We start from the raw sequence: 55080 nt of genomic DNA on the forward strand, positions 1-55080 counted from the left end.
GACCGAGGCGATCAATCTGGTCGCCCAGACCTGGGGCCTGGCAAACCTGAAGGCCGGTGACCGCATTCTGCTGTCCACGCTGGAGCATCATTCCAACATCGTCCCGTGGCAGATGCTGGCGGCGCGCACGGGCGTTGAAATCGACGTCTGCCCGCTCACCGCCGATGGGCGGATCGATCTCGATGCGGCCGAAGCCATGCTTGCCCCGGCGCACAAGCTGGTCGCTCTTGCCCATGTTTCGAACGTCCTCGGCTCGGTGCTCGATGCGCCGCGTGCGGTGCGTCTGGCCCACGCGGTCGGAGCGAAGATCCTGCTCGACGGCTGTCAGGCCGTGCCGCGCTTGGCGCTCGACGTCGCCGCGCTGGACTGTGACTTCTACGCCTTTTCGGCGCATAAACTTTATGGGCCGACGGGGATCGGGGTGCTCTGGGCCCGGGCCGATATCCTCGCCGCGATGCCGCCCTGGCAGGGCGGCGGTGCGATGATCGACCGGGTCAGCTTTGCCGGCACCACTTTTGCACCTCCGCCGCAGCGCTTCGAGGCAGGAACCCCTGCAATCGTCGAGGCAATCGCGCTGGGCGCGGCGGTGGACTATGTCTCTGCCATCGGCCTGACCGCGATCCATGCCCATGAGACCGCACTAGTCACCGCACTGCGCGACGAATTGCGGCGGATGAACGATGTGACCCTGTTCGGACCCGAAGACAGCGCAGGGATCGTCAGTTTCGCGCTGGAGGGGGTGCATCCGCACGACCTCGGCACCATATTGGACGAGGAAGGTGTCGCGATCCGCGCCGGGCACCACTGCGCCCAGCCGCTGATGGAGCACCTCGGCGTGCCGGCCACGGCGCGGGCCAGCTTCGGCCTGTACAGTGATGACAGTGACATCGCCGCGTTGCTGCGCGGGATCGAGCGCACCAGGAGGATTTTCGGGTGAACGACGAAAGCAAGTTCAGCATCGAACAGGTCGAAAGCGTGGCCCCGCCGCCGCGTGCGCGGGTGGAAGATGTCGAAAGCCCGGCCGAAAAGCTTGAACGCAAGCGCGACTACCTCGAAGGCTTCCTGGCCGAAAAGCCGCAGGACGTGGCTGCGGGCGCGCCTGGCGGCGATCTGTACGAAGCGGTCGTCGCCGCGCTCAAGGACATTTTCGATCCCGAAATTCCGGTCAATATCTATGACTTGGGGCTGATTTACGGGGTCGATGTCGATGACGCCGGCGGGGTGATCGTCACCATGACGCTGACCACGCCGCATTGCCCGGTGGCCGAATCGATGCCGGGCGAGGTTGAGCTGCGGGTCGATGCGGTACCCGGCGTGCGCGACTGCGAGGTCAACCTGGTGTGGGACCCGCCATGGGATCCGGCCAAGATGAGCGATGAAGCACGCCTTGAACTGGGGATGCTGTGATGACCGAAACCAAGCTGCGTCAGCGCCCTGCCGCTGTCATTCTAACCCCTGCCGCCGAAGCGCGGATCGGTGCGCTGATGGCCGAGGCGCCCGAAGGCGCGATCGGGGTCAAGCTGTCGACCCCGCGGCGGGGCTGTTCCGGTCTGGCCTATTCGGTCGACTATGTGAACGCGGCCAATCCGATGGACGAGCGGATCGAGACTGCCGGGGGCACCTTCTTCATCGACGGTGGCTCGGTGCTCTACCTGATCGGCAGCACGATGGACTGGCGCGATGACGATTTCACCGCGGGCTTCGTGTTCGAAAATCCCAACGCCAAGGGCGCCTGCGGCTGCGGTGAGAGCTTTACAGTCTAGGTTCGGCCGGGGCGGGGTACAAAGGTTTCGCCCGTCTCTGAATCGATAAAGGCGATCAGCGCCTTTTCCAGATCGTCCAGCTCTTCGTCGGCTTCCAGGCGGTCGTGCAACCAGGCCTTTTCGTCGATCGAGAAGACTTGAGCCACGGCTGCCTCGTCGTTGCGTTCTGCAAGATAGTCAGCCTCATCCTCGCTGCCGAGCAGGCTGCCGAAGCCTTGGAAATCAGGCTTGCTGGTCAGCATGCGGCCCAGGAATCCGCCAACACCGGCGCCTTCGCCGGCCATGAAGCGATCAAGCTCCCTGGCGCGTTCAACGCTTAGCGGTTCGGTTCCACCGAAGCCGAGCAGGTAATTGGCGACGCCCTGCACGAACAGCGTCTGCCATTGCGGCGCATTGACTTCGTAAAGTGCGGCGTCCTTGATGCGGAACAGCATTTCGGCTTCGGCCTTGCTCACCGCAGCAGGCCGATCGCCCCCGGCGGCAAAGATCGCGCGGCGCAGAAGATCGCATTCGGCCTCATTGATCGCCTTGGGATCGAGCGCGCCGGCGCGGGTCGGTCCCTCGCCGCTCAGCACTGCAGCTTCGATCTGGCGCAGAACATAGGACTTGAGGCTGGCGGGGGTGCTGCTCGAGATTTCCAGTACACGAACCAACAGCTCAAGTTCGGCCAGCGAATCGACCTTGCCGTCGCGATCGACCCGGCTGACAAGTTCGTCGGCCATGGCCTGGTCGACATAGCCATGCGGTTCGACCGTGTTGACCACGAAATTGCTGAGTGCCTCGACAAACAGGCTGGCCCATGCGGCATCGGGCGCGTGCAGCTGTTCATTGGCCAGGAACAGGCTTTCCGCCTCTTCGGGATCGATCCTGCCATCGGCCCAGCCGGCCTGGCGCAGGGCCAGCACTTCGGATGGATCGATGGACCCATTGGCGGCGGCCTGATCGGCAAGCGCGCGAAACTGCATTGTCATGGCGTCTAATCAGCCCCCGGAATTGCTCTGGACAGGGCTTATGCCGGATTATCCTTAAATCCCGGTTACCCTTGCTTGTCCGGCACTGCGGGCGCGCCCGGGCGGCGCAGCAGGGCACCGACGCAGGCGGCGCGGTCGACATCCTGCCCATCGCTGGCGCGGCGGGCATCGACATAGGTCGCTGTCGGCTCGCGCCCGGCGGCTGACGGATAGAGATAGACGTCGAGCACGCAGGCCGTGCCGGCAAATTGCAGCTTGCGGGCATCGCCTTCGATCACGTCAAGCCGCGGTTGCCCAAGCTGACGGGCCAGGTCGGCCCCGGTCGCGCCGATCAGCCCTTCCAGTCCGGGAATGGTCTGGATCCGCGGCTTCGCTGGCAGGGTGTGCTGCGGCGGACGGACCGCCGTCTTGACCGGGGCCGGCTTGGTTGCGGCAGTCTGGACCGCGCCGCCGCCTGACCCGCCGCCGCAGGCGGCCAGGCACGGGATCAGCATCAGGGCAATTGCACTTCGGTAAGTCATGGGCGGTTGGCCTTGCGATGGATAAGGTGCGCCGCCGCAGCAGCGCCCAGGAACGGGGCGAGGAAATTGACAAAGGGAACCAGCAGCAGCACAGCCACCATCAGCCCCAGGGCAAAGCGTTCGGCCTTTGCCAGGGGTGGAGGCGCATCGGCCCGCGGCCGGTGCCGCAGCCACACCATATCCTGCAACTCGCGTCCAAGCAGCAGGGCATTGACCAGGGTGAAGACCAGCGGCGCGCCAAATCCGGTAACCAGCAGCAACAAGGCGACCGGTGCTGCCAGCAGATTGAGCGCTATGGCGCGGCCGGCACCGCGCAGGCTGGCGCCCAGCTCTTCGTGCCAGCCGAGATTGCGGGCCGTGGCCGCTGCAGTGGGGTAATGCTTCGCCTCGACCGCGGCGACAACCTCGTCGGCGAACAACTGGAGGACTGCAAGCGCGACGATGCGCCACAGCACCACCCCGCCCAGCAGCACGCCCAGCGCGGCGAGCAATCCGCGCACCCCTTCCGGCGCGGCAAGGTTCGCGCCGTTCAGCCCGGCCCATGCCAGGCTTCGATCGAGCAGCCACCAGCCGGCAGCGCCCAGCATCACGAAAACGACGAGCGTCGCCATCAGGCTCTTCAGCCAGATGCGCAGGACGCGGGGATCGGCCATCTGGCCAAGGGCAAGGGCGAAGGCGCGCAGCATCCCTGCGGCACTTCGCCCGCGCGCGCGGCGCTGTCAACGGCGGCGCGCTTGCCCTGCGCCCAAGGGACCGCTAGGCGCGGCGCGATTCTCCCCGTTGTTCCAGGAACCATGCATGCCCGATCCAACCGTTGATGTCATCGCCATCGGCAACGCCATCGTCGATGTGATGGCGCCCTGTGACGATGCCCTGATCGAACGGCTTGGCCTGACCCGCGGCGGCATGGCGCTGATCGATGCGGATCGGGCGCACGAACTTTATGCAGCCATGGGTCCGGCGCGCGAGATTTCGGGCGGGTCGGCCGCCAATACCCTGGCCGGGCTGGCGGCGCTTGGCGCGCGCTGCGGCTTTATCGGCCAGGTTGCGGACGATCAGCTGGGCGAGGTCTTCACCCATGATATCCGCGCTGGCGGCATCGCCTTTGCCACGCCGCCGCGCGCCGGCGATCCGCCGACCGGGCGCTGCCTGATCCTGGTGACCCCGGATGGCGAGCGGACAATGAACACGCTGCTGGGCGCGGGACAGTACCTGTCGGCCAGCGCGCTTGACGAAGCCGCGATTGCCAGCGCGGCAGTACTCTATCTCGAAGGCTACATGTGGGATCCCGAGGAGCCGCGTGCAGCCATGCGCCGGGCGATCGAGGTGGCCCGCGCGGCGGGCCGCAAAGTTGCTTTCACGGCGTCGGAGAGCTTCATCATCGCCATGCACGGCGACGATTTCCACGCCCTCATCGATCAGGGCCAGATCGACATCCTGTTCGTCAACGAACACGAACTGGCGACGCTGACCGGGCTGGATGATTTCGAGGCGAGCGTGGCGCAGGTATCGGCCAAGGTCCCGGTGCTGGTCGCGACGCGCAGCGCGCAAGGGGCGATCGCGGTGGCGCACGGGGTGCGCGCCGAAGTCGCTGCCCAGCCGGTTGCCAGGGTGGTCGATACCACCGGCGCGGGTGACCTGTTCGCCGCAGGCTTCCTGTTCGGGCACGTCCGCGGCCTTGAACTTCACCAGTGCCTGACGCTCGGTGCGATCTGTGCGGCCGAAATCATTTCGCATTATGGCGCACGGCCCGAAGCCGATCTCAAGGCGCTGACCGCGCCGGTGCTAGGCTAACCCCGCCAGCGCGGATAGCGTTCGATCGGTGTCTGAAAGCGCAGGAAATCCCGCGGCAGGATGCCGGTCAGTCCCTTGAAGTCGCGGATGAAGTGCGACTGGTCGGAATAGCCTGCTTCAAAGGCGGCTGCGGTCCACGACAGATCGGGCTGCAACTCCTTCATGTGCACGGCATGGGACACGCGGCACACCCGCGCATAGTGCTTGGGGTTCTGGCCGGTCAGCTGGCGGAACCGGCGCTGGAAATGGCGCATCGACAGCCCAGATTCCTCGCACAGCTCCTTGATCCCCAGCTGGCCTTGCGCCTCGCGCAGCATCCGTGCGGCGCGCGCAACCGGATCTTCGCCGAAGCGCCCTTCGCACAACATCGCTATCCAGCGGTCGGCCAGTTCTGCCATTGCCCCCCAGTCTGGTGCCGTGTCGAGCGCGTCGTAAAGGCCGCTGGGCAAACCAATGGCCATGACCCGGTTGACCATAGCGACCGGGTCGACACCGAACAGCTGGCCCGCCGCGGCCGGCTGGAACCGCGCCGAGAAGGTGCGGAATGGACCGCTGATTTCCATGTCGTAGCGGTAATGGCTAAGCGGTCCGAACAGGCCGACGCGCGGGGCGGGAACCCGCTCGCCGCTTTCGACATCGATCATCAGGTGGTCGCCGCCAAGGATGATCTGGACGAAGCAGTTCGGCCTTACCGGAATCACCCGGCGGACGGGCCTGTCTCCCGCGTTCAGTTCTGCTCCAAGATAGCCCATCAACCACGGCGCAAGCGCCGCGTTCTGGCTATCGACCAGTATGATTTTCACGATGCACCCCGATAGTCCGAACCGAAATGCGACCCTTGTTGTGCAATCCCATTGCCCGCAATGCAGCGCAGGCGCAATAAAATCTGCCAGAGCTGATCGATAGCGCAGCTTTGTGATTGCGTGCCGGATCGGGGCGGCGGCAAATCTACCGATGCAGGCGGATCCGGGATCGCTTAAGCCGAACTTCAAGCGGGAGATCCAGTCATGCGCCAGACCGTGCTAGTTGCCCTTTCCCTGACCCTCTCGGCGGCGGTGCCTGCAGCTGCGGCACCGGTCGATTCAGGCTGGCCTACTCTGGCGGCCGTAACGGACGGCGAATGTGCGCTTGAAATCACGGGCAACGGAAAGATTTTCCGGATTGCTGCGACCGGTTTGGGGGACAACGTCCCCGGGCGATATCAGATCAGCAATGGCGACATGATGCCGATTGACTGGTCGATTCGGACTTCCGAAGAAGGACGGGTTGCGCGCTATTACATGCCCTTCCGCTGGGGTCACGCGGGCGAGCGTATCGCCGGCGGAACTGTCGAGGTGCGCATTACCACTCCCGCGTGCGCGCTGCGCGCGACATTCCCGTGGCAGCGCGAGATTCGCGTGATCGATTAGGCCTGCTCGCGCGCCACTTCGCGCCAGCCGATGTCGCGGCGACAAAAACCGTCTGCGAAATCGATTGCGTCAACTGCGGCATAGGCGCGGGCCTGCGCTTCACTGACTGTCGCGCCGCTTGCGGTTACGTTCAGGACCCGTCCGCCATTGGCGACCAGGGCTCCCTTGGCCAGCGCAGTGCCGGCATGGAAGACCTTGGCACCCGCCTGCTCCGCGGCTTCGATGCCGCGGATCGCGCCACCTTTGGCCGGTGCATCCGGATACCCCTTGGCGGCCATCACCACGGTCAGGGCAGTTTCGTCGGAAAATCGCGGCGGATCGATCGCGCCAAGGCGGTTTTCCGCGCAGGCCAGCAACAGCTCGACCAGGTCGGATTCCAGCCGCAACAACATAACCTGGCATTCCGGGTCGCCGAAACGGCAGTTGTACTCGATCATCTGCGGCCCGGTCCTGGTCAGCATCAGACCCAGGAACAGCACGCCGGAATAAGGCATGCCTTCGCGTGCCAGGGTCTGCACGGTCGGGACGATGATCCGGCTCATCGCTTCGCCTTGCAGTGCCGGGGTCAGCACCCGTGCCGGACTGTAGGCACCCATCCCGCCGGTGTTGGGGCCGGTGTCGCCATCGCCGACGCGCTTGTGATCCTGGGCCGAGGCGAAGGGCACCACGGTGTGCCCGTCGGTCAGGGCAAAGAAGCTGGCCTCCTCGCCTTCAAGGAACTCCTCGATCACGGCTTCCGCGCCGGCCGCGCCGAAGCGTCCGCCGAAGATCTCGAGCACAGCGTTCTCGGCTTCGGCCATGGTCATTGCCACGGTCACGCCCTTGCCGGCGGCCAGGCCGTCGGCCTTGATCACGACCGGAGCGCCAAAGCGTGCCAGCGCCGCCATGGCGGCCGCTTCGCCGGTCACGCGCTCATACCCGCCGGTGGGGATCCCGGCACGGGCGCAGAGGTCCTTGGTGAAGCCCTTGCTGCCTTCAAGCTGCGCCGCTGCCTTCGATGGGCCGAACACCGGCACGCCGGCGCCCCGCAGCGTGTCGGCCAGACCGTCGACCAGCGGTGCTTCCGGCCCGACAACGACAAGGCCGATGCTGCGCTCTTCGCAGAACGTCAGTACCGCCTGATGGTCGGCGGAATCGAGCGCAACCGGTTCGGCGTGGGCCGCGATCCCCGGATTGCCCGGCGCGGCGAACAGTTTGGTGCACAGTCGGGATTGCGCCAGCTTCCACGCCAGCGCATGTTCGCGCCCGCCCGAACCGATCAGCAGGATATTCATGTCGCCGCCATTTCCCGATGAAGAAGAACCCGCCGGGCTGGTAGCGAAGGACTCGGCCGGGGACAACGCCGCCGCGCTATCGGTCAGCGAGATATCCGCGCTGCTGAAACGCACGGTGGAGGACCGCTTCGGCTTTGTCCGCGTTCGCGGCGAGCTTTCCGGAGTCAAGCGCGCCGCTTCGGGGCATGTCTATCTGGCGCTGAAGGACGAAAATGCACGGCTCGACGGGGTGCTATGGCGCGGCACGGCGCAGCGTCTTAACTTCCAACCGGAAGACGGGCTCGAAGTGGTCGCTACCGGCAAGCTGACGACCTATCCCGGCCGGTCGAACTACCAGATGGTGATCGAGCGGATGGAAGTGGCCGGCGAAGGTGCGCTGCTGGCGCTGCTGGCCAGGACCAAGGCCCGGCTCGAGGCCGAGGGATTGTTCGCCGCTGCCCGCAAGCGTCCCCTGCCCTATCTGCCCGATGTGATCGGCGTGGTCACATCGCCGACCGGAGCGGTGATCCGCGACATCCTGCACCGCTTGGCCGACCGCTTTCCCAGCCGCGTGCTGGTCTGGCCGGTGCTGGTCCAGGGCCAGGGCGCCGCGGCGCAGGTTGCTGCGGCGATCCGCGGCTTTTCCGCCCTGCCGCACATCGGGGCAATTCCGCGGCCAGATCTGGTGATTGTGGCGCGCGGCGGCGGCTCGATCGAGGACCTGTGGGCGTTCAACGAGGAAGCGGTGGTCCGTGCCATTGCCGAATCGCAGATTCCGGTGATCAGTGCTGTCGGGCATGAGACCGACACGACCCTGGCCGATTTCGCCGCCGATCGCCGTGCACCGACCCCGACCGCGGCGGCGGAAATGGCCGTCCCGGTGCGCGAAGACCTGGCTCAGCAGATTGCCGAACTGGCCCTGCGCAAGCGCCGCGCGGTGATGCGGCCGTTGCAGTTGGGACGCGAACGGCTGGCGGCGCGCGCCGAGCGGATCCCCCGGCTGGAAACGCTGTTCACACCGCAGACCCAGAAGCTGGACGATCTTGGCGAGCGGCTGCGTCGCAGCCTGGGCGAGCGGACCATGCTGGCCCGTGGCGACCTGCAGCGGGTTGGTGGCCGCCTGTCGCTGCCCCTGCTCAGTGCGCGGCTTGACCGGGCGCGCGACCGGCTCGATTCGGCCGGACGGTTCCTGCAGTCGCTCGATCCCGACCGCGTGCTGCAACGCGGCTATGTCCGGGTCACCGCGCCGGACGGACGGACCCTGGTCGACCGCGACAGTGCCGCAAAGGAGGCAGCGCTAAACCTCCATTTCCGCGATGGGGGGTTGGCAGTCAGTACGGGCGTGGTGGCTGCACCGACGAGCAGTGCCCCGCAGCGGACCAAGGCCTCGCCCCGCCCCGCGCCGCCGGAGCAGGGAAAATTGCTCTGAACGGCAAGCTGGGCTAAAGGTAGACCATGCTGATGTCCGCTTCTGATCGTGCCGCGACCCTCTATTACCAGCCAAGCTCGTTCCGGGTCATCAATCCCGGCTCATATGTGCTCTGTGCCGTGACCAGTGAGGTGATCCCGCTGGAAGCGCTGCGCTATTGGAGCGTTGAGCGCCAGGAAGCCTATGCCAGCGCCGCGATTGCGACGCAGCGCCTGCTGGGCGGTGCGTGACCGGGCCAGACCTGATGCGCAAAGTCTTCGTGTCTTTGGGTGCTGCGGCGCTGGTGGCAGGTATTGGTCAGGCTGGCGGGCTCAATGTTCGCACCGCCGAAGCGCTAGGTCTGGTCGCTGCACCCGATTTTGCGCTGTCCGGTGAATTGACCCAAGGCGGCTGGGCCCGGGGTGTCGCGCCGCGCGGCACGGTGGGGCTGACCCTGAACGGCAAGCCGGTCGGCGTGGCGAATGACGGGGGATTTCTGATCGCTTTCGACCGCGATGCCGGGGGTGCTGCCCAGCTGGCAGCGCGCTTTGCCGATGGGCGCAGCGCAGCGCGCGCGTTGACGATCGCGCCGCGCGCCTGGAAGCTTGAGTACATCCCGATCGGCCCACGTCCAGGCGCACCGCCCAGTGCGGCATTCGCAATTCGCCGCAGTGCCGAATTGGCGCAGATCAACGCCGCGCGTGCGGTTGATCACGATAGCGCGGGCTGGCGGCAGCGGTTCATCTGGCCGGTCTATGGGCGCATTTCCGGGCGGTTCGGTTCGCAGCGAATCTACAACGGCACGCCGGGAAGCTATCATTCGGGCATGGACATCGCCACCGGCGCCAGCGGCACGCCCTTCGTGGCCCCGGCCGACGGCGTGGTGATCCTCGCTGCCGACAGCCCTTTCACGCTGGAGGGGCGGCTGCTGATGATCGATCACGGCATGGGCCTAAACAGCGCGTTCCTGCACTGCTCCAGCCTGGCAGTGAAAGTCGGCGATGTGGTTCGCCAGGGGCAGTATCTGGGCAAAATCGGGATGACCGGCCGAGCCACCGGGCCGCACCTCCACTGGTCGATCAAATGGCGCGATTCGCGGCTTGATCCGCTGCTGTTCACCGGGCCGATGGCGGCGCGTCAGTAACGTGCGATCGGTCGACCAATACGCTGGTCAGTTTGCGAAAAAATCGAAAAAATCCGCACGCCCGTAACGAATATGCGGCATTTTCGCCACGTGCTGTAATTAAATTTCGCAATGACGCCGCGGCACGTGGAATTCCGTGGTTTTGCCCTAAGCGCTGACTGTGGCAGATTGGTTACAACTCGCTCCCAAACTGCGCCGGAAGCCGCCAAAATCTTTGCCCGGTCACAGCGGATCGGTTATTTACCGCCATCGCTTTTTGCGGTCGCCGCTTGCTGTCACTTGGGTCTGTGATGTCAACGGGGGCAAACGGGATCAGGCCGCGAAAAGCCATTGGGATGTCCAAATTCTTGGAATTCCCAGTCGAACATAAGGGACTGGAACGTGAAAAAAACCACTCTTACTGCTTTGAAAGTTGGTTCGGCACCGCTGGTGCTCGGCCTCGCTTTCCTCAGCTCTGCTGCGTTCGCTCAGGAAGCGTCGGCAGTGGATTGCAATGCCAATCCGAACGATGCCGCCTGCGCTGAAGATGGTCAGATCGTCGTTACCGGAACGCTGTTCCGCCGTACCGATTCGGACACGCCTTCGCCGGTCACCACGGTTACGACCGAAAGCCTTGACCAGAAGGGCATCACCACGATCCAGGACGGTCTTCAGGCGCTTGCCGCCAACAACGGCCCGGCTCTGACCAACAGCTTCTCCGCCAACGGCGCCTTCGCCGCTGGTGCCTCGGCCGTGTCGCTGCGCGGCCTGTCGACCAACTCCACCCTCGTTCTGTTCGACGGTCTGCGCGCTGCATACTATCCGCTCGCGGATGACGGTTCGCGCAACTTCGTCGACCTCAACACCATCCCTGACGACATCGTCAGCGAAGTGCAGGTGCTGCGCGACGGCGCGTCGTCGGCCTACGGTGCCGACGCGATCGCGGGCGTGGTGAACATCATCACCAAGCGTCAGTTCCAGGGCCTTCAACTCCGTGCCGATGCCGGTGTCTCGTCGCGCGGTGATGCGCCGACCCAGCGCATTTCGCTGACCGCCGGCTTTGGCGATCTCGAAAAGAACGGCATCAACGCCTACGTCAGCGGCTTCTACTATCACTCCGCCAAGCTGATGAACAAGGATCGTCCGTATCCGTTCAACACGGACGACCAGAGCGGCGTTTGCCGTGGCGGCGTCTGCCTTGAGGACAACACCACCGGCGCGGACGTTTCGGCTGGCGTTCCCACGGCCGGTCAGTTCCTGGTCCGTCCGTACCTGCCTTACACCACCAACCCGCCGGCTGGCACTGCACAGGGCCCGTGGGCGATCCTGAACCCGAGCTGCCCGGGCGTCGTCCGTACTGTTTCGGCTGCGGAACTCACCAACAACCCGACTGCGCCGACTTCGATCTGCGCGGTTGACTACACCAAGAACTACGGCACGATCGCGCCGGAAGTGAAGCGTTGGGGCCTTTCGGGCCGCGTTACCGCCAAGGTAACCGATTCGATCGAAGCCTACTTCGAAGCCAACTTCCTGCAGAGCACGGTTTCGTACACGGGCTTCCCGTCGAGCGCGATCGCCGCCGCAAACACCGGCATCCTGTATCGTCAGTTCTCGACGTCCAGCGCTGCCGCGACGCGTGCTCCCGGCTCGTTGACCCTGTTCCTGCCGGTCTATGTCTGCCCGGAACGTGTCAACTGCGCCACCTCGCCGAACCGCGTGCTCAATCCGAACAACCCCTATGCCGCCAACGGCCAGGTTGCCCGGATCATCGGTCGCGATCTTGACCACGTGACCTACAACGAAACCCGCAACCGCGCCTATCGCGGGGCCATGGGCTTCAGCGGCGACATCACCGACACCATCGGTTTCGACGTCGGCATGACTGCGATGCACACCGATCTGCGTCGTAACCAGTCGGGTTACGTCTACATCCAGCACTTGCTGGATCTGGTCGCTGACGGCACCTACAACTGGCGCAACCCGGCTGCGAACTCGCAGGCCGTGAATGACTATCTGTATCCGGCGAACATCAGCAACGCGACGTCGGACCAGGTCGAATTCAAGGGCGCGCTGACTGCCAAGCTGGCCGAACTTCCGGGCGGCCCGCTGCAGCTGGGTGTCGGTGGCTCGATCCGCTACGAAGCGGTCGATGCGCCAAGCGCCAACGACGACTATAACGGCCCGACGCAGCGCTACTTTACGCTGAACGCCTTCGGAACCAAGGGCAGCCGCTGGATCCAGTCGGCCTACTACGAAGCCGAAGCGCCGATCATCGATCAGCTGACCCTGACCGGTGCCGGCCGTTACGACCACTATTCGAGCGGGCAGTCGGCCTTCTCGCCGAAGTTCGGGTTCAAATTCGTTCCGGTGAAGCAGCTTTCAGTGCGCGGCACCTGGTCGAAGGGCTTCCGCATCCCGTCGTTCGGTGAAGCCAACGCGCTGCCGACGACCGGCTTCGTGAGCAACACTTCGTCCGTGTTCAACAACGCCTATCTGTTGCCGTACACTGTTCCCGGCAACACCGCCGGTCCGGGTGGCACCTTCACCAACTGCACCACGGCAACGTTCTCGACCTCGGCTTGCCCGGTCTATATCCGTGGCGGGTCTTACGGTCAGACCACGCTGGCATCGCCGAACCTGCAGCCGGAAAAGTCGACCAGCTGGACTCTTGGCATGCGCTTCGAGCCCAACCGTCACTTCACCTTCACGGTTGACTACTACCGCATCAAGAAGACCGGGGTTATCACCCAGCCGTCGAACGCGCCCGCCCTGCGTGCGTATTATGCCGGCCAGCCGATCCCCGCGGGCTATACTGTGATCCCGGATGCTCCGGATCTCAACAACCCGACGCTGACGCCGCGTGTTGCTTTCGTGCAGTCGAACCTGATCAACGCCAACACCCAGACCGTCAGCGGCCTGGACTTCACGGCCGAAGCCAGCTTCAACCTGTCCGACAACATCAAGTGGACCTCGTCGCTTGAAGCCAGCTACATCATCAAGCTGGATGCGGATCTGACCAACAGCGGTGGTGGCTATGAACGCTACGACGGCACGCTGGGCAACTTCAACCTGACCGCCGGTTCGGGTACGCCGAAGTGGCACGGTTCGTGGCTGAACAGCCTGGATGTGGGCGATCACTTCCAGCTGAACCTGAACACCAACTTCTTCGGCGGGTACAACCTGTCGGCGATGGATCAGGGTACTGCCTACAAGGACTGCATCGTTGGCAAGGCGCCGGACACAGATGGGACGACCTACACCGGTCTCAGCCCGTTCGTGGACGAAAATGGTGCTGCAACCTATTGCGACGTGCCGAACTACGTCACGTTCGACCTGGGTGTCCGCGTCAAGGTGAACGACAACTTCACCCTGTCGGCGAACATGAACAACGTGTTCGACCGTATGCCGCCGCTCGATCCGGTGACCTACGGTGCCTACCTGTACAACCCTGTGCAGGGCGGCAACGGCATCATTGGCCGCTTCTTCAAGGTTGGCGCGAAGGTTAACTTCTAAGCCGATCCTAAATTGGAAATACGGAAGGGCGGGTCTTCGGACCCGCCCTTTTCGTTTGTCCGTTGCACTCGGCGAAGGCGGGCTCGACTGACGCGCGTCGGAATGCTGACGCTATCCGCCCAGTTCAATTGCGTGGCAGAGGCTATAGCGCTGCAACGGCCCAATGCGAGGGCACGGCACATCTGCGCTGCGGATCGGCCCTATACCTGCTCACGTACCGCCTAGAGCTGCAGGGCATCCCCCCGCCACGGCACAAGCAAAAAGGCGCACGGATCGCTCCGTACGCCTTGTGCTGTGCGGCTGAAAGGCGGCCCCGCAGGGCCGGCGATCAGGCGGCCTGCTTCTTCACCAGCTCGCGCTTCACCTTGAGCGCGGTGGTCGAAAGCTTGTCGTCGGTGGTCTTGAGCAGCCAGTTGTCCAGCCCGCCGACGTGTTCGACCGAACGCAGGCCGTGGGTTGAAACGCGGAACTTGAAACTGCGATCCAGGCCTTCGGACATCAGCGTAACGTTCTGCAGGTTGGGCAGAAAGACGCGCTTGGTCTTGTTGTTGGCGTGGCTGACGTTGTGGCCGACCTGGCGACCCTTGCCGGTCAGTTCGCAAATACGGGACATGGTTCTACTCGCTTGATTCTGGACACCCGTTACCGGGGGAAGGCGCGCCCATACCGATTCACCCTTGCGGGGTCAAGGCAGAAGCTTTGTTTTGTGCGCCTTTCGCCTCCGCGAAAGGCTAGCAACACCGGCCCGCTCCCCCTGCCCGACCACCCGTTCATGGTACCCTGTGGGTGGTCGGGCAGGGGGAGCGGGCCGGTGTTGCCAAGGCAAGGACGGATGTCCTTGCCGCACCCGACCAAAGACTCTAGCCGATAGGCATGAGCCGTTGGCCCCTTCCCGAAGCGATGCAGCTGGCGCTTGCACAGGCCCGCGCCGGAGAATCGGCGGGTGAGGTGCCGATCGGCGCGGTGGTGATCAAGGATGGCACTGTTATTGCCGCCGCGCACAACGCCCCGCGCGCGCTCCACGATCCCACCGCGCACGCCGAAGTGCTGGCGATTCGCGCCGCTGCCATGGCGCTCGGCAACGAACGGCTCGACGGCTGCGAACTGTGGGTCACGCTGGAGCCCTGTGCCATGTGCGCCGGGGCAATCAGCCATGCCCGCATCGCCCGGCTCTATTATGCCGCCGCCGATCCCAAGGGCGGCGCAGTGGATCACGGCGCACGGGTGTTCGAACACGAACAGTGCCTCCACGCGCCTGAGGTCTATTCGGGCATGGGCGAGGCGGAGGCCGGGGCTCTGCTCAAGGCCTTTTTCGCGGCGCGGCGTTAAAGACCGCGCCAGATTTTCAGCGGCACAGCGTCTTTCGGGCCGAAGCTGCGCGCATCGCAGGCGCGTGGCACGAAGTTCTTGCCATAACAAAGGTAGAGCTCGCGCAGCCATCCGCCGTTGCTGACCTTCACCCCGATCGCACTTCGGGGGTAGCCGGGGTTGCTGGCGATGAAGGCCCGGCGCAGGTCGCCCGCGGTCAGCCCGGGCTGGCGCGACAGGTGATCGGCATCGGGCAGGCGGAGCGCGTTCCACAGGATCGCCCCGACCTTGTAATAGTCGGCCGGACGCCGCGCCATGCAGCTGCCGTGCTTGGCCCATTCGTGTTCAAGCAGCCATGGCACCGGGGTCATGCACAGGTTGCGGCGCAGGTCCTCCTGGCTGGGGCGCGGCTCGATCGCGCACCATTGCGGCGGCGGGCCCTTGGCCGCTTCGGGCCACAGCCCGTGGAGCACGAAGCCGAAGCGGCCGATCCGGCCGTTGCACTGGTAATTCGCGGGATCGCTGGCGGCCTTGCCGCGGCAGAACTCGGGCGACCAGCTGACCGCTAGGGTATAGCCCGCGATCGAGGTACGCAGGCTTGGCCCGTCCGGCCGCACCGGGGCGGGCAATTCGATCTGCGGCGGGACACGGCATTGATAGGCTTGGGCAAGAGCGGGAAGCGGTGCCAGCGACGCCAGCGCGACAGTCAGCGCGCGGATCACAGCGGGGTGAAGTCCAGTCCCACGTCGGCAGCCGGCGCGCTCTGGGTCAGGCGGCCGACCGATACGTAAGTGACTCCGGTTGCAGCGATCGCCGCGATGGTGTCAAGCCGCACCCCGCCCGAAGCTTCGCATGGTACCCGCCCGGCGATCAGCACGACCGCTTCGCGCAGTTCATCGAGGCTCATGTTGTCGAGCAGCACGTGGCTGGCCCCGGCCGCGAGCGCGGGTTCGATCTGGCTGACCCGGTCGACTTCGCAGATGATGCTGGAAACCCCGGCCGCGCGGGCGCGCCGCACTGCTTCGCCGACGCCGCCGGCGACCAGGACATGGTTGTCCTTGATCATCGCCGCGTCCCACAGCCCCATGCGGTGGTTCTGCGCTCCGCCCATGCGGGTCGCGTACTTTTCCAGATGGCGCAGCCCGGGAATGGTCTTTCGCGTGTCGAGCAGGGTGGCGTGCCCCTGCATGGCGTCGACATAGGCGCGGGTCATCGTCGCAATGCCCGACAGGTGTTGGACGGTGTTGAGCGCCGCGCGTTCGGCAGTGAGCATGGCCCGGGCATTGCCCGACAGGCGCATCAGGTCGGTCCCGGCGGGGACGGCCGCGCCTTCCTCGACCAGCACCGCGACCTCCATTTGGGGATCGAGCGCGCGGAAGAACGCCGCGGCAATCGGCAGGCCGGCGACGACGATCGCGTCGCGGGTGTCCATCGCCCCGGAAAAGCGCGCCCTGGCCGGGATCACGCTTTCGCTGGTCACGTCGTGCCCGCCGCCGGGCAGGCCCACCCCAAGATCCTCGTCGAGCGTGGCGCGGACAAAGGCGGCGAGGTCGAAACCGGGAAGCGTGAAGGTCATGTCGCAGGCCTAACGGGCAGTGGTTCCGGGTCAAGCCCGGGAAGCCATCAATGCACGAAGCGCGCCACGACGTCGCGGTAGCTCCGGCTGACCTTCACCTGGGCCCCCGAATCGAGCACCAGGAAGCATTCGCCATTGGTGTGCGGCTTGACCTGGCGGACCTGGTTCAGATTGACGATGGTCGAGCGGTGGACCCGCTGGAACACCCGCGGGTCGAGCCGCCGCTCGAGGTCCTTCATCGTTTCGCGCAGGATCAGCGAATTGTCGCCGGTGTAGATGCACATGTAGTCGCCGGCGGCTTCGATATGTTCGATCGAATCGACGTCGACGCGGAAGATCTGGCCGCGATCCTTGATGTTGATCAGCCGTTCGTAACGGCCCGCCGCCTCGGCCTCGTCGGGCATGGCGTCCATCGCATCGGGGGCGACTTCGGCCAGCACGGTCTTGAGCTTTTCGGCTTCCTCGGCGGCGTGCTTCTCCTGCAGGCGGGTGCGCACCCGCTCCATCGTGTCGGCCAGCTTGTCCTCGTCGACCGGCTTCATCAGGTAGTTGACGGCATTGGCCTCGAACGCGCGGACGGCGTGTTCCTGATAGGCGGTGACGAAGACGATCAGCGGCGGTTCGAGCTCCATCACCCCCTTGACCACCGAAAAGCCGTCGAAGCCGGGCATCTGGATGTCGAGGAAGACCAGGTCGGGCTTTTCGGTCTTGATCTTGCGGATCGCCTCGCGGCCGTTGGAGCAGGTGTCGATCACTTCGACATCGGGATATTTTTCCAGGCGCAGCATGAGGCCCTGGATCGCGAGCTTTTCGTCATCGACGAGGATCGTACGAATGGACATGGGGGAATCCTGATTCAGCCGGCCTCTGGTCAGTTGGCAAGGGCCGGGCGTTTAACTGCCGTTGGGGAAGACACGGCTTCGCGGCGTTCGAACGGTAACTCGATCAGCACGGCAAACCCGCCTTCGGCCGGTTCCATCGTTTCGAAGCGATGGTCCTCGCCGTAAGCCTGGGCCAGCCGGTCACGGATGTTCGCCAGTCCGACGCCGGTCGATACGGGTTCACCTCCGTCAAAAGTCACGCCGGCGAACCTGTTGCTGGCCGCGCCCGATTGCAATCCCGGACCGGTGTCGGAGACGGTGATGCGAAGGTTCTGGCCGACGAGTTGCGCCGCGATGGTGATTTCGGCTCCGGTTTCCTGCGGCCCGACCGCATACTTTATCGCGTTTTCCACCAGAGGCTGCAGCAATAGCGAAGGGAGCAAGGCTTCCTCGGTGACCGGATCGATTCGGAACGCGGTGCGCAAACGCTCCTCGAACCGCATCCGCTCGATCTCGAGATAGAGCTTCAGCGTCTCCACTTCCTGCGCCACGGTCACCCGTCCGGTCGGTTCGTTGACCAGGGTATAGCGCAGGAACGAGCTAAGCCGGCTGAGCATGGCATTGGCCGGTTCGGTCTGCTTGAGCAGCACCAGGGTGCTGATCGAATTGAGCGTGTTGAACAGAAAGTGCGGGTTGAGCTGATAGCGCAGCATCGCCAGCTGGGCCTGGGTCGCCTGGTTTTCTAGCTGGATCATCTGGTCGTTCTGCTCTTCGATCTGCAGGAAGAAGTTGACCATGTAATAGAGCGCGGTCCACGCCCCCAGCAGGGTCAGATCGATATAGAACAGCCCGATGAAGCGCTGGGCAAAGCCGGCCCCGGCATCGCCGTAGTACAGCCCGTTCACCCAGGCATCGACGAAGGCATAAAGGAACACCGCCACCGCCAGGACGATCGCGGTTACCCCCCAGGTGACCAGCGGGCGGCGGTTGATCAGCTGGCGATAGATCACCGAGAGGATCAGGGTGATAGAAAAGCCGGTGATCGTCGCGATCAGCACCAGCACCAGGAATGACAGCGCCAGGCCGTTGGCCAGGCTCGACATCGCGCGCAGCAGCATGGCTCCGCCCCAGCCGGCCGCCTGAAGCCGCCAGAAGGCACGATTCTTGTTTGCAAAGAAAGGGATCGGGCGGAAGGGCAGGACGGCCATAGGCGTCCATCCTAGCAGAATGCGCCCGCCGCGCGAACGCTTTACGATTTGCGCGCCGCAGCGATGGCCTTGGCCAGCGCTTCCTTGCCGACCGCGCCGACCAGCACCTGATCGCCGACCACCCAGCCGGGGGTGCCGTCGAAGCCGAGCTGGCGCGAATAGGCCATGTTGGCTTCGAGTTCGGCGCGGACCTGCGGTGCCTGGGCTTCGGCCCGGGCGCGGGCCATATCGAGCCCGGCAGACTGGGCAGCTGCCTCGATCGAGGCCGGGTCCGTGCGACCGGCGGCGAACATGGCGTCGTGGAAGGCGACGTATTTGCCTTGCCCGGCCGCGGCCAGGCCCATCGCGGCGGCCGCCGGACTGGTCGGGGCGATCACCGGCAAGTGGCGGATCACGATCTTGAGATCGGGGTTCTGCGCGATCAGTTCCTTCAGCACCGGCTCGCTTGCCCGGCAATAGCCGCAGGCAAAGTCGGAGAACTCGACCAGTGTAATCTTGCCCTGGGGATTGCCCAGCACGGCGCCCGGATAAGGCACTTCGAGCTTGTCGGAAATCCCGGCGAGCTGCTTCTGGCTGTCCTTCTGGCGCAGCTTCTCGACAACTTCGGGGAGGATTTCGGGGTGTTCGAGCAGGTAATTGCGCACCACCTGTTCGACCGCCTGCTTCTGCCCCGGGCCCAGCTCGCCGCGCTGGCGCTCGTATGCCCAGCCGCCCAGCGCGCCCAGCGCTGTCAGGGCCACTGCGGCAGCGGGGAAGACGAATTTCGATCGGGGTGCGGGTTCGCTCATGCAGGCAGCGCTTACCGGCGTTTGCGATCGCGTTCAATCGCTGCGCGGGCCTGCATCGCGATGTCCTGGGCGCGCAGCCAGTCGGGCGAGCCTGTCGGCAGGCCGGCCTCGGCTGCTTCGGCGCTTTGCAGTGCCGCGCCGTATTGCAGCTGCATCACCTGCTGTTCGGCGCTGGCCAGCTTGGCCCGCGGCATGTCGCCGCGCTGGCCATAGACCACGCCCAGCTGGTACCAGGCGAAGGGGTTCTCGCGGTCGCGATCGACCGCAGTCTTCAGCACCTTTTCCGCTTCGGGCAGGTTGGCGGCACTTTCGCTGGCGATCAGGGCATGGCCGAAGGTCGTGGCGATCAGCGGCTGGTTGTCCGACAGCTGGGTCGCCCGGCGCAATGACGGCAGGGCATCGCCCGGCTTGCCCGCTTCGAGCAGGATCTGGCCCTTGAGCTCGAGGAAATAGGGATCATCAGGCGCCTTGGCGAGCAGCGCATCGGTTTCGGCCATGGCCTTGTCGAGGAACGCCTCCTTGTGGAAGGCATAGGCCCGGGCATAGCGTGCCGGGACGCTGGTATCGCTTTCGGGATAGACCTGCAGGGTCGATTTAGGCTCGGCCAGATAGCCGAACAGCTTGGCCTTGGCCCGCAGGAACCGGGCCTGGATCGTCGGATCGGCAGGCTTGTTCCAGGCCGGATCCTTTTCATAGGTGTCGGTCAGCGTAGCGATCCGGTCGCCGGTCATCGGGTGGGTCGAATAGAATTCGCTGTCGGCGGTGCGGGTATAGCCGTGGCGCATTTCCATGCCCTGCAGCTTGCGGAAGAAGGCGATCGAGCCGCGCCCGGACATGCCCGCCTTGGACAGGTACTGCGCCCCGGCGGCATCGGCGGCCTCTTCCTGACCGCGGGTGAACGACAGGAACTTGCCCAGCGCAACCTGCTGACCGGCCATGACCACGCCCATCGCCGCTTCGCCGGCACCGGCAGCCGCCGCCGCAGCGCCTAGCAGCAGCGACAGGATCGACACCCCCGTTGCGGCCTTGCTGCCGCCGGTGGCGATCGCGTGGCCGCCAGTAATGTGCCCCAGTTCGTGGGCGATGACGCCCTGGACTTCCTCGGCATCGCTGGCTTCATTGATCAGCCCGGAATGAATGTAGACGGCCTGTCCGCCGGCGACGAAAGCATTAACCGAGGGATCGTTGACCAGGACGATATCGACATTCTTGGGATCGAGCCCGGACGCAGCGATCAGCGGCCGCGCCATGTCCTTGAGCAGCGCCTCGGTTTCGGCATCGCGCAGCACCGACTGGGCCGCAGCGGGCTGGGCCAGCAGGGCAAGCGCGGCAACAGCAGCGGTACACCTTGCAGCGAAGCGGGAAAGGGCGCGCATGGCCCGGGTCTTAGCGGACCGCCGCCTGAACCGGCGCTGAAGCAGCAGTCCGCTCGGCCAGGAAAGTCAGCACCGGATCGATCACCCGGCGGTCGCGGCTGAACGGTGCCGCCAGCTTGACCACCGTGTCTTCGTGATTGGCGCCGGGCACGATCACCAGCCGCACGTTACTGCCCGCCTGGTCCAGCGCTGCGGCCAGGGCCTTGCTGTTGCGCGGCTTGACCACTGTGTCGGCATCGCCGGTCAGCAGCAGCATCGGCGGCGCATCGCCGCGGACGTAGGAGATCGGCTGGGTGATCTGCGGCGGCGCGACCCTGCCAAAGGCTGCGCGCGCCGAATCGCTGGTGAACGGGTAGAAGTCATAAGGCCCCGACAGGCCGACAACGCCCTTGACGAAGCCGTCGGGCACGCCCTCGCGGCCCAGCCACTGGCGTTCCAGCGCAACCATCGCGACATTGTAGGCACCTGCCGACTGCCCCATGATGACCACCCGGTCGGAGTCACCGCCATAGGCCGCGACATTGTCACGCGTCCAGGCGAGCGCCTTGGCCGTATCCTCGAGCATGTGCGGAAAGACTCCGTCGGGGACCAGGCGGTAACCGGGAATCACCACAACATAGCCGGCGCGGGCAAAGGTCCGCCCGAGGAAGCGATAGTCCTGCGGCGCGCCGGAATTCCATCCGCCGCCGTAAACGAAGACCAGAACTGGCCGCTTCGGACCCGCTGGCGCGTCAGGCACCCACAGGTCGAGCCGCTGCACCGGTAATGGACCGTATCTCGTACCCGACAGCGCCTGACGCGCGCCGGCAGTGCCACCGGCTACGCTGTCGATGGCGTTGAGCAGCTGGATACCGGCGCGGGCCTTGACCAAGGGCCAGGCGAGCAAACCTGCCGCAATCAATATCGCTAATGCCAGCGCAATGCGTGTGATCCTGCCGCTCCTTCGCTTTGGCAATTCCCCTGTCATCGGGTCCGCTTAGCGGCAAATGGCAAAGGGCGCCACGACTTGCGTCGCGGCGCCCTTCCCTCTCGCACGTATTGGAATGTCCGGTCAGACCAGCAGTTTGCGGGCAGCGCGTTCGAGCAGCGCGACATCGTCGGCCACTTCGCCCAGCAGGACCACTTCGCCGCTGGGCAGGCGCCGCGCCACCAGCAGGGTGAACTCGCTGCCTTCGGCGGCAACGGTTTCGAGCGGGGCGTGATCCAGCTTGCGCAGCTTGCGGGCCAGCGCCTCGCGCGGGGTGTCACGGCGGACTTCGCCCTTGCCGCATTCCGCGCGCTTGATCCGGCGCTCTTCGCCGACAACGCCCTTGAGGCCGCCCGGCGCTTCGGCCAGGTAGCGGCCAAGCGTGCCGCGCGGCACGCCCAGGCGGTGGCCGTGGCTTAGCGCCGAGGCATATTCGGCCAGGCGCGTCTTGTCGTAATCGGCGCCGAAGACCAGCTTGACCACCGGGGTCATCTGCGCGCGGTCCTGCACGGTCAGCCCGGATTCGGCGACCAGTTCGGCAAATTCGTCCGGCGCTTCGGCGGCGGCGAGCGAGAAGTCGTAAGCCCGGCCGATCGCGGCATAAAGCGCGCTGCGGGTGCGGTCTTCCGATCCATTGGCCACTTCGGCCAGTTCGCGGGCAGAGGCGAGCCAGTCGGCCAGGCCCATGTCCGCGGGATCGAGCGAGTCGGCGAAGGCGTCAGCGGACACGAAGCCACCGTCTGTCACCGCAGCGAAGTCGATCGGGCGATGGGCCGCGGTGACCGCCGCCGGCGCGTCGTCTTCATCGTCGGCCGCGATGATGCTGGCCCAGCCGCCTACGGCGAAGGTCGGTTCGGGCAGCGCGGTTGCAGCGTCGCCGACGGGCTCGGCAAAATCACCCAGATCAAGGACGTCGTTGTCGGCGTCGTCGGCGGGTTCTGCGCTCACGGCCGCTTCGGGCTCAGGCTCGGACGTGGGACCATCGGCCCAATCGGCCATCGGCTCTTCGCGGCGCAATTCGCGGGCTGAGGGCCCATCGAGCGCCTGATCGATCTCGCTAAGCAGAGCGTCGGTGGTGCGCTGATCGGCCAGTTCCTTCCAGTTGATCACACCGTAAATGAAGTCGATGGTGTCATCGTCGCTGGAAAAGGGCAGCAGGATGCCGCGATAGAGCGTGGTCAGTTCGCGTTGATTGACGAACTCGGCCTCGAACCCGATCGGTGCCTGATTCGCCAGAATCTGCATGTAGTGGTCGGTGATTCGCGACAGCAGCGAACGGCTGGGAACGTCGTCGAGTGATTCGATTTCGTCATGGGCGCCGCATTCGGCGGCGAGCATGTCACCGAGATAGCGGATCGAGGGATTGTCGATCCCCTGGGTGAAATCCAGCAGCACGCTGTAAGGCCCGAAATCGGGCAATTCTTCCGGCTCAAGATCTTCGATCGAGGGGAAATTGCGGTTGTCGAGAAGGCTGGCCCAATGGTTGTAGGCGCGCACCTGCATGCGCCGCTCGTCCTGCCCGACCGGGCTGGGTGGCACTTCATGTACGCCTTCGTCCTCGGCGTAGTCGACAGTCGGCCAGTCATCGCTTGCGTCGCTGCGATCGATGAAAGTACCGCGATACGTATCCATGTGGTTTCCCCACCAAGTCCATTACCGGCCCGTTCTGGCGCAACATGGTAAACTTACCGTTAAGTTGCGCGGCTATTAGGGGGCGGCGGGAATGGGGCGATCGCTCAGTCCTGCCAGGCAGCAAGATGCGGATCGAGCGCGGCCAGCTGGCGGCGCAGCGCGGCGCGGGCCAACCGCTCAACCTCTGCCTTGCGCCGCGCGGCGGCCAGCGGCACCGTTGCTGCCGGACGCAGGATCTCCGCGTCGTAACCGTCCGCCACGATCAGGCCGCAGCGGTCCGGCAGGAAAGCCTCGGTTTCCATGCAGGCGCGGTCCAGATCAGGGGCCAGCCCCCAATAGAACCGGTCGCAATGATCAAGGTAGTCGGTCCACTTGGCATCGCCGAGCAGATCGGCGCGACTGACCTTGATTTCGACAATCACCAGCTGCCCCTTGGCATCGATGCCCATCAGGTCGGCGCGGCGATTGGAGCGCAGCGGCATTTCGGCCAGACACCAGATATCGTTACGGGCAAACAGTCGGCAAATTCCGCGGGCAACCGCGCGCGCTGCCTTAAGGTCGGCCTCGTTCGGCGAGGTCGTCAGAATCGGAGCGCTGGTCGCCATGCCCGATTCTTAGGAACAGATCGGGAACCTGGCAAGACCATTTCAGGTAAAGCGGCGCTGGACCGGGTTTTCCTGGGCTGGAATCAGGGACAGCAGCGCTGCACGCGCGGCGTGAAATTCCTGCCACAGCGCCAGGGCCGCCGGCGCCGGGTTGACCCCGCGGGCGTGGACCGCCAGCAGCGCGGCCAGGCCAGGCTCCATCACGGCGGAAAGATCGTCGATCCCCTGTTCGCTAAGATCGCGGCGCCACCCCCCCAGATCGCGCATTACTGCCGGGAAATTGCGCACTTCGGGGCGCATCGGTTCAGGTGCCAGCCCGGCCAGCATGGCCACGACCCCGGCGGCGTCGTGCAGCGCCGACCACTTCATGCTCATCGCGCTGGCCGAGGCCTGACCGAATTCGGCCCTTCCGGCACCTGGCATGGCGGGCGGAGCGGTCGTGGCCGCAGGGACGAAGCTGGAAAACGCGTTCATGTGCCCTGGATAAGCGTCCAGCCGTTGCCAAATCGCTAATGCAGCGGCGCGGGCAACGGGTAAGAAAAGGGGCTGGCGCATCCCCCGCCCCGCTGCTAACCGCCGCAGCCACGCACCCGTAGCTCAGCTGGATAGAGCGCTGCCCTCCGAAGGCAGAGGCCACAGGTTCGAATCCTGTCGGGTGCGCCAAGGGGGCGGTCTTCGCAAGAAGGCCGCCCCTTGGCGTATCCACGGAGTCGACCCTCTGTTCGGGTCGGAGCGAAGCGGAGACGACCGCAGCGAAGCGGAGGTCAATCCTGTCGGGTGCGCCACTTTCTCAACATGGCAAAAGAGGATTGACGAGCGCTACGTCGTCGGGATTGTTGACCTCCCAGATGCCGCCCCTGGGTCGTTCCACTTCAACCATGTGGACCGGCCAGCCGGCCTCGATGAAACGCAGCTGTTCCAGCCCTTCGGCACGTTCAAGCGGTGATGGGGGCAATTCAGCATATGCTGCCATTGCGGCCGGGCGATAGGCATAGACACCCAAGTGCAGCTTGAGCGGCTCGTCCACAGTGGCGCCGAACGGAATCGCGCGCTTGCTGAAATAGGCTGCGGTGCCGTCGCCGCGGCAAACCACGCAGGTTCCGCCGATCCGGCCAGCCGCCTGCTCCGCGCCAATCCACGCCATCATCGCTGCGTCACAAGCGACATAAGGGGTGGCGACGCTGACGGCCGGGTCGGCAAAACGGGCAAGCAGTGCCGTCAGATGCGCGACGGGCACCAATGGGCTGTCACCCTGCAGGTTGATCACCACGTCGGCCGAGGCGCGCAGTGCGTCGAGCGCGGCGGCGCAGCGCTCGGTCCCGTTGCGCAGCGCGGGGTCGGTCATGACCCAGCGCGCACCAAAAGCCTGGGCTGCGTCGGCAATGCGTTGGTCATCGGTGGCGATAACGGCGCGTTCGGTGCCCACGGCCGCCACGCCCGCGCGCCAAGTCCATTCAATCAGCGATCGAGTCGTCCCGTCGCGTGCGGTCAGATTGATGAGCGGCTTGCCCGGATAGCGGACCGAACCGAAGCGCGCCGGAATTATGACAAGCGGCAGCACGGCAGGCATGGCTGCCGCCTAGTCGATGCTGACGCGCAGCAGATCCTGCAGGTCGACCAGCCCGACCGGTGCGGCACTGGCAGGATCGGTCACGAAAATCGCGGTAATCCTGTGCGCTCGGGCCAGGTCGAGTGCGTGGTCAGCCGTTTCATGCGGCAGCAGCGTGACCGGATGCGGGTTCATCAGCGTGGTAGCATCCACCGTGCCGATCCGGGCAAGATTACGGCGCAGATCGCCGTCCGAAACGACGCCGATCAATTCCCCGCTCGCCGCATCGACAACGCCCGTTATGCCAAACCCCTTGCTGGTGATTTCGTCGACAACAACAGAGCCTGGCGCATCGCTGGCGACCAGCGGCAGCCGTGCTCCGGCGTGCATCAGCAGACGCACGGGGCGCAGCTTCTGACCGATCCGTCCGCCCGGATGGAGCACAGCCAGATCGCTGGCGCTGAAGCTGTTGCGGTTCGCAACCAGCGCGGCCAGGGCATCGCCCAGCGTGATCGTGGCGACGGTAGAGGCCATCGGGACCGAGGCAATCGGACCGCCTTCATGGCCGACCGGCAGTTCCAACACGTAGTCAGCCTGCCGTGCCAGGCTGCTGTCCAGGCGCGCAGTCATTGCCACCGAGAGGATTCCGCTGTCCCGGGCATAGTGCAGGAGCGGCAGGATCGACCGGGTTTCCCCGGAAACCGAGATTGCCACCAGCACATCACCGCCGCACATCTTGCCCAGATCGCCATGGGCCGCGTCGGCGGCGTGGAGGAACAGGGCCGGCTTGCCCAGCGAAGCAAAGGTCGCTGCCATCTTGCGCGCGGCGATGCCTGACTTGCCCATGCCGGTGAAGACGATGCGGCCTTTGCATTCGGCCAGGTGGCGCGCCACGATCAATAGCTCTGCGCCAAGCGAATCGCGCAGCGCGACAAGGCTGTCCACAGCCGAATCGAACACGCGCAGGGCTGCATGCAATTCGTCGCCATCGGCGCATGGTGCAGCGACACCAAGACGGTTTTGACCATGGCTTGCAGACACCAACACGCCCTCCGAACCTCCAGAACCGCGCAGCTTCTTCTTGCTGGAATGGCGCGACCGGTCCCGGGGACTAGCCCAAAGCCCGCCCCGGTTCAATTCCGACCGTTTACACCGCGCGTTTGGCAGACCATTGAGGCACCTATGGGAATCGGGGGTTGTACCACGGGCCGCGGGCCGGATTCACGACAGACAGGGCCGCAGCCATGCTGATTGTCGCAGGTCCCTGTGTGATTGAAAGCGAAAGCCATGCGCTGGGCGTGGCCGCGGCGCTGGCCGGTATCGCCAGGCGTCTCGGCCTGCGCGTGATCTACAAATCCTCGTTCGACAAGGCCAACCGCACTGCCGCAACGTCGCCGCGCGGACCGGGGATCGATGAAGGGCTGGCCATCCTGGCCAAGGTGCGCCGTGAAACCGGGCTGGATGTTCTGACCGACATTCACGAGACGGCGCAGGCGGCGCCGGCCGCCGAAGTGGCCGACGTGCTGCAGATCCCGGCATTTCTTGCCCGTCAGACCGACCTGATCCAGGCCGCGGTGAGCACGGGTCGCACGGTCAATGTCAAGAAAGGCCAGTTCATGGCCCCGGAAGACATGGCCCACGTCGTCGCCAAGGCCCAGGCCGTGCTGCCGCAGGATGTTCCGATCGGCGACAGGCTGTGGCTGTGCGAACGCGGTACCAGTTTTGGTTATCGCGATCTGGTCGTCGACATGCGCGGGCTGGCGGTCATGCGCCAGTTCGGCTGCCCGGTGATTTTCGATGCCGGCCATTCGGCGCAGCAGCCGGCCGCAGCCGGCAATGCCTCGGGCGGAAAGCGCGACCTGATTCCGGCGCTGGCGCGCGCTGCCGTGGCGGTGGGCGTCGATGGCCTGTTCATCGAAACGCACCCCGATCCCGCCAATGCCCTGTCCGATGCGGCGACCGCCTGGCCGCTCGACCGGCTTGAGGCGCTGCTTGAGAGCCTGCTGATCGTCCACGCCGCTGCCGGCACTGCCCGCGCGAAAATGGACTGCTGACGCGCGCGAATCGAACATGCAGACGCGTCATTTCCTTTTCCTGCAGGGCTTGCCCGGCCCGGCCTTTCGCTGCATCGCCCGGCGGCTTGAAACCCAGGGCCACAGAACGTCGCGCATCAACTTCACCGGTGGCGATCTGGCAGACTGGCATTTCCGCGGCACCGCCTATCGCGGCGGCACGTCCGATTTCGGCACGTGGCTACGCCACCGCATCGGGCAAGAACAGGTAACCGATCTGGTCCTGCTGGGCGACCGGCGGCCGCTCCACCGCCAGGCGATCGACGCGGCGCAGCAGTCGGGAATCGACGTGCACGTCTTCGAAGAAGGCTATCTGCGCCCGAACAGTGTCACGATCGAGCGCTGGCGGGGCGGACAGCCGTGGGAGCCGCCGACATCGCTGGCTGCGTGCCAGGTCCTGGCCGCCAACACGGTCTTTGTCGAGGCCGGGATCGAGAACCGCTTTATCCGGCGCTGGCGCGAAGCAGTCATGTATTGGATCTGGACAGTGCTGCTGATGCCGGCGTTTCCCCGCTATCGCAGCCATCGGCAGCTTTCTGCGGTCAACGAAATGCTCGCCTGGCTGCGGCGCTATCTGCGCCGTTCGCGTGAGTATGATGCCAGTGGGCAGGCTCTGGCAGATTTGGGCAACCGGCCCTTCTTCCTCTTCCCGCTGCAACTCGATGGCGATGCACAGCTGGTCTACCGTTCGCCCTTCGCCGCAATGGAGCAGGCCGTGTCCGCGGTATTCGCCAGCTTTGCCAGTCATGCACCCGATGACCTGCACCTGCTGGTCAAGCGCCATCCCTTTGACCCCGATCCGCGTCGCTGGCGCCGGCGAATCGGCGTACTGGCCGCCGAGGCCGGGCTGTCCTGCCGCGTGCACTTCGTCGAATTTGCCGACCTGGATGCGTTGCTCGCACAGTGCCGGGGTGTGGTCACGGTCAACAGCACCGTCGGCGGGCTGGCGCTGCGCCAGGGCCGGGCGGTGCATGTGCTGGGGCAGGCGCTGTACGCCATGCCGGGTCTGGCAACAGCAGGCCCGCTGGCTCCATTCTGGACCGCGCCGCAGCCGGTGGCGCCGGATGATTTTGCGATCTTTGCTGGCGCCTTGTGGCAGGAATGCCTGGTCAATGCCGGGTTCCATGGCAAGGATGCGCTGGCGCGGCTTGCGGCTGAAGCGGCCCAGCGCCTTGGCAGGGAGTGAGATGACCCGCGGCGTGACCCTTGACCTTAGCCGGCTGCTGTGGCGCGCGCGCTTTCCGACGCCCAGCGGGATCGACCGGGTGGAGCGGGCCTACGCGCGGCATTTCCTGGGCCAGACACAGCGCGAAGCGCAATTCGTGGCGCGGATGGGACCGTTGGGCGCGCGAGCGATTCCGCCGGGTGCGCTGGACACCTTTCTTGCTGCGATGGAGGCGGGCTGGGCCACGTCCGGCGGGGATGGCGGGGCCGCAGCGATTGCCCGGCTGGTTGCCGCCACCCAGCGCCCAGCGCGCACGGGACAGGCAATCACTGTGATTCCCTCGCACCAGAACTGGCACCGCCGCGCCTGGCTGGAAGAGCGGCGCGGCGCAGCGGGCCGGCTGGTGCTGTTCCTGCACGATACGATCCCCAGCGACTATCCCGAATATGCCCGCACCGGCGGCGCGGCGCGGCATGAAGAGCGGCTGCGCAATGGCTTGGCCGTGGCCGATGCCTTTGTAGTCAACTCGGCTGCCACGCGTGATGCGCTCCACCGCTTCAGCGCGGGGCAGGGGCTGTGCCAGGTGGCGCCGATCGGTCTGGACCCCCTGCCCCTACCGTCTCCGGCAGCGGTTCCGGACGGCCCCTATTTCATCGCGGTCGGCACGATCGAGCCGCGCAAGAACCACCTGCTGCTGCTGCACGTCTGGCGGCGGCTGGCCGACCAGCTGGGCGCGGACGCGCCGCGGCTGGTGATCGTCGGCCGGCGCGGGTGGGAGAACGAGAACATCGTCGACCTGCTCGAACGCGGCCGCGGTCTGGCCCCGCTGGTGATCGAACACAATGCGCTGGGCGACGCGGCGCTATCCGCCCTGGTGCGCGGGGCGCGGGCGCTGCTGATGCCCAGCTTCGCCGAAGGCTTCGGCATGCCGGTTAACGAGGCGCTGGCCTGCGGCACTCCGGTGATCGCATCGGACTTGCCGGTCTACCGCGAAACCGCGGGCGACGTACCGCTGTACCTTGATCCGCTTGACGGTCCGGGCTGGATCGGGGCAGTGCTGGACTACGTCGCGCCGCAGTCCGCCGGGCGCGCGGCCCAGCTGGCCCGGCTGGCGGCCTGGTCGCCGCCGCGCTGGCCGGACCACTTCGGGCGGCTGGACGAACTGCTGGAGCGGCTTGACTGATGGGCAGCAGGGCTACCGATACCCGGACGTCTGCCGGCATCCAGTCCGCCGTGATCGGGGCGCTGATCCTGCGCGAGCTGCACACCCGCTTCGGGCGCGAGAATATCGGCTACCTGTGGCTGTTCGCCGAACCGCTGCTGCTTGCAGTAGCCGTTGGGGCGCTCCATTCGCAGCAACACCTGCCCCTTTCAGGCGGGGTACGCTCGATCCCCTTTGCCTTTGCCGGCTATGCGCTGTTCATCATGTTCCGCTCGACGGTCAGCCGCGCCGAGACCCTGCTCGAGGCCAACCGCCCGCTGCTCAACCACCGCCGCGTGACGATCTTCGACATGCTGGCGGCGCGCGCCGTGCTCGAGGTGTGCAGCACGGTGCTGGTGCTGGCGCTGCTGCTGTTCGCGGCGTGGATCGGCGGCTTTGCCGATCTGCCGGCCGACCCGCTGCTGGTCGTGGCGGCGGTGGGCCTGATGGGCTGGTTCTCCTTCGCCTGCTCGATGATCGTCACCGCGCTGGCCCATGAAAGCCCGGTTTCGGGCCGTCTTATCCACCCGCTGCTCTATCTGTCGATGCCGTTGTCGGGGGCGTTCTTCGCGATGGTCTGGCTGCCCGAATCGTTTCGCGCGGTGCTGCAATGGGTGCCGACCGTGCCGATCTTCGAATTGCTGCGCACCGGCTTGTTCGAAGGCTATGACGATTCGTGGGCCGGGCTGGCCTATCCCGTTGCGGTTTGCGGATTTCTGACGCTGATCGGACTTGCGGGGTTGAGGATGCTGCGCCCGCGGTTAGAACTGACCTGACATCATGACCCAGCCCCTTCGCCCTGCGCTCGATCACCCCTGCCTGCCCTACGGCGTCGAACTCGACGACGATGCGGCGCCGGCGCGTGCAGCGGCGGCGCCCGAACCCGACCAGCCTGCCTATACCGCTTATGTGGCACCGGAAGCGGCTACGCCACGCAGCTGGCGTGGCCCGGCCTACCTGGCGCTGGTCGTCGTCCCGGCGGTGCTGACCCTGCTGTGGCTGCTGCTCTTTGCCAGCCCGCAATACCAGTCACGCGCCGAATATGTGATTCGCGGGATCGAGGCAGATCGGCCAACGCCGGGCGGACTGGCCGATCTGATCGGCGGCACCCAGACGGCAGGCAATGCCGCGCGCGAGGCGGCAGTGGTCAAGGACTATCTGTTGTCGCCCGATGCGATAGCCGCGCTGAAGGCACGTGGGATCGATGTGGTCCGCCTCTTCAACCGCCCTGACGCCGATCTGCTGTCGCGGCTGCGCTTTGACCAGCCGCGGGCGGAGACCTTGCTCGACTATTATCGCGGCAAGGTCGATGTCGACTATGACAAGGACAAGGGCGTGACCACACTGGCGGTTCGGGCCTTTTCGCCCGGTGATGCGCAGCGCCTGGCCAGGGCGCTGATCGATCTGGGCGAGGGACAGGTCAACGTCTTCAACAGCCGCGCGGTCGAAGCCGGGATCAATCTGGCACAGAAGGACATGGACGCGGCGCAGGCCGACCTGCTGGCGATCCAGGGAGCGCTGACCAGTTTCCGCAATGTTTCTGGCGCGCTCGATCCGGCGCGACAGGTTGAAGGCGAAAGCAGCCAGCTGCTGGCGTTGCAGGGCCAGCTGGCACGCGAAAAGGCCAGCCTGGCCAGTATGTCCGGCTTTCTCTCGGCGGGGGCGCCGCAAGTGCAGGTACAGGCCAGCCGCGTCGCCGCGCTGGAGGCGCAGGTCTCTGCCCTCAAGAGCGGAACCACCGGCCCGAGCAAGTCCGTTGCCCAGCAGCTCAATGCCTTCGAGCAGCTCAAGCTGCGCCAGGACTTCGCCGCCAAGCGGTACGAATCGGCGCGCGCCGCATTGGACAGCGCCCGCGCCCAGGCCGACAAGCAGCGGCTGTTCTTCGTTGCGGTGGTAAAGCCCGGCCTGCCCGAAAAGCCGGTCAGGCCGCGGCCCTGGCGCACCGCTTTCGCGCTGTTCGTCGGCCTGTCGGTGGCCTTCGCGATCGGCTGGCTGATCCTCGCCGGGATCAGGGAGCATCAGGCGGATTAGGTTTGTCCGCTAACGCGGAAGCAACACCGGCCCGCTCCCCCTGCCCGACCACCCGTTCATGGTACCCTATGGGTGGTCGGGCAGGGGGAGCGGGCCGGTGTTGCTCTGTTTCAGCCGCGCTGGAACAGGTCTAAAATCCTTCCCCGAAGTGGTCGGTTATCGCCGCGTCGATGGTCGAAAACGGAATGAAGCGGTGGTCGCGCACCACTGCGCCGCTATCGCAATACAGGCGCAGTGTCGCGGGATCGTGGCTGATCATCACCAGGGTGCCGTTGCGCCGCCGTTCGAGCAGTGCATCATGGCAGCGTTCGCGAAAGCGCTGATCGCCCGCGGCGGTGATCTCGTCGACCAGATAGCAGTCGAAGTGGACCGCCAGGCTGGCGGCAAAGGCCAGCCGCGCCATCATCCCCGCCGAATAGGTCCGGATCGGCATGGCCAGATAGGATCCCAGCTCCGCAAAGTCGTCGACGAAAGCCAGTGTCTGCGGGATCGACTTGCCATAGATGCGGGCGATGAAGCGGACGTTGTCGGCCCCGGTCAGGCTGGCCTGGAATGCGCTGGCATAGCCGATCGGCCAGGATACCGTCATGTCGCGCCGGATCGTCCCGCTGCTGGGCTGCTCGACCCCGGCGATCAGGCGCATCAGCGTCGATTTGCCGGCGCCGTTGTGGCCGCAGATGCCCAGCGCCTGGCCCCGCTGCAACGTCAGGTTGACATTGCTCAGCACGGTGCGCCGGCCGGTCCGGGTGCGGTAATTTTTCGACACGCCGTCAAGAACGATCATGCCCAAGGCTTTAGGCACGCCAAGTTCGCTTGCCAAGCCAACCCCTTATCGTCCAACGGTCGGCGGCAGGGCTATCGGGAGCAGGCAGGATACGTGGCTGACAGGCAGCGGATCATGATCGACGGATTCAATCTGGCGCTGCCACGCGGCACCGGGGTGGCGACCTATGGCTACAACCTGGCCTTGGCAGCGCAGGGCATGGGGCTCAAGGTCGACGGTCTTTATGGCCTGCGCGCTCCCTATTCGCCTAAGCTGCGCGAGATCGTGTTCTACGAGGCGCTGGGCGGCGAAGAGGCGACCGGGGTCAAGCGCTGGCAATGGAAGGGGCTGCGCGAGCTGTCGTTGCTCGTCCGGCCGAAGCTGGCGCGTGAACTGCCGTCGCCCGGAACTGGCAGCGTCGTTACCGAACAGTTCGCCTATCGCCTGCCCAGCTTCGACCGGCTGTTCACGTCACCCGGGCTGTTCGAGATGGCCCACCGCCATTTCCGGCGTTACGGACTGTTCATGCATGTGCGGGTGCCTAATCCCCCGGCGATCATGCATTGGACCTATCCGCTACCGATCAGGCTGGTCGGCGCGAAGAACATCTACACCCTGCACGATCTGGTGCCGCTGCGGCTGCCCTTCGCGAGCCTCGACAACAAACGCCTGTATTACAAACTGATGCGCGCCTGCGTCGCCAAGGGCGATCATATCTGCACCGTCTCCGATGCCAGCCTGCAGGACATCGCCACGGCTTTCCCACGCGCCGCGGGCAAGATCACCAACACATTCCAGGCAGTCCGTTTGCCCAAGTCGGTGCTCGAAACCAGCGAGGAGGATGTCGAAACATCTGTCCGCTCGATCTTCAACCTCCCCTACAAAGGCTATTTCATGTTCTTTGGCGCGGTTGAGCCGAAGAAAAACGTCGCCCGCCTGATCGAGGCCTATCTCTCGCTGTCGACCAACACACCGCTGGTCATCGTCGGGACCCGCGCATGGGGCAGCGATGTTGAACTGCGTCTGCTTCAGAAGGATGAGATTCAGCCGTTCAAAGCCATGTTTAAGAATATCCGGCGGATCGACTACCTGCCGCGCAACCTGCTGATGCGACTGGTGCGCGGGGCCAAGGCGGTTGCCTTCCCATCGCTTTACGAAGGCTTCGGCCTGCCTGCGCTCGAGGCGATGATGCTCGGCACCCCGGTGATCACCAGCACGACCTCCTCGCTGCCTGAAGTGGTTGGTGACGCGGCGCTGAAGGTCGATCCCTACAGCGTGCCCGATATCGCCGCGGCGCTGCGCGCGCTTGACGGCGACGGCGCGCTTCGCGCAAACCTCTCTGCCCAGGGCAAGGCAAGGGCGCAGAACTTTACCATGGACCGATACCAGCAGGCCTTGCGCGGCATGTACGACCAGGTGCTGGCGCGATGAGGCGCATCCTTGCCCTCTCCGCTCTGGCGCTGGTTGCGGGCTGCGCCGCACTGCCCAGTTCGGCGCCGACCGCCAATCAGGTCGTCTCGGGCCTTAAGTCGGGCGAGGTCGAGGTTGTCGCCGTGACTCCGGCCACGCTGTCGGGCGAAGCTGCCGATGCCGAGGCGCTGGCGCCGTGGACCATTACCGATGGATCGGGCGCCAACGACCGGATCACCCCGGGCGACCGGCTGGCGATCACCGTCTACGAAGTCGGCTATTCGCTGTTCGGCAATGCCGGGGCCGGCACCGACAGCGCCGGCGCCCTGCCCAACGGCACCGCGCGGACCTTCCCTGCCTTGACTGTGCCCGATAGTGGCCAGATCCGCTTTCCCTATGCCGGGACGATCTATGTCAACGGCCTGTCGAGCGACCAGGTCAGCCGCGCGATCGAGCAGCGGCTGCGCGGCAAGAGCCAGTACGTCCAGGTCATGGCCGTGGCCGAACCTGGACCGGGCCGTTCTGCGCTGATCGGCGGCGACGTGGCCAAACCGGGGCGGGTCGGGCTGACCTCAGACCACGAACGCCTGCTCGATCTGGTCGCGCTGTCGGGCGGGCCGACCGCGCGCAAGGCCGATACCGTGGTGCGGCTGGCGCGCGGACGCTTCGTCAGCGAAGCGCGGCTCGATGCGATCGGGCCCAATGGCGCCGAAAACGTGATCGTGGCCCCGGGCGACCGGATCGAATTGCTCCGCACCCCGCGTACGCTGACCGTGCTGGGCGCGGCGCAGAAGGTGTCCGAAGTGCCGTTCGACGGCGCAACAATGACGCTGAGCGAGGCGATCGCCCGCGCCGGCGGCCCGCTGGATGAACGGGCCGACGCCCGCGGGGTCTTCATCTTCCGCTATGAATGGCGGGATCGTGACGGCCAGCGGATACGCCAGCCGGTGATATACCGGCTCGACCTGCTCGATCCCGCAGCCTACTTCGCCGCGCAGCAGTTCGCCATGCGTCCGCGCGACGTGATGCTGATCGCCAATGCGCGGTCGAATCAGCTCGACAAGTTCCTGCGGCTGGTCAGTGCGCTGTCCTCGCCGGTGGTCACTGGCGTCGTCCTGACCCGGTGACCGCCCCGATCGAGGGAATCGGCTGCCTTGCCGGGATTACTCCGTGGAAGCGCCGCCGGCTGCGCGCGATCTTCGTCAATCGCCATGGACCGCCGGTCGCCCGTACGGCGCGCCTGGCAGTAAGGCTGGCCCAGGCCAACCAAGGCGCCGTGGCAGTCTGGGAATCGCGCAGGCCGGCCGGACTCGATGAACGTGCCGCCAAGGAAGGCGTGGCGGTCTGGTCGATCGAGGATGGCTTCATCCGCTCGGCCGGGTTGGGCGCGGCGCTGGTTCAGCCTTGCTCGCTGGTGCTTGACAGTCAGCGCCCGCATTATGATGCCAGCGCTCCCAGCGATCTGGAAGACCTGCTGCAATCGCGCGACTTTACCGTTGACGAACTGGCCCGCGCCGAAGCCCTGATCGCAAGGCTTCGCGCCGGGGCCATCACCAAATACAACCTGGCCGGGAAGGCACCCGACCTGCCCAAAGGGCAAAGGGTTGTCCTGGTGCTCGGCCAGGTCGATGATGACCTGTCGGTCCTGCGCGGTGGGGGCGGTCAGACCGTTGCCGGCATGGTTGCGGCCGCACGCGCGGCCGAGCCCGATGCCCTATTGCTGTTCAAGCCCCATCCAGACGTCGTGGCCGGGCTGCGCAGCGGCTTGCGCGTTCCGCCCGAGGCCGATCGCGTGATCGAAGACGCCGGGCTGGCCGATCTGTTTGCCTGTGCCGACGCGGTCCACGTGCTGACCTCTCTGGGTGGGTTCGAAGCCTTGCTGCGCAGCCTTCCGGTCACCGTGCACGGTCAACCCTTCTTTGCCGGCTGGGGGCTGACCCTAGACCGCAACCCGGTGCCGCGCCGGACCCGCCGGCTGTCCCTGGCGCAGCTCGTTGCCGGTGCCTTGCTTGCGTACCCCCATTACTTTCGTCCGGATCTGGAACGGCGCTGCGAGGCCGAGGACCTGCTTGACTGGCTTGAAGCGAGCGGACCGGCGCACCTGCCATCGCGGCCGTGGCGCCTGATCGCCGACGCGGCACGCCGGCTTGGGGCATACTTGCGCAAATGAGACGCCTGTTCCATGCAAAGCGCGCCGTCAGGGGCTTGAGGGGATCCACCGGGGAATGACTTACGCGACGCATCCGATCTACGATATCTGGCGCATTCTCGACCGTCCGAGCAACGAGGCCGAGGCGGAGATCCGGGCCCTGACCCAGGTCGCCTACATGGGCGATCAGCAGGCGCTGTGCCGGGTGCTGGGGCGCTACAAGATGTATGTCGACACCCGCGATATCGGCATTGCCAGCCACCTGATGCTCGAAGGGTTCTGGGAACTGTGGGTGACCAAGGCGATGATGCGCTGCGTCCGGCGAGGCAGCGTGGTTGCCGACATTGGTGCCAATCAGGGCTACTTTACCTTGCTGATGGCCGATCTGACCGGCGCGCAAGGCCGGGTTCTGTCCTTCGAACCCAACCCGTCGATGGCCCGGCTGGTGCGCAAGAGCATCGAAGTCAACGGCTTCGACGGCTTCGTCGACTTTCACGAGATCGGGCTGGGTTCGCAGGCCGGCCGCGCCGTGATGGACGCCAGCACGCACCAGCCCGGCGGCGGCCGCACGGTCGAAGCCAAGCGCGGCGACGTGCTGATCAAGCGGCTCGATGCAATAACCCACGCGCGCCGGCTCGATTTCATCAAGATGGATGTCGAAGGCTTTGAACCGATGGTCTGGCAGGGGATGACCCGGCTGCTGGCCCGGCAAAAGCGGCTGACCGTGTTCATGGAATTCACGGTCGGGCGACTAAAGGATCCGGGTGGCTTCCTCGACGAGATCATGAAACACGGCTTCTCGCTCGAAATCATCCAGGCACAAGAAGGGATCGTCCCCATCAGCCGCGAAGCGCTGCTTAACGGGCCGCAATGGGTCGATCACATGCTGGTGTTCCGGCGTGAAACGACGCCGCGCAAGCGACGTGTTTCGAAGTGATACGGTTAGCTGACTTTGTGCATTGCCATCAGGGGGATGCGCGCGCATCCTGAAAGCAAGACAGGCAAAAGCCGACTCGCGGGCCGCAATACTTGCAGTGATTTTACCCCCCCGGGAGATGCGCAGTGGCCCTCGCTTCGGAAATCCAGACGGTCGAACCCACCGGCAACGTCTATGTCGACAGCCTGCTTTCGCCGGTCGGATATGTGCCGGGCACAGTCATCACCTATGTCCTGCAGGGCGCGGCCGGAGATACCGGACTCAATGGCGGGACGCTGTGGGCCAACGAAGGCCGCCGGGCCGGCTTCAACCTGGCGCTGCAAAGCTGGGCAGCGGTGGCCAACGTCGTGTTTCAGGAGGCGGCGGGTCCCTATAACGGCACCCAGAGCACGGCCAATTACGATTGGATCGAAAGCTTCGGCTCGCTCGACCCGTCGCTGCAAAGCCAGCACGACCTGCCGATGGTCGGCACCGCGCTGGGCGCATACAACATCGACACGGGCATCTTCCTTGCAGGCAGCACTGGAAAAGGAGGCAGCGGCTTTGCCGCCTATCTTCATGGCATCGGTCGCGGCCTCGGCCTGCTCGGCCCCTATAACGACCCCGCCACAAACCCGGCTGCGCTGTCGTTTCCGGGGGTAACCTCGCCTTACGAATATGGCGACAACACCCTCAACCAGGGCATCTTTACGGTGATGTCCGATCTCGATGCCTATTGGCAGGTTGGCGCGTCGCCCAACCAGTCCTTCGGCAGCCAGGCCGGGCCGGGAGCCTTCGATATCGCCGCAATCCAGCGCATCTACGGCGCGAACAATGCCACCAATGCCGGGACCAGCACCTATGTCCTGCCCCAGGCCAACGTCACCGGTACCGCGTGGCTGTGCCTGTGGGATGCTGGCGGCAGCGACACGATCCAGGCAGGCGCGACCGGGCTCGACAGCATCATCGACCTGCGCGCCGCGACGCTGCTCAACGCGCCTGGCGGCGGTGGCTACGTCTCGCGCATCACCGGGGTGCTTGGCGGCTTCACCATCGCCAACGGCGTCACGATCGAGAACGCCACCGGGGGCAACGGAGACGACTGGTTCCATGGCAATGGCGCGGCCAATGTCATCACTGGCGGCGCCGGTTTCGACACGGTCGACTATTCCGGGGTGAGCGCCAACCTGGTCATCAATCTGGCCGCCGGGACGGCAAGCGGCGACGGGGCGGATACCCTTATCGGGATCGAAAACGCGCGCGGCGGGTCGGGCAACGATACCCTTACCGCCTTCGCTGGGGCCAGCGTGGTGCGCGACGCGCTCGACCTGAACAAGCCGGCCGGCATGGCCACGACGCTGCAGGCCGCAATCGATCTCGATTACCATTTTTCCGCGCATACCGGCGATCCCGCGATCCAGGCGAGCGGCGGCCAGTCAAGCGTGACGGTCCACGGCTTTAACAGCGGCGGCGAGGACTGGTACAGCTTCTTTCTGAGCAGCGCCGGCACCATCCTGATCGATATCGACAACACCTTCGGCATCGATGCGCTGGTCACCGTCTACAGCGCGGGCGCGATCGAGCTGGGCAGGAGCGACGATTCGAACGCACTCGACGTGGGCAGCGCCAACGTACTCGACAGCTATCTCTCGCTCAACGTCGCGCAAGGCAATCAGCGGATCTACGTCCGCGTCACCACCTTCGGCAGCGATGCCGGAACCTATGACCTCAACGTCTCGGCGGTGACGACGCGGACCGCGGCCGGAACCGTGCTGGTCGGATCGCTGCTCGATGGCGGGGCCGGCGACGATACCCTGATCGGCGGGGCCGGGCTCGACACCCTGATCGGCGGCACCGGCAATGACAGCTATCAGGTCAACGCTCAGGGTGACGTGATCTTCGAAAACCCCGGCGAAGGTATCGACAGCGTCACGACCAGCAGCAACTTCTACCTCTACCAGAATCTCGAGACCCTGACTCTGGCCGGGGGTGCCGGCGGGATTTTCGGGGTCGGCAACGATCTCGCCAACACCATCACCGGGAACGAGGGCGACAACCTGCTGCTCGGCGGGGCCGGCGACGACACGATCAGCGGTGGCGCGGGCAACGATGTGCTTTACGGCGAAAGCGGGGTCGATACGCTAAGTGGCGGCGACGGGGTCGATTACCTGATCGGGGGGATCGGCAACGACGTGCTTGTTGGCGGCAATGCCACCGACGCGCTGTACGGCGAGGACGGCAACGACAGCCTGACCGGGGGGGCCGACTTCGCTACCGACATCTTCTACGGCGGCAATGGCGACGACACGCTTTTCGCCGCTTCGGGCCTTGGTGACTATGACATTCTGAACGGCGCCGCGGGTAACGACACCTACTACGTCGATACCCCCGACGACATCATCTACGAAGGGGTCGGTGAAGGCATCGATACGGTTTACGCCGATATCCAGGGCGCAGGGTATTACCTGTGGTACCAGGTCGATAACTGCGTGCTGCTTGGCACCACGCCGTTTGCCGCGGGGAACGAGAGCGACAACGTGCTGACCGGATCGGCCAGCAACAACTGGCTGCTGGGCAACGGCGGCAACGACACGCTCAACGGCAAGGGCGGCAACGACGTGCTGTTCGGCGATCTGCTCGGCGGGCCGTTCGGCAACGACACCTTCGTCTTCGACGGCGTGGTCGGCCAGGACGTGATTGGCGACTTCCATCATGGGGAAGACAAGATCCGGCTGATCGGATCCTATGCCGACTTCGCAACCACGCTCAGCCATTTTCGCCAGGTCGACGGCGATTGCGCGCTCGATCTGGGCGGCGGCAACCTGATCATCCTGCTCGGCGTTCAATATACCGCCCTGACCGCCGGCGATTTCCTCTTCGGTTAAGCAAACCCGGCGGCAAGGAAGCGTTCGGCCAGCCCGGCAAGGAGCGCAGCCCCGCGCGGCAGGGCGGCTTCGTCGAGCACCATGCGGGTCGAATGGATTCCTTCGCACAGGTTCCAGTCCGATCCTTCGGCGGCAACGCCCAGGAAGAACATCGCGCCGGGGACCTTTTCCAGCACATAGCTGAAATCCTCCGCCCCCATGATCGGCCGGGCCAGTGCGTGCCACACCCCGTCACCGAACAGTGCCGCGGTGGTCTCCGCGCCCAGCGCCGCCGCGCGCGGATCGCACACCGTTACCGGAAAGCCTTCGGTGATCGTGGTTTCGGCCTGCATCCCGTGGGCCTGGGCAATCCCCGTCGCCACCCGTTCGACCATGGCATGCAGCGCGGCGCGGTGGCGCGGGGAGAGCGAGCGCAGCGTGCCGAGCAGGCTGACCGTATCGGGAATGACGTTGTGCGCCGTGCCGCCGGCAATCTTCGATACGGTGCAGACCACCGGATCGTGGGCATCGAACTGACGGGTCACAGCGCTTTGCAGCGCCAGGACGATTTCCGCCGCGACCGGCAGCGGATCGGCGGAGAAATGCGGCATCGAAGCGTGCCCGCCGCGGCCCTTCACGATCACGTCGAACTTGTCCGCCGCCGCCATCAGCGGCCCGGCGCGTCCGGCGATCTGGCCGTGACGGGCATTGGGCATGACGTGCAGGGCAAAGGCCGCATCGGGCAGCGGCGTGCCATCCGCACCGCCGCCGATCAGCCCGTCGTCAATCATGTAGCGCGCGCCGTGATAGCCTTCCTCGCCCGGCTGAAACATGAAGCGCACTTCACCTTTCAGCGAATCGCGGCGATCGCACAGCAGACGCACCGCCCCGGCCAGCATCGCGACATGGGCATCGTGGCCGCAAGCGTGCATCGTCCCGGGAATGGTCGAGGCAAAGTCCAGCCCGGTTTCCTCAGGCATGGGCAGCGCGTCCATGTCACCGCGAAGCAGCACGCTGCGCCCCGGGCCCGCGCCGCCCTGCAGGGTGGCGACCAGGCCGGTGGTCGACCCGCCCTCGCGCCAGGTCAGCGGCAAGTCGGCGAGCGCGGCGCGGATCTTGTCGCGGGTCAGCGGGGTGTGCAGGCCCAGCTCGGGCTCGGCATGGATCGCGCGGCGCAGGGCGGTCATCTCGTCCTGCAGGGCGCGGGCCTGTTCGATCAGCGATTCGTGCAGCATGTCATGCTCCGATGCGGGCGGCGATCCGCCGGGCGGCAGCATTGTGCATTGCGACCGACACCGCAAGCAGGAGGTTGAGCACGAGCGACTGGTAGAGGAAATACCATAGCGGGCTGCCCGCCAGCATCGACAGGCCCAGCACGATCGCCCGCGGGTTCGGGCCAAGGACCTTGCACAGTCGCAGCAGTGGCGGCGCTTCGGCGCGGACCGCGGACGCAATCGCTTCGAGCCGCGCCGGATCGCCGTGTGCCGCCGCGACCGCCGCGTCGATCCGCAAGGCATGGGGGGTCATGCCGCTGGCGACGGCGAGGTAGGCTGAAACCAGCCTGCCCCCCCAGCTTCGCCTGGTCGCCGATCCTTCGCCGTCATGGCTCGCGCGCAGCCAGGGGGTGCCATAGACCCAGTACTGGTACTGGCGGCGCTGTACCTCGACATGGTTCGACTGCACGGCGTGGCTAACCCCCGCGAACAGCATCAGCGCATAGCTCAAGCCGGCAGAGGGCAGCAGCCCCTGGCCGGCCAGCAGCCAGCCCAGCACCAGATAAAGCACCACGTGGCTCAGGTAATCGCACAGTCCGTCGACCATTTCGCCGATCGGGCTGGCACGGCCGGTCAGCCGGGCCAGATCGCCGTCGGCGCCGTCGACCACGTGCCAGGTCATGTGCAGCGCCATGCCCAGTGCCGCGCTCCACGGATAGTACGGCTGGGCATAGGCGGCCGCGGCCACGATCACGGTGAATGCCCCGATAACCGACACCATGTTCGGGGTCAGCGGCGTGCGGGCAAACAGACGGGCCAGCTGCCAGGCCAGCGGGTGATAGAGATAGTAGTTGAGCGGATCCTGCAGTTCGCGTGGACGCATTGGCCGTTTGGGCGCGCCCTGCGCGGCGAGAGATGCCGAATCCACTGTCAAAACCCCGTCACTTGCACCCGATCGGGTTCGCATAGCGTCATTAACCGTGCAAGCAATGCTGCAAGGTGATAGAGGTGTCACCGATTCACCGCAGTTTCAGCAGAGAATCGCCATTCGGCTTGACGTTCGGCCACGCAGTTGCTTTGGACTGCGCCACAATGACGCGGAAACGTAACAAAATCGCACGCGTCGCCTCACGCTAAGGGATAGAATCGCACATGAAGCCCATCAAGGTCGCCATGATTGGCGTTGGCAACTGCGCAAGCTCGCTGGTCCAGGGCGTTGCCTTTTACCGCCAGAACAACTCTTCAGAAGGCCTGATCCACGACAAGATCGGTGGCTATGGCGCCGGTGATGTCGACTTCGTGCTGGGCATCGACGTCGATGCGCGCAAGGTTGGCAAGGATATCGCCGATGCCATCTTCGCCGCGCCGAACAACACCACCGTATTCATGCCGCAGGTCCCGCAGACCGGTGCCAAGGTGATCATGGGCAAGGTATTGGACGGCGTCGCGCCGCACATGACCACTGTCGGTGACAAGGGCTTCATCGTCTCCGATGCCGCCGAAGCAACCCACGACAGCATCGTCGCGGCCTTGAAGGACACCGGCACCGAAGTGCTGCTGAACTTCCTGCCGGTCGGATCGCAGGATGCCACCGAATTCTACATGGAATGCGCGCTCGAAGCCGGCGTGGCCGTGGTCAACTGCATGCCGGTGTTCATCGCCAGCCGCCCCGAATGGGAAGCGCGCTTCCGCGATGCCGGGATCCCGATCGTGGGTGACGACATCAAGGCCCAGGTCGGTGCCACGATCGTCCACCGCGTGCTGTCCAGCCTGTTCGCTGCCCGCGGCGTGACGATCGAGCGGACCTACCAGCTCAACACCGGCGGCAACACCGATTTCATGAACATGCTCGACCGTCAGCGTCTGGGTTCGAAGAAGGAATCGAAGACCGAAGCCGTCCAGGCGATGCTGGCCCAGCGGCTTGAGGATGAGAACATCCACGTCGGTCCGTCGGACTATGTTCCCTGGCAGAAGGACAACAAGCTGTGCTTCCTGCGACTTGAGGGCAATCAGTGGGGCAATGTCCCGATGAACCTGGAACTGCGCCTTTCGGTCGAAGACAGCCCCAATTCGGCCGCATGCGTGATGGACGCGATCCGCTGCTGCAAGGTGGCGTTGGAACGCGGTGAAGGCGGGGCCCTGATCGGCCCGTCGGCCTACTTCTGCAAGCATCCGCCGCAGCAGTTCGTCGATGACCTCGCCGCCCAGATGGTTGAGGAATACGTTGCCGAAACGCCGCTTGCGGCCGAATAGGCTTCGCTCCGCGAACAAAGGGACGGCGCCGGGGAACCGGCGCCGTTTCCGTATCGGGACCAGACGATGGATGCTCTTATAATCGCCGCCGGTTTCGGCAGCCGCCTGCGCGATCTGTCCGATTCGAAGCCGCTGACACCGATTGCCGGGATTCCCCTGCTTGAACTCGGCGTGCGCCAGGCCAAGGCGGCGGGGGCGCAAAAGGTTGTTGTCGCGACCGGGCACGAGGCTGAACGGCTGGAGGCGGCGCTGCCCGGTCTGGCGGTACGGTGCGGCCTTCCGGTCGAGGCGGCGCGTGTCGCTGACTGGTCGAAGCCGAATGGCTGGTCGGTCATGACCGGGGCGGAGCGGATTGCGGGCGACTTTCTGCTGATGATGGCCGACCATATCTTTTCCGCCGGCATCCTGTCCGGTCTGGCGCGCCAGGGCGGCGCGGACCGTGGGGTCACCCTGGCAATCGATCGCCGGCCGGATAATCCGCTGGTCGATCCGGACGACGCCACCTGGGTCGAAACCGGCGATCGCGGCTTTATCCGCGCGATCGGCAAGACCATTCCCGTATACGATGCGGTCGATTGCGGTGCTTTCCTGGCCACTCCTGAGCTGGCGCAAGCCATCGCGGCGGCGATAGCCGCGGGCAAGGCAGGCAGCCTGTCCGACGGGATGCAGGCCCTGGCCGACGTCGGACGTGCGGCGACGTGGGATGTCGGCAATGCCTGGTGGCTCGACGTCGACGATCCTCGCGCCCACGCCCTGGCCGAAGCACAGGCGCCGCGGGAACTGGCAGAGGTCTATTCGGCGATCAGGGATATCTAAGCCGGATGCGCGTGTGCAGGTCGGCCTGCGTCACGCGCAGTCGGACCGAGCTGAAATTCGGCAGGCCTGCCAGCGTTGCAGGGTTGTTGGTGAATCCGAAGCCTTCGGCAGGAAAGCCCAGCCCGCTGCGGTTGAACTTCTGGTTGCCGTCCTCGTCGTGATAGATCGCCACTGCGTAAATGCCCGCGGCGGGAAGGAAGATGCAGGCCTCTGTCGTGCCGGGCCGGGCCGGAACACGCATCACGGCGAGCGAGCCGCGCTTGACCAGGAAGCGCGAACGATCGTCCGCATAAAGTGTCAGCGCGATCAGGCCATTGCCGCTGCGCACTTCGTCCACGGTTACGCGAAGCCAGACAGCGCTGGGCGTGCCGACGCAATCGGCCGGGGCAAGGGGCTGGGCATGGGCACTGGCAGCCATCAGCAGTGCCGCCGCGCCATACGCCGCCCAACGCGCAAACCGCCCCGATCCAGCCTTCATTCAGTCCGCCCCGCTGAACCGCTGTCATCAACGATTCTTCCTCGATCAAGACTAATCGTCTGATCGGCAAGTGCAAGCAAGGCGCCGCGATGGCAGATCATCACCACGGTCATCCGTCCCTTCAGCCCGGTCAGAGCCTTGGCGATCAGGGCTTCGTTATGGCTGTCCAGCGCGCTGGTTGCCTCGTCGAGGATCAGCAGGCCCGGGCGGCGCAGCAGCGCCCGCGCCAGCATCAGTCGCTGGCGCTCCCCGCCTGACAGAGTGCGTTCACCGTCCCCGATCCGGGTGTCGATCCCGCCAGGCCAGTCGAGGACGAACTGACAGGCCGCATCGCGCAGCGCGGCTTCGATTCGGGCCATATCTGCATCGGGCGCAGCCCACAGCAGGTTGGCGCGCACCGTGTCTGACAATACTGCCGGGTCCTGCTGAACGTAGGCGACTTGCGAGCGCCAGGCGCGGCGCTGCGCCGGATCGAGCGGGATCCCGTCGATGATCAGATCACCCGTATCGGGATTGATCAGTCCGCCGAGCACGTCAGCCAGCGTACTCTTGCCTGCCCCCGAAGCGCCGGTCACCGCGACAAGCGAACCTGCCGTTATCGAAAAGGACGCCGTATCGAGCGCCGGTGCGTCTGCCTGGGCATAGCGAACCGTGACCGCGTCCAGGGCAATGGCCTGGCGCAGGTACGGTGGCGGGGTCTTGGGCAGTTCTGCCTCGCGCGCGGCTTCGGCCAGGTCGATCAGCGCGTAGGCGGCGTCGATCGCCGGCCGGGAATGAGCATAATTCTGCCAGGCTTCCTGCAGTGATCCGACCAGCGGCAAAGCCCGCGCGAACAGAGCGACGACCGGCAGGATCTGCACGCCGTTCAGCCCCCAGCGCGCGACCGCAAGCCATACCAGCACTGCCAGAACGGCCGCCCCGCCTCCCTGCAGGGCGATCTGCCCGCGCCCCAGATCACGCTGATAGGCGATCCGGGTTCGGGTCAGATCGGCAAATCCGGCAAAGGCGCCCGCTTCGGCGCGCGCCTCTCCCTGCAGGCTTTTTACTGTGCGCAGTGCGTCCAGGGTTTCGCCCAGACCGGCATGTATTGTCCGGTAAGCCCGCCCCATCGCCTCACCCAATTGCGCAGCGCGACGGCGGGTTCCGGCATAGGCCCACAGCACCAGCAATCCGCCCAGACCGCCGCCGATCGTGACGAACGGCGCAATCGCCAGTCCGGCGATACCCAATCCGGCCAGGGTGATCAGCGCTGCCAGCCCGGCTGCCGCCTGATTGATCCCGAAACCGGACCTGTCGATATGGGAAATCAGCACGCTGGCACTGTCGGAGCGGCGCATCTGCGCCAGGCTGCGCCAATCGGCATTGAGCAGCGCCCGCCACGCCCTCTGCCTGAGCGCATTGATCACGGCCAGCTCAAGGCGCAGGCCCGCGGCGTTGCGGGCCTGGTTGATCACTGCCCGCAGCAAGACCAGCAGCACGAACGCGGCCAGCGCCGGACCAAGTGTCAATCCGACCCCCCATGCGGCCAGCCTGCTCCCAAGCAATCCGCCATCTGCCGCGCCAAGCGAGGCCAGCAGCGGCACCAGCAACATCACGCCCAGGCTTTCGGTCAGCGCCGATGCCACCATCAGCACAAGCAGCCATGCCGCCCCGGTGCGGTGCGCGGGGCCGATCAGACGGTTGAGCGATTGGAGCATGGCGGCAAGGCTAGCAGGTTTGGCTGCGCTGAAAACCGCTCAGGCTTCGTGCGAGGCGTTGCTGCCGGTCATGAAGCGGACATAGCGGCCCATGGCGATGGCCCGTGGCAGACGGAACGCGTGCGGAAAATAGATATCGTTCTCGATCGACTGGGCTGCGGGCCAGTTATCGATATTGGCAAGCAGCAGGTCGGTATCGATCAGTCCGGCCAGTACGGGATCGGCACGGATCGCTGCGACCTCGCGCCGCATGTCATCGCGTCGCGGTGTCAGGCGCTTGTGCCAATCGGAATTGTGCTGGCCATGGCCTGGCATCGTCCGCTGGGCCTCGGGCATCAGGCCGCGGCCCAGTTCGCGGCCAAGCCAGCGGGTCTGGCCATCGCGCAGGAACATGTCGGTGGGCAGGCCCAGACAGAAATCGACGAGCGGACGATAGGACGTCGGATCGCGCATCGACACTTCATAGAGTTGTTCCCAGCCCTGGATCATGTCCGAGCCTTCGACGTCACCGCGGGCAAAGTTGTCGCGGATCAGGCCTTCGCGCCAGCCGTAGAGCGGGCGTTCATAACGGGTCCCGGCCTGCCTGGCGCGCGCTTCGACTGCGAAGTCTCGCAAGGCTTCGGGGCGCAGCGCGCTAATCTCGACATTGTCGGAATCGATGCTGCGGCCGCGCAGGTGCATGGCCAGGCGCCAGACCGGGTAGGGCAACATCGGCGCAACCGCCAGGGCGAGAAAGCGCCAGCCGAGCGAGCCAGGCCGAAGGGACTCGCCGCGCAAGGCGCGCCACAGCTCGATCAGCCGGCCCTTGCGCAGATATTCGGCATACCCCCAGTTGCCAGAGGCGCTGAAGGTGAAGTTGCCGTGATCGGCAGAGAGCACCATGTCGCACCCGGCGTCGCGCGCTGCGGTGAAGATGCCGTGATAACGGAAGAACGCCGCCAGGTTCACCGTTCCCGTACCCATCGCCAGGAACATGTCTTCCAGGCGGTGATCGAATTCGTAGTCGCGGTTGTCGACGAAATGCGGTTCGATGGCCGGGTGTATCGCGCAGAATGCCCGCACTGCGGGCCCCTCGTCGGCCAGCCCGCCTGGAATATCGGGCTGGCCGTGGCCCTCCAGCGGAACATAGGTGAAGGCCTGCAACCGGCGTTCCTGTGGCATTCCGCGCAACAGGCGGGCCGCCACGTTGGGACTGTCGAGCCCGCCCGACAACAGGACCCCGGCATTATGGGCGCTGTCGCGATAGCGTGCGCAGGCGTCGGTCAGCAGCCTGTCGGCCTCATCAACATAGTCGCGGGCGCTGGCCCTGGGCTGCTTTGGTACTTTCAGCGGATCATAGAACCGGTGCGCCCGCCGGGCCTGGGCAGAAACATGGACGACAGCGCCGTAGGGCACCTTGAATGACCCTTTGAGATAGCTCTCTTCGTCGGTCAGGTTGAAATAGAGGCTGTCGACCAGGCGCTGGCGATTGAGCACGCGCGGCAGACCCATGGCCTCCAGGACCCGCGGCACGGATGCGGCGGCGACTGCGTCCTGATTGTGCATGTAGTAGAGTGGCGGCCCGTAGAGCGGACTTCGCGCCAGACGCAGTTCGCCCGATCCCGGACGATGATAGGTTGCGCAGTACCCGCCAAGGACCTTGCAGTCGGCCTCATCCCCCCAGGCCTTGACCGCGCAGCCATAGACGTGCGCCTGATCGTCGGCCGGGCAACCAAGTTCGGCCGCCAGTTCGCGGCAGTTGTCGATCCAACCGTGGACCTGCACCGCCGTGCCATCGGATAGAATCGTCGGAGCCAGGCTTGTCCGGCCAGCCAGTTTGCGGCGCTGCGAACGGGCTGGCAGGTCGCCAACCCGGGGCAGCTGCCACGCAATTCGGTTGTCATCGCGCCAGGCGGATACGGCAACCCCGGCGAACAAGCCAAGCGAGGCACCTGTCCGCTCGCCCAAACCGTCTTCGCTGGCGCGCGGCCCGATCAGAAGTGCCAGCACCTAGCTTTCCCGCAAGCGCGGACCGGCGCTTATTCGGCTTAGGATCTCGGGTTCGGGCTGGCACCGTTGTTGTTGGCCGATGCCGATCCCGCGACGTCGCCGATCTTGCCAAGCTTGATCAGTTCGGGCTTGCTCCAGCTTTTCGCGGTCTGCACAGTCTTGGACACGGGTCTTCTCCGATCAAAATGCTGGATAATAGTTGATCCGCGTTATCCGCGATTCCCAAGTGTTTGGCAAGGTCTCGCCACGGTCACGGCAGAATCAGCACGGGCACCCACGGGCCCGGCAGATCGCCCAGCACGATCGTTCCGCCCATTTCGACCCAGGCATGAAGATCGTCACCCCCGCCCCGCGCGCCGGCTGGTCGGACAGCGATGATCACGCGGTGGGGCAGGCCGCGCATGCGCAGCATCCGGCTCAGCGCCATGGCCCGGGGCAGGCACTTGCAGGCGAAGGGCAGGCGCAACGCCGCCCGATCGACATGTTGCGCCAGCTTTCGCGCCTGCCGCATCGCCGTATCGGAAGCCTCGCCAGCCAGGCCCAGGCGTCCTTGCCAGGCTTTCAGCGGTACCAGCGCGAGTGCGCATCGCGCCGCGACCAGCGCAAGCAACGCCTCGGTGGTTCGTACCCGCAGGCGCCAGGGATCAGGTGTTTTCGATGAATCCGGCATCGGCCAGCTGCGCCAGAAAGACGTCAAGGTCCGCCGCGACTTCGTCAACCGCAGCGCCGTGCGCGGCAGCCAGCACCGTGACCAGCTTGTCGCGGCTGCGGGTCCCGTCGATCAGCGGCCAGATTTCCGCTCCCGTCCCGGTCAAAGAAAAGAACGTCCCGTCATCCAGATTAAGCAGGACGATCTCATCGTCGACCGCGGTTTCGGAAAATGCGCCGCGACGTTTGGCAAGCAGTCCGGACATGGTCACCCCCGTTCCTTGATATGTGCGGCGATTCCGGCGGTGACGGCTGCAAAGCTGGCGTCATCGCGTGGCCGCACCAGCCGCTCCATCACAATAGTCCGGGCCAGCTCTGCGACCAGCGCAAAGCGCTGCGCCAGCGTATCATTGCGGGCGGCAACGAACAGGTCTGTGGTGTAGTGGTCATCGTTGATCCGCGCCACCCTTCCGGCACCGACGATCGGCGCAAAGACCGGACCCTCCCCATCCTCCAGGAAGATCAGCCGGGCCAGCGGCAAGACCTCGCCAACCGGCCCTGCCAGGGGTTCGGCGTAGTATTTGTCGATCTCCGGATCGACTTTCTCCAGCGCACGCGTGCCGGTCAGAGCCAGGGCCTGCGGCGTCAATTTAAGCCGCTTGTGTCCGGGCAGGCACAACACCCGCGCCGGATCGCTGATGTCCAGCACCAGCGTGTCGTCGCAGAACAGCGGCAGCCCGTGGGCACCCAGCGCCGCTGTCAGGGTGGATTTTCCCGCACCGCTCGGTCCGGAAAACGCGTAGACCGCGCCGTCCCACGCCACGGCAGAGGCATGGAACGGCATGAAGCCATGGATTGCGGCAATCGCTGCATAGACGCTGCCGTTCAGCCATAGTTCCTGCTCCGCCGGATCCGCCATCGCGCTGCGGGTCATCGTCACGCCACGGCCCTTCGCGTAATGGAAGGCATAGCCCGTCGTGGTGTTGAGGATAAAAGCCTCGCCATCAAGCCGCATCGATCCGGGCGGAACCGCATGTCCGCCAAGCTGGCTTGGCACGGTACCTTCACGCAGCCTGGCCTCGGCGGCGAGCAGCGCCGGCGCACTGGCGATCTTGCTGTGAATGGCGGAAACGGGGGACATTGCCGGGCGGCATGCCCCCCGCTCTGGCCAAGGTCAACTCTGCGGCAGGGCGAATGGGATGCGGTCCACCCCAGATACAGTGTGGAAAACACGTGATTCCGCGCTTGTTCACGCAAGATGCGGTGGCTAAGCGCCGCTTAAGGAGCCGCGTCAAACCCCATGCCCGCGCCGCTGATTTCACCCTCGATCCTGTCCGCCGACTTTGCCCGGTTGGGCGAAGAGGTGCGCGCCGTTGACGCCGCCGGCGCCGACTGGATCCACATCGACGTGATGGACGGGCATTTCGTGCCCAATCTGACGATCGGCCCGATGGTAGTGAAGGCGCTGCGCCCGCACAGTGCCAAGCCCTTCGATGTGCACCTGATGATCACCCCGGTCGATCCGTTCATCGATGCCTTTGCCGAAGCCGGGGCCGATATCATCACGTTCCATCCCGAAGCCGGCCCGCACGCCCACCGCACCGTGCAGGCGATCAAGGCCCACGGCAAGAAGGCCGGCATCTCGCTCAACCCTGCCACTCCGGCCAAGATGCTCGACTATCTCTATGACGAGATCGACCTGGTCCTGGTGATGAGCGTCAACCCCGGCTTTGGCGGGCAGAGCTTCATCCACAGCCAGCTGCGCAAGATCGAGGCCGTGCGCAAGGCGATCGACAAGAGCGGGCGCGACATCCGGCTCGAAGTCGACGGCGGGGTCGATGCCGAGATCGCGCGGCTCTGTGTTGCCGCCGGGGCCGATGTGCTGGTGGCCGGAAGCGCGACGTTCCGCGGCGGTCCGGAACGCTATGCGGCCAATATCGCCGCGCTCAAGGGTCTGGGGTGAGCCATGGCCGATGCCCTTTCCACCCGCCACGCCGCCGGATCGATCCGGGATCACGTGGCGCCGGCGGAAGGGACGGGGCCGGCCATTCCGCTGGCGGCGGGCTGCGAGGAGGGCGCCTTGACCGAGGCTGACGTGCCCCCGGCAGAAGCGCTGCCTTCGCAGGCACCCGGCGAACTGATCGAGCCGGGCCGCGCGCTGGCACTGGCCGATTTTGCCCCGCCCGCGGTCGGCGCCGGGGAACGACTGCTGCGCTTTGCCTACCGCCTCGGCATTCCCGGTTCGGCGCTGTCGGGCCATTTCGGCAAGACTGCCAAGCCGCGCCTGCTGGCCACGGTGCACAGCCCACTGCCCGGATCGCGCGTCGCCGGCACCGCCTTGCGCGCCGGGCATTTCCTGGTCCATGGCGTCAAGGCACCGATCGCCCAGGTCGATTTTGCCGGTGCGGCGCGGATGGCCCCGCCACTGGAGCGGGTGGTTCATTCCTTCGCCTGGCTGGCTGATCTCGACGCCTGCGGGCCGCGCGAACAGGGCGCGCCTGTGGCAGAGCGCGTGCTGTCGGCATGGCTCAATGCCAATCCCGGCGCGCCGTCGCGGCCGGGCAAGGGTCCGGCGTGGATGGTCGGCAATGCCGGAACCCGGCTGCTCAACTGGCTGGTCCACGCTCCGCTGATCCTGTCCGGAAACGACTCCGCGCTGCGCAGCCGGGTGTTCGTCCAGATCGGCGATACGGCCCGCTGGCTCGACAAGAACGTCGGCCGCGCCGAAGACCTGCTGGGCGAAGTCGCCGGGTGGTGCGGGATCGTCGCGGCGGGACTGCTGCTGCCTGATGGCAAGCCGCGCCGCCTGTTCGGCGAAGCCGGTCTGGTCAAGGCACTGGGCGAAATGGTCGGCGACGATGGCGGGGTGCTGTCGCGCAGTTCCCTGATGCAGATGGAAGCGATCGCCCTCCTGGTGCGGCTGCGCGCCTGCTATCAGGCAGTGCGGCGCGATCCGCCGCAGGCGCTGGAAGCGATCATGGGGCTGCTGGTCCCGCCCCTGCTGGCGCTGACCCACGGCGATGGCTCACTGGGTTCGTGGCAGGGCGGCTGGGCGGTCGATGCGGCCGACCTTGCCGCGCTGATCGGTGCTTCGGGTGTACGCACTCGCCCTCTGCGCGATGTTCGGCAATGGGGCTATCAACGGGTCGTGGCTAGCAAGTCGATCCTGCAGTTCGATGCCGCGCCGCCGCCGCTGGCCAAGCATGCCCGTTCGGGCTGCGCCTCGACCCTGGCGTTCGAATTCAGCCAGGCGGGGCAGCGAATCATTGTAAACTGCGGCGGCGCGGCCTGCGCCGGCGGATTGATCCCGGTGCGGCTGGAGCAGGGCCTGCGTGCCACCGCCGCCCATTCGACCCTGGTGCTCGACGATGCCAATTCAACCGCCGTGGTCATCGGCGGCAAATTGGGCGGCGGCGTTTCCGAGGTCGAGGTCGATCGCCGCGTCATTCCGGGCGAGCGCCAGGGCGGGGCGACCCGGCTCGAGGCCAGCCACAACGGCTATGCCTCGCGCCACGGGCTGATCCACCGCCGTATCCTGATCCTGCGCGACGACGGCAGCGAACTGCGCGGCGAGGATCTGCTGGTGCCGAAAAGTGGCAAGGGCAAGACCGGCAAGGTCGGCTTCGCCATCCGTTTTCATCTTGGCGCCGGGATCGAAGTCGGCCTGTCCGAGGACGGCCAGGGCGCAGGGCTGGCCCTGCCCGACGGGTCCTATTGGCAGTTCCGGGTCGGGGGTGAGGGGCAGGTCACACTTGAAGAAAGCTTGTGGGCTGACGGGCAGGGCCGACCGCAACCGATCCAGCAGCTGGTCATCTCGGGCATGGCCTCGCGCGGCGGCGGCAGCTTTGCCTGGCTGCTCAAGAAAATGGGATAAGCGAACGTGAGTGAAGTAAAGATCCGCCGGGCACTGCTGTCGGTGTCCGACAAGACCGGGCTGGTCGAACTGGGCCAGGCCCTGGCCGCGCATGGGGTCGAACTGGTTTCGACCGGCGGCACGGCCAAGACGCTGCGCGATGCGGGTCTTGCGGTGCAGGACATTTCCGACCTGACGGGCTTTCCCGAAATGATGGACGGGCGGGTCAAGACGCTGCACCCGAAGGTCCACGGCGGACTGCTCGCGGTGCGCGACAATCCCGAACACGCCGCAGCGATGGCCGCCTACGGCATCGGCGCGATCGACCTGGTCGTGGTCAGCCTCTATCCCTTCGCGCAGACCGTTACCCGCGGCGCGGCGCGCGACGAGGTGATCGAGAACATCGACATCGGCGGGCCCAGCATGGTCCGCTCGGCCGCCAAGAACCACGGCTTTGTCGCCATCGTCACCGATCCGGCGGACTATGCCCTGGTCGCGAGGGGCACGACCACGCTGGAAGAGCGCAAGCGGCTGGCAGCAAAGGCCTTTGCCCTGACGGCGCAATACGACGCGACAATCGCGGCCTGGTTCGCTTTTGCCGATCAGGGCGAGATGTTCCCCGAAAGCGCCGCAATCCCGCTGAAGCGCGCCGACGAACTGCGCTATGGCGAGAATCCGCACCAGAAGGCCGCGCTCTATCTGCCCGCCGGGCCGGCGACACCGGGGGTGGGCCAGGCCGAGCAGGTCCAGGGCAAGGAACTCAGCTACAACAATTACAACGATGCCGACGCCGCGCTCGAACTTGTCGCCGAATTCCGCGACGGGCCGCCGACGGTGGTCATCGTCAAGCATGCCAACCCGTGCGGGGTCGCTACCGGCGATACCCTGCTTGAAGCCTATCAGGCGGCCTTTGCCTGCGACAGCGTCTCGGCCTTTGGCGGGATTATCGCCTGCAACCGCCCGCTCGACGGTGCCACCGCAAGCGCGATCTGCGAGATCTTCACCGAGGTGGTGATCGCGCCGGGTGCCGATGACGCCGCGCGCGCGATATTCGCGGCCAAGAAGAACCTGCGGCTGCTGCTGTGCGGGCCTTTCGCCGATCCGCATCGTGCGGGGGTAACGCTCAAGTCGATCACCGGCGGATTCCTCCTCCAGTCGCGCGACAACGGCACGCTCGGCGATCTGCAGGTGGTGACGAAGCGGCAGCCCACGCCGCAGGAACTGGCCGATTGCCGCTTTGCCTGGACCGTCGCCAAGCACGTCAAATCGAACGCCATCGTCTATGCCAAGGACGGGATTACTGCCGGAATTGGCGCGGGTCAGATGAACCGCCGCGATTCCTCGCGCATTGCCGCGATGAAGGCTGCCGAGGCGGCGGAAAAGTTCAGCTGGGGGCAAAGCCGCACGGTCGGCAGCGCGGTTGCCTCCGATGCCTTCTTCCCCTTTGCCGACGGGCTGCTGGCGGCTGCCGAAGCAGGGGCAACGGCGGTGATCCAGCCGGGCGGATCCATCCGCGATGACGAGGTGATCGCCGCCGCCGACGCGGCCGGACTGGCCATGGTTTTTACCGGCATGCGCCATTTCCGCCACTGAACAGGCATTAACCGCATCGCTTCACCGCGAGTCCGCTGCATTTCGTCGCGATCATGTCGGGGAATCGACCACGTTCACTCGACGGTAAGGGCCTGATCTGCACTAGGGCCGTCAAGCGAATCACCGCATTTCCGAAAGCCGCCGTCATGGGCCTGTTCAAAGCTGATCTGTACCGTTCCTTCGCCGTCGGCTTTGCCCTGGGCGCGGCGGCATTGCTGGCGACGGCTGGCAGCTGGGCCGATACGCCCAAGAGCGGCGTGATCCCCGCCGCCGAAGCCGCGCCGATCGCGATCGACCAGACGCGCTGAGCCGCGATTTGCGCCGCAGCCTGCGGCGTCCTATATCTGCCGCATGGCGGCACATCATCATCACCACGAACCCCA

55 protein-coding genes and 1 tRNA gene (2 of these 56 running past the window's edge) are annotated in these 55080 nt (G+C 65.8%); 28 read left to right on the plus strand and 28 right to left on the minus strand.

Annotated features, from left to right (window positions below):
- The 3 genes in view from ACFFF7_RS10585 to ACFFF7_RS10595 are tightly spaced (each overlapping or abutting the next) and all read left to right on the plus strand, a layout consistent with a single transcriptional unit that may run on beyond the window.
- On the plus strand, positions 1-937 hold the 3' portion of the coding sequence (locus ACFFF7_RS10585; RefSeq protein WP_379481848.1) for an aminotransferase class V-fold PLP-dependent enzyme. Its footprint begins 242 nt before the window's first position; 937 of the gene's 1179 nt are visible here — the last part of the coding sequence; its start codon lies off the left edge, out of view; its stop codon occupies positions 935-937.
- Positions 934-1407, plus strand: coding sequence for an SUF system Fe-S cluster assembly protein (locus ACFFF7_RS10590; RefSeq protein ID WP_379481321.1), 474 nt, complete (start codon positions 934-936; stop codon positions 1405-1407). Before ACFFF7_RS10585 ends, ACFFF7_RS10590 begins: the two co-directional genes overlap by 4 nt.
- The gene (locus ACFFF7_RS10595; RefSeq protein ID WP_379481322.1) at positions 1407-1763 is read left to right on the plus strand and encodes a HesB/IscA family protein; all 357 of its coding nucleotides are present in this window, start codon (positions 1407-1409) and stop codon (positions 1761-1763) included. Before ACFFF7_RS10590 ends, ACFFF7_RS10595 begins: the two co-directional genes overlap by 1 nt.
- Here the strand turns inward: ACFFF7_RS10595 and ACFFF7_RS10600 are convergent.
- The 3 genes from ACFFF7_RS10600 to ACFFF7_RS10610 all read right to left on the minus strand — a co-directional run bounded on the left by ACFFF7_RS10600 (position 1760) and on the right by ACFFF7_RS10610 (position 3941).
- A complete protein-coding gene (locus tag ACFFF7_RS10600) occupies positions 1760-2734 on the minus strand; it encodes a hypothetical protein (RefSeq protein WP_379481323.1) in 975 nt (324 codons plus the stop codon). The two genes, ACFFF7_RS10595 and ACFFF7_RS10600, sit on opposite strands and share 4 nt — an antisense overlap.
- 65 nt (positions 2735-2799) lie before the next feature.
- Entirely contained in the window at positions 2800-3255 is a 456-nt protein-coding gene (locus ACFFF7_RS10605) for a hypothetical protein (RefSeq protein ID WP_379481324.1), read from the minus strand.
- Positions 3252-3941 (minus strand): EI24 domain-containing protein, encoded by a 690-nt coding sequence (locus ACFFF7_RS10610; RefSeq protein WP_379481325.1) that lies wholly within the window; start codon positions 3939-3941, stop codon positions 3252-3254. Before ACFFF7_RS10610 ends, ACFFF7_RS10605 begins: the two co-directional genes overlap by 4 nt.
- A 112-nt stretch (positions 3942-4053) precedes the next feature.
- On the opposite strand from ACFFF7_RS10610, the gene ACFFF7_RS10615 reads away from it, so the two are divergent.
- Complete coding sequence (locus ACFFF7_RS10615) at positions 4054-5049, plus strand: adenosine kinase (protein WP_379481326.1); 996 nt, start codon at positions 4054-4056, stop codon at positions 5047-5049.
- On the opposite strand, the gene ACFFF7_RS10620 is transcribed toward ACFFF7_RS10615, so the two are convergent.
- Positions 5046-5852, minus strand: coding sequence for a helix-turn-helix domain-containing protein (locus tag ACFFF7_RS10620; RefSeq protein ID WP_379481327.1), 807 nt, complete (start codon positions 5850-5852; stop codon positions 5046-5048). The two genes, ACFFF7_RS10615 and ACFFF7_RS10620, sit on opposite strands and share 4 nt — an antisense overlap.
- A gap of 204 nt (positions 5853-6056) precedes the next feature.
- Between ACFFF7_RS10620 and ACFFF7_RS10625 the strand changes: the two genes are divergently transcribed.
- Entirely contained in the window at positions 6057-6458 is a 402-nt protein-coding gene (locus tag ACFFF7_RS10625; RefSeq protein ID WP_379481328.1) for a hypothetical protein, read from the plus strand.
- Here ACFFF7_RS10625 and purD read toward each other — a convergent pair.
- Entirely contained in the window at positions 6455-7732 is a 1278-nt protein-coding gene (gene purD, locus ACFFF7_RS10630; RefSeq protein ID WP_379481329.1) for a phosphoribosylamine--glycine ligase, read from the minus strand. The genes ACFFF7_RS10625 and purD overlap by 4 nt on opposite strands.
- Between purD and xseA the strand changes: the two genes are divergently transcribed.
- The 4 genes from xseA (at position 7731) to ACFFF7_RS10650 (ending at position 13755) form a co-directional block, all read left to right on the plus strand.
- Positions 7731-9140, plus strand: a complete 1410-nt coding sequence (gene xseA / locus ACFFF7_RS10635; RefSeq protein WP_379481330.1) for an exodeoxyribonuclease VII large subunit — start codon at positions 7731-7733, stop codon at positions 9138-9140. The two genes, purD and xseA, sit on opposite strands and share 2 nt — an antisense overlap.
- A gap of 26 nt (positions 9141-9166) precedes the next feature.
- Positions 9167-9370, plus strand: a complete 204-nt coding sequence (locus tag ACFFF7_RS10640) for a DUF2093 domain-containing protein (protein ID WP_379481331.1) — start codon at positions 9167-9169, stop codon at positions 9368-9370.
- A 14-nt stretch (positions 9371-9384) separates the two neighbouring features.
- Entirely contained in the window at positions 9385-10263 is an 879-nt protein-coding gene (locus ACFFF7_RS10645; RefSeq protein ID WP_379481849.1) for a M23 family metallopeptidase, read from the plus strand.
- A gap of 381 nt (positions 10264-10644) precedes the next feature.
- The gene (locus ACFFF7_RS10650; RefSeq protein WP_379481332.1) at positions 10645-13755 is read left to right on the plus strand and encodes a TonB-dependent receptor domain-containing protein; all 3111 of its coding nucleotides are present in this window, start codon (positions 10645-10647) and stop codon (positions 13753-13755) included.
- Between the two features lie 328 nt (positions 13756-14083).
- On the opposite strand, the gene rpmB is transcribed toward ACFFF7_RS10650, so the two are convergent.
- A complete protein-coding gene (gene rpmB, locus ACFFF7_RS10655; protein WP_379481333.1) occupies positions 14084-14368 on the minus strand; it encodes a 50S ribosomal protein L28 in 285 nt (94 codons plus the stop codon).
- Between the two features lie 260 nt (positions 14369-14628).
- On the opposite strand from rpmB, the gene ACFFF7_RS10660 reads away from it, so the two are divergent.
- Positions 14629-15084 (plus strand): nucleoside deaminase, encoded by a 456-nt coding sequence (locus tag ACFFF7_RS10660; RefSeq protein ID WP_379481334.1) that lies wholly within the window; start codon positions 14629-14631, stop codon positions 15082-15084.
- Here ACFFF7_RS10660 and ACFFF7_RS10665 read toward each other — a convergent pair.
- The 10 genes from ACFFF7_RS10665 to ACFFF7_RS10710 all read right to left on the minus strand — a co-directional run bounded on the left by ACFFF7_RS10665 (position 15081) and on the right by ACFFF7_RS10710 (position 24510).
- Entirely contained in the window at positions 15081-15785 is a 705-nt protein-coding gene (locus tag ACFFF7_RS10665; RefSeq protein ID WP_379481335.1) for a ribonuclease T2 family protein, read from the minus strand. The two genes, ACFFF7_RS10660 and ACFFF7_RS10665, sit on opposite strands and share 4 nt — an antisense overlap.
- Positions 15782-16639, minus strand: a complete 858-nt coding sequence (gene nadC / locus ACFFF7_RS10670) for a carboxylating nicotinate-nucleotide diphosphorylase (protein ID WP_379481336.1) — start codon at positions 16637-16639, stop codon at positions 15782-15784. Before nadC ends, ACFFF7_RS10665 begins: the two co-directional genes overlap by 4 nt.
- A gap of 47 nt (positions 16640-16686) precedes the next feature.
- Positions 16687-17481, minus strand: a complete 795-nt coding sequence (locus tag ACFFF7_RS10675; RefSeq protein ID WP_379481337.1) for a LytR/AlgR family response regulator transcription factor — start codon at positions 17479-17481, stop codon at positions 16687-16689.
- A gap of 29 nt (positions 17482-17510) precedes the next feature.
- Positions 17511-18668, minus strand: coding sequence for a sensor histidine kinase (locus tag ACFFF7_RS10680; RefSeq protein WP_379481338.1), 1158 nt, complete (start codon positions 18666-18668; stop codon positions 17511-17513).
- Between the two features lie 41 nt (positions 18669-18709).
- Positions 18710-19456, minus strand: a complete 747-nt coding sequence (locus tag ACFFF7_RS10685) for a DsbA family protein (protein WP_379481339.1) — start codon at positions 19454-19456, stop codon at positions 18710-18712.
- 11 nt (positions 19457-19467) lie between these two features.
- The gene (locus ACFFF7_RS10690; protein ID WP_379481340.1) at positions 19468-20832 is read right to left on the minus strand and encodes a M48 family metalloprotease; all 1365 of its coding nucleotides are present in this window, start codon (positions 20830-20832) and stop codon (positions 19468-19470) included.
- Between the two features lie 10 nt (positions 20833-20842).
- Entirely contained in the window at positions 20843-21718 is an 876-nt protein-coding gene (locus ACFFF7_RS10695; protein WP_379481341.1) for an alpha/beta hydrolase, read from the minus strand.
- 165 nt (positions 21719-21883) lie between these two features.
- Positions 21884-23431, minus strand: a complete 1548-nt coding sequence (locus ACFFF7_RS10700; protein WP_379481342.1) for a PAS domain-containing protein — start codon at positions 23429-23431, stop codon at positions 21884-21886.
- 104 nt (positions 23432-23535) lie between these two features.
- Complete coding sequence (locus ACFFF7_RS10705; RefSeq protein WP_379481343.1) at positions 23536-24036, minus strand: MmcB family DNA repair protein; 501 nt, start codon at positions 24034-24036, stop codon at positions 23536-23538.
- A 42-nt stretch (positions 24037-24078) separates the two neighbouring features.
- Positions 24079-24510, minus strand: coding sequence for a hypothetical protein (locus ACFFF7_RS10710; RefSeq protein WP_379481344.1), 432 nt, complete (start codon positions 24508-24510; stop codon positions 24079-24081).
- A gap of 112 nt (positions 24511-24622) precedes the next feature.
- Between ACFFF7_RS10710 and ACFFF7_RS10715 the strand changes: the two genes are divergently transcribed.
- Positions 24623-24699: transfer RNA gene (locus tag ACFFF7_RS10715), tRNA-Arg, on the plus strand.
- A 127-nt stretch (positions 24700-24826) separates the two neighbouring features.
- On the opposite strand, the gene ACFFF7_RS10720 is transcribed toward ACFFF7_RS10715, so the two are convergent.
- Both ACFFF7_RS10720 and ACFFF7_RS10725 read right to left on the minus strand, forming a co-directional pair.
- Complete coding sequence (locus ACFFF7_RS10720) at positions 24827-25606, minus strand: 3-deoxy-manno-octulosonate cytidylyltransferase (protein ID WP_379481345.1); 780 nt, start codon at positions 25604-25606, stop codon at positions 24827-24829.
- 9 nt (positions 25607-25615) lie between these two features.
- The gene (locus ACFFF7_RS10725) at positions 25616-26545 is read right to left on the minus strand and encodes a KpsF/GutQ family sugar-phosphate isomerase (protein WP_379481346.1); all 930 of its coding nucleotides are present in this window, start codon (positions 26543-26545) and stop codon (positions 25616-25618) included.
- 236 nt (positions 26546-26781) lie between these two features.
- Between ACFFF7_RS10725 and kdsA the strand changes: the two genes are divergently transcribed.
- The 5 genes from kdsA to ACFFF7_RS10750 are packed head-to-tail and all read left to right on the plus strand — an operon-like array spanning position 26782 to position 32054.
- Positions 26782-27639: a 3-deoxy-8-phosphooctulonate synthase gene (kdsA, locus tag ACFFF7_RS10730; RefSeq protein ID WP_379481347.1), complete on the plus strand. Its 858-nt coding sequence runs from the start codon at positions 26782-26784 to the stop codon at positions 27637-27639.
- A 16-nt stretch (positions 27640-27655) separates the two neighbouring features.
- A complete protein-coding gene (locus tag ACFFF7_RS10735) occupies positions 27656-28843 on the plus strand; it encodes a capsular polysaccharide export protein, LipB/KpsS family (protein WP_379481348.1) in 1188 nt (395 codons plus the stop codon).
- A gap of 13 nt (positions 28844-28856) precedes the next feature.
- The gene (locus tag ACFFF7_RS10740) at positions 28857-30005 is read left to right on the plus strand and encodes a glycosyltransferase family 4 protein (protein ID WP_379481349.1); all 1149 of its coding nucleotides are present in this window, start codon (positions 28857-28859) and stop codon (positions 30003-30005) included.
- A complete protein-coding gene (locus tag ACFFF7_RS10745) occupies positions 30005-30799 on the plus strand; it encodes an ABC transporter permease (protein ID WP_379481350.1) in 795 nt (264 codons plus the stop codon). Before ACFFF7_RS10740 ends, ACFFF7_RS10745 begins: the two co-directional genes overlap by 1 nt.
- 4 nt (positions 30800-30803) lie before the next feature.
- Positions 30804-32054 (plus strand): KpsE/RkpR family capsule polysaccharide export protein, encoded by a 1251-nt coding sequence (locus tag ACFFF7_RS10750; RefSeq protein ID WP_379481351.1) that lies wholly within the window; start codon positions 30804-30806, stop codon positions 32052-32054.
- Between the two features lie 130 nt (positions 32055-32184).
- Here ACFFF7_RS10750 and ACFFF7_RS10755 read toward each other — a convergent pair whose 3' ends face one another.
- Positions 32185-32838 (minus strand): ABC transporter ATP-binding protein, encoded by a 654-nt coding sequence (locus tag ACFFF7_RS10755; RefSeq protein ID WP_379481352.1) that lies wholly within the window; start codon positions 32836-32838, stop codon positions 32185-32187.
- A 93-nt stretch (positions 32839-32931) separates the two neighbouring features.
- Between ACFFF7_RS10755 and ACFFF7_RS10760 the strand changes: the two genes are divergently transcribed.
- The 5 genes from ACFFF7_RS10760 to ACFFF7_RS10780 all read left to right on the plus strand — a co-directional run bounded on the left by ACFFF7_RS10760 (position 32932) and on the right by ACFFF7_RS10780 (position 40177).
- Complete coding sequence (locus tag ACFFF7_RS10760) at positions 32932-34248, plus strand: glycosyltransferase family 4 protein (protein WP_379481353.1); 1317 nt, start codon at positions 32932-32934, stop codon at positions 34246-34248.
- Positions 34245-35354, plus strand: coding sequence for a polysaccharide biosynthesis/export family protein (locus ACFFF7_RS10765; protein ID WP_379481354.1), 1110 nt, complete (start codon positions 34245-34247; stop codon positions 35352-35354). The genes ACFFF7_RS10760 and ACFFF7_RS10765 overlap by 4 nt, the downstream gene beginning before the upstream one ends.
- Positions 35351-36397, plus strand: coding sequence for a capsular polysaccharide export protein, LipB/KpsS family (locus tag ACFFF7_RS10770; protein ID WP_379481355.1), 1047 nt, complete (start codon positions 35351-35353; stop codon positions 36395-36397). Before ACFFF7_RS10765 ends, ACFFF7_RS10770 begins: the two co-directional genes overlap by 4 nt.
- A gap of 55 nt (positions 36398-36452) precedes the next feature.
- Positions 36453-37313 carry an FkbM family methyltransferase gene (locus ACFFF7_RS10775; RefSeq protein ID WP_379481356.1) on the plus strand — a complete coding sequence of 287 codons (861 nt, stop codon included), beginning with the start codon at positions 36453-36455 and terminating at the stop codon, positions 37311-37313.
- Positions 37314-37438: 125 nt separating this feature from the next.
- Positions 37439-40177, plus strand: coding sequence for a M10 family metallopeptidase C-terminal domain-containing protein (locus tag ACFFF7_RS10780; protein WP_379481357.1), 2739 nt, complete (start codon positions 37439-37441; stop codon positions 40175-40177).
- Here the strand turns inward: ACFFF7_RS10780 and ACFFF7_RS10785 are convergent.
- Complete coding sequence (locus ACFFF7_RS10785) at positions 40174-41391, minus strand: M20 metallopeptidase family protein (protein WP_379481358.1); 1218 nt, start codon at positions 41389-41391, stop codon at positions 40174-40176. The two genes, ACFFF7_RS10780 and ACFFF7_RS10785, sit on opposite strands and share 4 nt — an antisense overlap.
- Before the next feature lies 1 nt (position 41392).
- Positions 41393-42253 carry a CDP-alcohol phosphatidyltransferase family protein gene (locus ACFFF7_RS10790; protein WP_379481359.1) on the minus strand — a complete coding sequence of 287 codons (861 nt, stop codon included), beginning with the start codon at positions 42251-42253 and terminating at the stop codon, positions 41393-41395.
- 269 nt (positions 42254-42522) lie between these two features.
- Here ACFFF7_RS10790 and ACFFF7_RS10795 point away from each other — a divergent pair, with 269 nt between their 5' ends.
- Together ACFFF7_RS10795 and ACFFF7_RS10800 are read left to right on the plus strand one after the other, a co-directional pair.
- Positions 42523-43623, plus strand: a complete 1101-nt coding sequence (locus ACFFF7_RS10795; protein WP_379481360.1) for an inositol-3-phosphate synthase — start codon at positions 42523-42525, stop codon at positions 43621-43623.
- A 66-nt stretch (positions 43624-43689) separates the two neighbouring features.
- Positions 43690-44439, plus strand: coding sequence for a phosphocholine cytidylyltransferase family protein (locus ACFFF7_RS10800; protein WP_379481361.1), 750 nt, complete (start codon positions 43690-43692; stop codon positions 44437-44439).
- On the opposite strand, the gene ACFFF7_RS10805 is transcribed toward ACFFF7_RS10800, so the two are convergent.
- The 7 genes from ACFFF7_RS10805 to ACFFF7_RS10835 all read right to left on the minus strand — a co-directional run bounded on the left by ACFFF7_RS10805 (position 44426) and on the right by ACFFF7_RS10835 (position 50392).
- The gene (locus tag ACFFF7_RS10805) at positions 44426-44857 is read right to left on the minus strand and encodes a DUF2141 domain-containing protein (protein WP_379481362.1); all 432 of its coding nucleotides are present in this window, start codon (positions 44855-44857) and stop codon (positions 44426-44428) included. The genes ACFFF7_RS10800 and ACFFF7_RS10805 overlap by 14 nt on opposite strands.
- Positions 44858-44913: 56 nt before the next feature.
- Positions 44914-46614 (minus strand): ABC transporter ATP-binding protein, encoded by a 1701-nt coding sequence (locus tag ACFFF7_RS10810; RefSeq protein ID WP_379481363.1) that lies wholly within the window; start codon positions 46612-46614, stop codon positions 44914-44916.
- Positions 46615-46653: 39 nt separating this feature from the next.
- A complete protein-coding gene (locus ACFFF7_RS10815; protein WP_379481364.1) occupies positions 46654-48603 on the minus strand; it encodes an asparagine synthase-related protein in 1950 nt (649 codons plus the stop codon).
- A gap of 38 nt (positions 48604-48641) precedes the next feature.
- Positions 48642-48770: a hypothetical protein gene (locus ACFFF7_RS10820; protein ID WP_379481365.1), complete on the minus strand. Its 129-nt coding sequence runs from the start codon at positions 48768-48770 to the stop codon at positions 48642-48644.
- Between the two features lie 83 nt (positions 48771-48853).
- Complete coding sequence (locus ACFFF7_RS10825) at positions 48854-49273, minus strand: lasso peptide biosynthesis B2 protein (protein WP_379481366.1); 420 nt, start codon at positions 49271-49273, stop codon at positions 48854-48856.
- Positions 49248-49517, minus strand: coding sequence for a PqqD family protein (locus ACFFF7_RS10830; protein ID WP_379481367.1), 270 nt, complete (start codon positions 49515-49517; stop codon positions 49248-49250). The genes ACFFF7_RS10825 and ACFFF7_RS10830 overlap by 26 nt, the downstream gene beginning before the upstream one ends.
- A 2-nt stretch (positions 49518-49519) precedes the next feature.
- A complete protein-coding gene (locus tag ACFFF7_RS10835) occupies positions 49520-50392 on the minus strand; it encodes a hypothetical protein (protein WP_379481368.1) in 873 nt (290 codons plus the stop codon).
- Positions 50393-50551: 159 nt separating this feature from the next.
- Here ACFFF7_RS10835 and rpe point away from each other — a divergent pair, with 159 nt between their 5' ends.
- The 5 genes from rpe to ACFFF7_RS10860 all read left to right on the plus strand — a co-directional run.
- Positions 50552-51214, plus strand: coding sequence for a ribulose-phosphate 3-epimerase (gene rpe / locus ACFFF7_RS10840; protein ID WP_379481369.1), 663 nt, complete (start codon positions 50552-50554; stop codon positions 51212-51214).
- A 3-nt stretch (positions 51215-51217) separates the two neighbouring features.
- Entirely contained in the window at positions 51218-53125 is a 1908-nt protein-coding gene (locus ACFFF7_RS10845) for a heparinase II/III family protein (protein ID WP_379481370.1), read from the plus strand.
- A 6-nt stretch (positions 53126-53131) separates the two neighbouring features.
- Positions 53132-54697: a bifunctional phosphoribosylaminoimidazolecarboxamide formyltransferase/IMP cyclohydrolase gene (purH, locus tag ACFFF7_RS10850; RefSeq protein WP_379481371.1), complete on the plus strand. Its 1566-nt coding sequence runs from the start codon at positions 53132-53134 to the stop codon at positions 54695-54697.
- A gap of 146 nt (positions 54698-54843) precedes the next feature.
- Positions 54844-55005, plus strand: a complete 162-nt coding sequence (locus ACFFF7_RS10855) for a hypothetical protein (RefSeq protein WP_379481372.1) — start codon at positions 54844-54846, stop codon at positions 55003-55005.
- A 43-nt stretch (positions 55006-55048) separates the two neighbouring features.
- On the plus strand, positions 55049-55080 hold the 5' portion of the coding sequence (locus ACFFF7_RS10860; RefSeq protein ID WP_379481373.1) for a Fur family transcriptional regulator. 436 nt of this gene lie beyond the right edge of the window; only the first 32 of its 468 coding nucleotides appear in the window; its start codon is at positions 55049-55051; its stop codon lies beyond the right edge, outside the window.

It is taken from the genome of Novosphingobium aquiterrae (assembly GCF_042434435.1).
In the GTDB taxonomy this organism is placed as follows: domain Bacteria; phylum Pseudomonadota; class Alphaproteobacteria; order Sphingomonadales; family Sphingomonadaceae; genus Novosphingobium; species Novosphingobium aquiterrae.

What these genes read in the sequence shown, in the direction of transcription:
- ACFFF7_RS10710 (WP_379481344.1), bottom strand. Translation starts at nt 24,510, where the DNA reads ATGAACGCGTTTTCCAGCTTCGTCCCTGCGGCCACGACCGCTCCGCCC.
- rpe (WP_379481369.1), top strand. Translation starts at nt 50,552, where the DNA reads ATGCCCGCGCCGCTGATTTCACCCTCGATCCTGTCCGCCGACTTTGCC.
- ACFFF7_RS10610 (WP_379481325.1), bottom strand. Translation starts at nt 3,941, where the DNA reads ATGCTGCGCGCCTTCGCCCTTGCCCTTGGCCAGATGGCCGATCCCCGC.
- ACFFF7_RS10735 (WP_379481348.1), top strand. Translation starts at nt 27,656, where the DNA reads ATGCAGACGCGTCATTTCCTTTTCCTGCAGGGCTTGCCCGGCCCGGCC.
- rpmB (WP_379481333.1), bottom strand. Translation starts at nt 14,368, where the DNA reads ATGTCCCGTATTTGCGAACTGACCGGCAAGGGTCGCCAGGTCGGCCAC.
- ACFFF7_RS10675 (WP_379481337.1), bottom strand. Translation starts at nt 17,481, where the DNA reads ATGTCCATTCGTACGATCCTCGTCGATGACGAAAAGCTCGCGATCCAG.
- ACFFF7_RS10625 (WP_379481328.1), top strand. Translation starts at nt 6,057, where the DNA reads ATGCGCCAGACCGTGCTAGTTGCCCTTTCCCTGACCCTCTCGGCGGCG.
- ACFFF7_RS10705 (WP_379481343.1), bottom strand. Translation starts at nt 24,036, where the DNA reads ATGGCGACCAGCGCTCCGATTCTGACGACCTCGCCGAACGAGGCCGAC.
- ACFFF7_RS10750 (WP_379481351.1), top strand. Translation starts at nt 30,804, where the DNA reads ATGACCCAGCCCCTTCGCCCTGCGCTCGATCACCCCTGCCTGCCCTAC.
- ACFFF7_RS10745 (WP_379481350.1), top strand. Translation starts at nt 30,005, where the DNA reads ATGGGCAGCAGGGCTACCGATACCCGGACGTCTGCCGGCATCCAGTCC.
- ACFFF7_RS10785 (WP_379481358.1), bottom strand. Translation starts at nt 41,391, where the DNA reads ATGCTGCACGAATCGCTGATCGAACAGGCCCGCGCCCTGCAGGACGAG.
- ACFFF7_RS10600 (WP_379481323.1), bottom strand. Translation starts at nt 2,734, where the DNA reads ATGACAATGCAGTTTCGCGCGCTTGCCGATCAGGCCGCCGCCAATGGG.
- ACFFF7_RS10810 (WP_379481363.1), bottom strand. Translation starts at nt 46,614, where the DNA reads ATGCTCCAATCGCTCAACCGTCTGATCGGCCCCGCGCACCGCACCGGG.
- ACFFF7_RS10685 (WP_379481339.1), bottom strand. Translation starts at nt 19,456, where the DNA reads ATGAGCGAACCCGCACCCCGATCGAAATTCGTCTTCCCCGCTGCCGCA.
- ACFFF7_RS10720 (WP_379481345.1), bottom strand. Translation starts at nt 25,606, where the DNA reads ATGCCTGCCGTGCTGCCGCTTGTCATAATTCCGGCGCGCTTCGGTTCG.
- ACFFF7_RS10615 (WP_379481326.1), top strand. Translation starts at nt 4,054, where the DNA reads ATGCCCGATCCAACCGTTGATGTCATCGCCATCGGCAACGCCATCGTC.
- ACFFF7_RS10825 (WP_379481366.1), bottom strand. Translation starts at nt 49,273, where the DNA reads ATGCCGGATTCATCGAAAACACCTGATCCCTGGCGCCTGCGGGTACGA.
- ACFFF7_RS10645 (WP_379481849.1), top strand. Translation starts at nt 9,385, where the DNA reads ATGCGCAAAGTCTTCGTGTCTTTGGGTGCTGCGGCGCTGGTGGCAGGT.
- ACFFF7_RS10845 (WP_379481370.1), top strand. Translation starts at nt 51,218, where the DNA reads ATGGCCGATGCCCTTTCCACCCGCCACGCCGCCGGATCGATCCGGGAT.
- ACFFF7_RS10595 (WP_379481322.1), top strand. Translation starts at nt 1,407, where the DNA reads ATGACCGAAACCAAGCTGCGTCAGCGCCCTGCCGCTGTCATTCTAACC.
- nadC (WP_379481336.1), bottom strand. Translation starts at nt 16,639, where the DNA reads ATGACCTTCACGCTTCCCGGTTTCGACCTCGCCGCCTTTGTCCGCGCC.
- ACFFF7_RS10690 (WP_379481340.1), bottom strand. Translation starts at nt 20,832, where the DNA reads ATGCGCGCCCTTTCCCGCTTCGCTGCAAGGTGTACCGCTGCTGTTGCC.
- ACFFF7_RS10795 (WP_379481360.1), top strand. Translation starts at nt 42,523, where the DNA reads ATGAAGCCCATCAAGGTCGCCATGATTGGCGTTGGCAACTGCGCAAGC.
- ACFFF7_RS10605 (WP_379481324.1), bottom strand. Translation starts at nt 3,255, where the DNA reads ATGACTTACCGAAGTGCAATTGCCCTGATGCTGATCCCGTGCCTGGCC.
- ACFFF7_RS10835 (WP_379481368.1), bottom strand. Translation starts at nt 50,392, where the DNA reads ATGTCCCCCGTTTCCGCCATTCACAGCAAGATCGCCAGTGCGCCGGCG.
- ACFFF7_RS10790 (WP_379481359.1), bottom strand. Translation starts at nt 42,253, where the DNA reads ATGCGTCCACGCGAACTGCAGGATCCGCTCAACTACTATCTCTATCAC.
- ACFFF7_RS10700 (WP_379481342.1), bottom strand. Translation starts at nt 23,431, where the DNA reads ATGGATACGTATCGCGGTACTTTCATCGATCGCAGCGACGCAAGCGAT.
- ACFFF7_RS10640 (WP_379481331.1), top strand. Translation starts at nt 9,167, where the DNA reads ATGCTGATGTCCGCTTCTGATCGTGCCGCGACCCTCTATTACCAGCCA.
- ACFFF7_RS10680 (WP_379481338.1), bottom strand. Translation starts at nt 18,668, where the DNA reads ATGGCCGTCCTGCCCTTCCGCCCGATCCCTTTCTTTGCAAACAAGAAT.
- ACFFF7_RS10805 (WP_379481362.1), bottom strand. Translation starts at nt 44,857, where the DNA reads ATGGCTGCCAGTGCCCATGCCCAGCCCCTTGCCCCGGCCGATTGCGTC.
- ACFFF7_RS10830 (WP_379481367.1), bottom strand. Translation starts at nt 49,517, where the DNA reads ATGTCCGGACTGCTTGCCAAACGTCGCGGCGCATTTTCCGAAACCGCG.
- ACFFF7_RS10660 (WP_379481334.1), top strand. Translation starts at nt 14,629, where the DNA reads ATGAGCCGTTGGCCCCTTCCCGAAGCGATGCAGCTGGCGCTTGCACAG.
- ACFFF7_RS10800 (WP_379481361.1), top strand. Translation starts at nt 43,690, where the DNA reads ATGGATGCTCTTATAATCGCCGCCGGTTTCGGCAGCCGCCTGCGCGAT.
- ACFFF7_RS10855 (WP_379481372.1), top strand. Translation starts at nt 54,844, where the DNA reads ATGGGCCTGTTCAAAGCTGATCTGTACCGTTCCTTCGCCGTCGGCTTT.
- ACFFF7_RS10775 (WP_379481356.1), top strand. Translation starts at nt 36,453, where the DNA reads ATGACTTACGCGACGCATCCGATCTACGATATCTGGCGCATTCTCGAC.
- ACFFF7_RS10765 (WP_379481354.1), top strand. Translation starts at nt 34,245, where the DNA reads ATGAGGCGCATCCTTGCCCTCTCCGCTCTGGCGCTGGTTGCGGGCTGC.
- purD (WP_379481329.1), bottom strand. Translation starts at nt 7,732, where the DNA reads ATGAATATCCTGCTGATCGGTTCGGGCGGGCGCGAACATGCGCTGGCG.
- xseA (WP_379481330.1), top strand. Translation starts at nt 7,731, where the DNA reads ATGTCGCCGCCATTTCCCGATGAAGAAGAACCCGCCGGGCTGGTAGCG.
- ACFFF7_RS10755 (WP_379481352.1), bottom strand. Translation starts at nt 32,838, where the DNA reads ATGATCGTTCTTGACGGCGTGTCGAAAAATTACCGCACCCGGACCGGC.